Below are 56,798 nucleotides of genomic sequence, written 5' to 3' on the forward strand. Positions count from 1 at the left end.
AAGACCGAGTGCATCGGAAAGTGTCCGCTCCAGCGCCAGTGTGTCGGAATCCTTCTGATCCCGTCGTAAGGCCGCCTGCTGTGGTTCCGACTGAGCCTTTATATTGTTCTGTGCCAGCTTTTCCGCGTCACGCACCGACATGCCCTTGGCAACGATCGTACGCGCAAGACTTGCCGGGTCAGATGTCGAAACCAGCGCACGCGCGTGCCCAGCCGATAGGCTGCCAGCGGCCAGCAGATCGCGAACCGGATCCGGCAGCTTCAACAAGCGCAAAGAGTTGGCAACGTGGCTGCGGCTTTTGCCAATGATTTCCCCAAGGTCGTTCTGGGTGTAACCATATTCAGCAATAAGCTGCTCATAGCCCAATGCCTCTTCGAGGGCATTGAGATCCGCGCGCTGCACGTTTTCGACAATAGCGATTTCGAGCGCCGTCTTATCATCCACGTCACGGACGATGACAGGAATCTCGATCAGCCCGGCAAGCTGAGCTGCGCGCCAACGTCGCTCGCCGGCGATGATTTCATATCGATCCCGCGACATAGTCCGCACAACAATTGGCTGAACGATACCGTGTTGGCGAATGGAACTTGCGAGATCATGCAGCTCAGCATCATCGAAGAAACGACGAGGATTGCGGGGATTACGGCTAACGAACTCGATCGGGATCATCCTGTCGGCACTGATAATCCGCTCGGCTTCCACCGGGACAGGCTGATCCATTTCACCAATCAGCGCCGCAAGGCCACGGCCCAATCGCCTCTTCGATACATCGTCATTCATGATCTACACTCACCTACACCCCGAAAATGATATTACGCGGCCAGCCTTTGGCGCTCTCGCTGGATGACCTCGGAGGCCAGCTGCAGATAGGCCTGACTGCCCGCGCACTTCAAGTCATAGAGAATAGCCGGCTTGCCGTAGGACGGAGCTTCAGAAACCCGGACATTGCGCGGAATTAACGTGTGGTAAACCTTGTCGCCGAGATGCGTGCGCACGTCATTGACAACCTGCTGTGCCAGATTGTTGCGCGCATCGAACATCGTCAGGACGATCCCCTGAATATCCAGACGCGGGTTAACCGTCCGCCGAACCTGGCTGACGGTCTCAAGCAACTGACTCAACCCCTCCAGCGCAAAGAATTCACATTGCAGCGGAACCAAGACCGAATGAGCTGCTGCCATGGCATTCATTGTCAGCAGATTGAACGACGGCGGGCAGTCCAGAAGAATATAAGAAAACGCCATGGCTTCGGGCGAAGACAACGCTTTCCGCAGTTTGAAGACCCGATCGCTTTGCTGCGAGATCTCCATCTCGATGCCGAGCAGGTCCATCGTCGACGGGACGATAAAGAGATTGGGAACCGCTGTCTCGAGAGTTACGTCGGGGATCCCACGATCACCAACCATCAGATCATAGGAGGAAAGCTTGCGATCACGACGATCGATACCGAGGCCGGTGCTGGCATTGCCCTGCGGATCGAGATCAACGATCAACACACGCTCACCAATAGCCGCGAGCGCCGTTGCCAGATTGATTGCTGTGGTCGTTTTACCAACGCCACCCTTCTGATTTGCGATGGTGATAATCCGATGTCGTTCGCCAGCCATTGCCGCAATATCCCATCTGTTAAACCAAGCGCCGGAGATTTGATACTTCCAAGATAACGGATTCCTGCTCGACGGCGCTCTTATGTTCTAACAGATCGAATTCCCACCGACCACGGGCTTTGTCGATTTCCCTCAGGTAATCCCGGCCTTTGTGAAAAAAGCCACGACAATTTTCCTTGCCAAGCATCCAGGGGGCTGAATAGCCGAGGAGCCCGTCAAGATCGGCAAGGGCGCGCGCTGAAATCGCATCACCTTCGCCAATCTCCGGATAGGCATCTTCGATTCGAAGGATATGCACGCTGCCGCGCGCATTGGTCTCCCGCAACGCTGTCCGCAGAAACGCCGCCTTTTTATGGTTGCTTTCGACCAGATGTACCCATCCGTCCTGCAATTCGGCCAGAAAAATCGCCGTAATGACGCCGGGAAAGCCACCGCCACTTCCGAGGTCGACCCAGCTTATCGGTTGCGGATGAATCTGAAAAACCTGGCTGCTATCAGCGATGTGCCGGTCCCATAAGTCTTCAAGGGTCGACGGCGCCACCAGATTAATAGCTTTCGCCCACTTCTGAAACAGCGCAGCGAAGTGTCGAAGCCGTTCCTGTGTTTCACGTGAAACACGCAAGCCGTTTAATTCCATTCTGAAAGACTCTCAAATCTTGTAATCAGGCCCGATGACGCTCAGGCGAGGGGAGGCGACGCAAGTGCACAAGCAGCAATGCGATTGCCGCGGGCGTCATTCCTTCAACGATTGCAGCCTGGGCAATATTGAAAGGGCGAGCAGCATTGAGCTTTGCCTTAAGCTCGTTGGAGAGTCCGGAAAGTGCGTCATAATTGAAAGTAAGTGGTATCTGTCGGTCTTCGTCGCGCTGCTGATCAGCAATCGCCGTCGCTTGCCGATCCAGATAAACCGAATAGCGCGCCTCGATTTCCAACGCTTCCGCAACTTTCGGCCTCATCGCGCCGAGCGTCTCTGGCCAGACATGCCGGAGCGCGGAAAAATCGTAATTTGGATAAGATAGCAAATCATAGGCGGTTCGGCGCTGCCCATCCAGATTGATATTTAGGCCGGCGCGTCGCGCCTCATTCGGTGTAATCGTCAGCGACTGCAACAGCGCCCGACCACTTTCAATTTCTGACTGATAGGATGTGAATCGCTGCGCCCGCTCGCCACTTACACATCCAAGCCGCATGGCCAGGGGCGTTAAACGCATATCGGCATTGTCAGCGCGCAAAGTCAGTCGATACTCTGCACGCGATGTAAACATACGATACGGCTCCGTAACGCCGCGTGACGTGAGATCGTCAATCATGACGCCGATGTAGGAGCTTGTCCGACTAAAATGAAACGGATCCGAATCATTACTTCGCAAAGCAGCATTCAACCCGGCTGCGAGCCCCTGAGCGGCTGCCTCTTCATATCCGGTGGTGCCATTGATCTGCCCCGCGAGAAACAGGCCTCTCAGCCGTTTGACCTCCAACGATGGCGTCAACTCTCTCGGATCGACATGATCATATTCGATCGCATAGCCCGGTTGCAGTATTCTTGCCACTTCCAGACCCGGGATCGTTTTAATGAATTCGGCCTGTACTTCCGCCGGCAAGGAGGTGGAAATCCCGTTGGGATAAACTGTGTCATCGTCCAGCCCCTCGGGCTCGAGAAAGACCTGATGTCCATCCCGCTCTCCAAATTTCACCAGCTTGTCTTCGATAGACGGGCAATAACGGGGCCCGACGCCTTCGATCTGCCCAGAATACATTGCCGAGCGCATAATATTGTCGACGATGATGCGATGGGTCGCTTCGGTCGTTCTGGTGACGCCGCATTCGATCTGCGGGGTGGTAATCGCATCGGTCATGAAGGAGAAAGGAACAAGCTCCTCGTCAGCCCCTTGTCGACCGACGGATTGCCAGTCGATCGTCTTTCCATCCAACCGCGCTGGTGTTCCGGTCTTCAGACGTCCCAACTGCAATCCCAAGCGGCCGAGGGTAGCAGACAAGCCGATCGACGGTGGCTCACCGACACGCCCGGCCGGTGTCTTTTCCGAACCGATATGAATAAGGCCGCGCAGAAAGGTACCAGTGGTCAAAACCACCGCCGGCGCTTTCAAGATCCGACCATCCTTCATGATCACGCCAGCGACGCGACCATCGACAACTTCTAGATCAAACGCATCGCCTTCGATGATATCCAGGCCAGGCGTCGCTTCGATCGCCGCCAGCATTGCCAAGCGATAAAGCTTTCGATCGGCCTGGGTCCGCGGTCCTCGGACAGCGGCGCCTTTCTTCTTGTTCAGCATCCTGAACTGAATGCCCGCGGCATCGGCGACGCGTCCCATCAGACCGTCCATCGCGTCGATTTCCCGAACCAGATGGCCCTTGCCAAGCCCGCCGATCGCCGGATTACACGACATGACGCCGATCGTGTCTCGTCTATGCGTAATCAGGCCGGTTTTCGCCCCGAGGCGCGCAGCTGCGCTGGCAGCCTCCGAGCCCGCATGGCCGCCACCTATCACAATCACATCGAAGGCATTATCCGTCATTCAAGACTCCACATCCGGCGGACGTTTCACGTGAAACCAGGGCAAGCTGACGCCCAGGGTTTCACGTGAATCATTTGCCGATACAAAACTCCGAGAAGATCACCCCGAGCAGATGTTCGACATCCACTCTTCCGGTAATTCTGCCCAAATACTCTGCGGCAATTCGCAGCTGCTCGGTCCGCAGTTCGAGATTCACATCTGTTTGCGATAACGCCGCCTCGAGCGCTGCTAAACATTTCGTTAGCGAATCTTTATGCCGCTGCCGGCTGGGAATCGCCATGGACAGACCGGCGAAACGTTTCTCGACGATATTGCCGATCAACCGTCGTAGTTCCGGCAAACCGACACCCGTCGCCGTCGAAATCTCCAGATCATACCGATCCGAGGCGATGTCGATGAGATCCCTCTTTGTCCCGACAGTAACATGTGGAGAGGTCTGATCCAAGTCATCGGGTATCAGAGGATTCGCCATGTCAACCAGCAGCAGAACAAGATCGGCATCGCGAAGCGCAATACGCGCCCGCCGCACGCCCTCCATTTCGACACGGTCATCCGCCTGCCGAAGTCCCGCAGTGTCATAAAGCTTAATCAGATAGCCATCAATATCGAGATCAACCTGCAGGACGTCGCGGGTGGTTCCGGCAATCTCCGTCACAATTGCGACGTCACGACGCGCCAAGGCGTTCAACAGACTTGATTTCCCGGCGTTCGGAGCCCCGGCGATGACCACCTTGAAGCCATCCCTGATAATTTCGCCGGCCGAAGCTGCGGCCAGGTGATGCTGGATATCGTTGCGCAGCTTCTCCATATCGGCCCAGACCATATCCGATACTGACCCCGGAACGTCATCCTCGTCGGGGAAATCAAGTTCGGCCTCGATCAACGCTCGGGCGCGTGTTAATCGTTCCGCCCACGAATCGTAAATTGTGGAAAGCCCGCCTGCGCTATGTTCGACCGCAAGGCGTCGCTGCATTTCAGTCTCGGCGCCGATGAGATCGGCCAGCCCCTCCACCTCGACGAGATCAAGTTTGCCGTTCTCAAAAGCCCGGCGGGAGAACTCACCTTCGACCGCCATCCGAACACCTGGAATTTCGCCAAGCGCGTGAAACAGCGCCGCCAACACGGCTTTGCTGCCATGGATCTGCAGCTCGGCAACATCCTCACCGGTAAACGAATGAGGGGCAGGAAAAAACAGCACCAGGCCGCTATCGATCGGCTGATTGTTACGAGTCCGAATCGTTCGGTGAGATACGTGCCGGGCAGCCGGAACTGATCCGACGAGCCTCGCCAAAATATCTCTGGTCAGGGGACCGCTGATACGAATGACTGACACGCCCGAAGGTGGAGCACCGCTCGAAAGCGCATATATGGTATCATTCAACATGGCCATATCGCCTGGTCCGTCGGTTGGAATCGAACGTGATTCCTCTCAAATAGAAAAGCTGGCGACATCATGACGATGCCCCCAGCTCTTATAGAATGAATCCGACTAAGGATTACGTATTCATCGAATCGAAGAAGTCGGAATTGTTCTTCGTCTGCTTCAGCTTGTCGATAAGGAATTCGATCGCATCGGTCGTGCCCATTGGAGCAAGGATGCGGCGGAGCACAAAGATCTTCTGCAGATCCTGGCGTGGAACGAGAAGATCTTCCTTGCGCGTGCCGGACTTCAGAATGTCCATAGCCGGGAAGATGCGCTTATCGGCGACCTTGCGATCGAGGACGATTTCCGAGTTGCCCGTGCCCTTGAATTCTTCGAAGATCACTTCGTCCATGCGGCTACCAGTATCGATCAGCGCGGTCGCGATGATCGTCAAAGAGCCGCCTTCTTCGATATTACGCGCCGCGCCGAAGAAACGCTTCGGCCGCTGCAGAGCGTTGGCGTCCACACCGCCGGTCAGGACCTTGCCTGACGAGGGAACGACGGTGTTATAGGCACGGCCCAGGCGCGTGATCGAATCGAGCAGGATGACAACGTCACGTCCGTGTTCGACAAGACGCTTGGCTTTCTCGATGACCATCTCGGCCACCTGCACGTGACGCACGGCCGGTTCGTCGAAGGTCGAGGAGATAACCTCGCCGCGAACCGAACGCTGCATATCGGTCACTTCTTCGGGGCGTTCATCGATCAGCAGGACGATGAGATAGCACTCCGGATGGTTGGCGGTGATCGAATGCGCGATGTTCTGCAGCAACACGGTTTTACCGGTACGCGGCGGCGCGACGATCAATCCACGCTGGCCCTTGCCGAGCGGCGCCACCAGGTCGATCACGCGCGGCGACAGATCCTTGGTGGTGGGAATATCAAGTTCCATCTTGAAGCGCTCGTTCGGATAGAGCGGCGTCAGATTGTCGAAGTGAACCTTGTGACGGATCTTTTCCGGATCGTCGAAATTGATGGTGTTGACCTTGAGCAGCGCAAAATAGCGCTCGCCTTCCTTCGGCCCACGGATCGGGCCCTCGACCGTATCGCCGGTTTTCAGCGAAAAACGCCGGATCTGCGATGGAGAGATGTAAATATCGTCCGGGCCCGGCAGGTAGTTCGCATTGGCCGAACGCAGGAAGCCGAAACCGTCCTGCAGCACTTCGACGACGCCTTCACCGATGATTTCGACATCCTGGCTGGCAAGCATCTTGAGGATCGCAAACATCAGCTCCTGCTTGCGCATCGTGCTTGCATTCTCGACCTCGAGCGATTCGGCAAATGCCAGCAGATCCGTCGGGGATTTACTCTTAAGTTCCTGAAGCTTCATTTCAGCCATGAAGTGACCAATACTCTTTTCAATTTCAAAGGGGAAAGGCGATGTTGGGTCGTATTCGGTACCGCGAAAGGGCTCGCAGACGACTGAACTCTACACACATGCCACGTAGATGAGATGCGCGGAAAATAGCGACTCGCAATCGCTGCCGCAAGAGGGCTGCTTAAAATGAAGCAAATTTAACCCTGAGGACGATTTTCCTCAGAACGGCTTCACCACGACGAGGACGACGATCACGATCATCAGCACCGTCGGCGCCTCGTTCATGAACCGCCAATAGCGCGCCGAGCGGCGATTTTCATCCCGCTCGAACGCTCTGACAGCGCGGCTGAAGAACATATGAACACCGGTGAGCAACACAACGAGACCGATCTTGGCATGCAACCAGCCGCCCTGGAATCCATAGACCGACCAGGCGAGATAGAGGCCGAAAATCCACGTCAACATCATCGCCGGCGTCATGATGATTCGAAGTAATCGGCGCTCCATCACCTTGAAGGTTTCCGATTGCACCGAGCCCGGCTCGGCATCGGTGTGATAGATGAACAGCCGCGGCATGTAGAACAATCCGGCCATCCACGAAATGACCGCGATAATGTGCAGCGCCTTGATCCAGAGGTAGAGATTATCGGGGTTCCAGGCAAAAAGCCCGATCGCCATCAGCGCGAAGAAAGCCAGCGCGAAATGAGCCCGACGCCGGGCGTAAGCGCCAGATCTCCGATCGGTCTGTTTTTCCATCGTCACGGCCCGCCTCGTACGCGCCCACCTCGCACGCGATCGACCAGCAGACGCACATGCTCGGGGTCAGCCTGCGGCGTTATGCCATGACCGAGATTGAAAATCAGCGGACCATTGCCGAGCTGCTGCAGAATATCGTCGATGCCGTCTTCCAACGCCCGGCCGCCGGCAACGACGCGCATCGGATCGAGGTTGCCCTGAACCGGTCCATCCTTTTGAAGTTCGGCTGCAAAGGCCAGCGGGACCGACCAGTCGAGGCCGATTGCATCTGCGCCCGTCTTCTGGCGATAGGTTTTCAGCTGATAACCGGCGCCCTTGGCAAAAGCGATGATGCGAGCATGTGGCCGTTGCGATTTGACCGAAGCGATCATCCGCGCAACCGGCCTGATCGCGAACGCCTCGAATTCCTTCTCGCCGAGAACGCCAGCCCAGGAATCGAAGATCTGCACGGCATCGGCGCCGGCATCGATCTGGGCGACGAGATAATCGGCCGATACGTCGGCAAGCAGCATCAGCAGATGCTCGAAGGCGCGGGGATGCCTGTAGGCGAAGAGACGGGCAGGGGCCTGATCCGGCGTGCCATGACCGGCGATCATGTAAGTCGCAACCGTCCATGGCGCGCCGCAGAAGCCGAGCAGCGTCGTCTCGACTGGCAACTCCTCCCGCAGCCGCCGCACCGTTTCCAGAACCGGCCTGAGATAATCGACAACCTCTTCGCCATTCAATCTGCCGATACCCGCTTCATCGATGGGATCCATCTCCGGACCGTGGCCCTCGGTGAACCGGACATTCCGTTTCATTGCATCGGGAATGACCAGGATATCGGAAAACAGAATGGCGGCATCGAAACCATAGCGGCGGATCGGCTGCAATGTCACTTCGACGGCGTGGTCAGGCGTGTAGCAGAGATCGAGAAAACTCCCGGCCTTTGCCCGCGTCTCCCGATATTCCGGGAGATAACGTCCTGCCTGTCTCATCAGCCAGAGAGGAGGAGGGGAGAGGCTCTCGCCACTCAAAACCCTCATGATCTTTCGGCGCGTATCGCTCAAGCGCTTCTTCCCTATAAAAAAACAAAGATATTTTAAAAGGTTTCTATTTCTTAGAGTCGGTGACTATCAAGGATTAAAATCCATCCACCGCCGATGCCATTTGTCGCGCGGCTGCAAAAGAACATCGGAAAGATTGGTCGATCTCGTCCAAATTTCGGGGAGAAGCCGAATCCGAAAATGATTCCAAATCCTTCCAGCTCGGCAATTTTTTTCATAGCTGTGGATAGGCTGTGGACGAGCATTCAAGAAGCCTAGCCCTTCCCCGTCGTCCACAGGGCCAACCAAAACCGATCGGCAGAATCCGAAATGTGGATAAAGAGGCATGTTTTCCCTTGCCGGAGACTGCCTCGCCGCCGTAGCTCTGTTTCATCCAGTCTTTTCAACAGGCAGCGGAAAATAGCGTGGAGAACAGAACGAACTTCTTTCATCTGCATCTGATTTCTGACTCAACGGGAGAGACTCTGATCTCCGCCGGGCGCGCCGCGTCAGCGCAATTCAGATCGGCGCAACCGATCGAGCATGTCTATCCACTGATCCGCAATCGCAAGCAGCTGCTGCCAGTTCTGCAGGCGATCGATGACGCCCCCGGCATCGTGCTCTACACCATTGTCGACCGGGAGCTTGCAAGCCTGATCGATGAGCGCTGCATCGAGATGGGCGTCGCCTCCGTGAATGTGCTGGAGCCGGTGATGAATGCCTTCCAGATCTATCTCGGAGCCCCGTCGCGTCGTCGGGTCGGCGCCCAGCATGTGATGAATGCCGGTTACTTCGCGCGCATCGAAGCGCTGAATTTCACCATGGATCACGATGACGGTCAGATGCCCGACGACTACAACGACGCCGATGTCGTGATCATCGGGATCAGCCGTACGTCGAAAACACCGACCAGCATCTACCTCGCCAACCGAGGCATCAAGACGGCGAACATTCCGATCGTCTATGGCGTGCCATTGCCGGAGAGCCTCTTCGTCGCGAGCAAACCGCTGATCGTCTGCCTGATCGCCACCACCGACCGCATTTCCCAGGTGCGGGAAAATCGTGTGCTCGGGGTGACGCAGGGCTTCGACCGCGAACACTACACCGATCGTGCCGCGATTTCGGAGGAGCTGAAATATGCCCGCTCGCTTTGCGCCCGTCACAACTGGCCGCTGATCGACGTCACCCGCCGCTCAATCGAGGAAACAGCCGCGGCAATCGTTGCCCTGCGCCCGAAGCTGCGCTAAGCGCTGACGAAAAGCCGGCACTCCGAGGAACCCATGACGCCAAAACTCATCCTTGCATCGTCGAGTCCCTTTCGCCGGATGCTGATGCAAAATGCAGGTCTGGCCTTCGAGGCGCATGCCGCAAGGATCGATGAACGAGCCGTCGAAGCGCCGCTGGAAAGAGCCGGCGTTAGGCCTGATGCCGTGGCCCTCGTTCTGGCCAGGGCCAAGGCCGAGGAAGTGAGTAGCCGTTTTCCGGATAGCCTGGTCATCGGTTCGGATCAAACGATGTCGCTCGGTGACCGCGTCTTCCATAAGCCGAAGGACATGGCCGACGCAGCCAGTCATCTTCAAGCCCTTTCGGGTGTAACCCATCGGTTGAACAGCGCTGTCGCCATCGTCAGTGATGGCGTGGTCTTGTGGGAACATCTCGCCCATGCGGAACTGACGATGCGGCCGCTGACGGCGGAGTTCATCGCCAGACATCTGGCGCGGGTTGGCGGAAAGGCGCTTTCCAGCGTCGGCGCCTATCAATTGGAGGGGCAGGGCATCCAGCTCTTCGAAAAGATCGAGGGTGACTATTTCACCATTCTTGGCCTGCCGATGCTGCCGCTGTTACAAAAACTGCGAGAACTCGGAGCGATCGATGGGTGATTCACGTGAAACATTCGGGCCGAAAGCGTTTGTCACGGGCTTTCCCATCAAGCATTCGCGCTCGCCGTTGATCCACGGATATTGGCTGAAGACGCTCGGCCTGCCGGGCAGCTACCGCGCTCATGAAGTGGCGCCCGAGGCCTTTGCCAATTTCATTCAGTCGCTGAAGGACGGCAGTTCCGGCTTTGCCGGAGGCAACGTCACCATTCCCCACAAGGAATTGGCGTTCCGGCTCGCCGACAAACCGGACGCGCTATCGCACGAGCTCGGCGCCGCGAACACGCTCTGGCTGGAGGATGGTGCGCTACATGCGACAAATACCGACGGTCGCGGCTTCATCGCCAATCTCGACGAACGCCATCCGGGCTGGGACCGGCATGGCACGGCCGTCGTCTTTGGCGCCGGCGGCGCCAGCCGGGCGATCATCCAGGCGGTCCGCGATCGCGGTTTCAAGGAGATCCATGTCGTCAATCGTACCGTCGAACGCGCGCGTGAACTCGCGGATCGCTTTGGCCCGCGTGTTCAGGCCCACCCGGCCGGGGCGCTTACTGAAGTGATGAAAGGCGCCGGCCTCTTCATCAATACCACCTCGCTTGGCATGGACGGCGAGACGGCGCCGCAACTCGATTTCTCGCCTCTGGCAGCCGATGCCGTCGTCACCGATATTGTCTATGTGCCCTTGAAGACGCCGATCCTGGCACAGGCGGAAGAGCAAGGATTTCCGATCGTCGATGGTCTCGGCATGCTGCTGCATCAGGCCGTGCCCGGATTCGAGAGATGGTTCGGCCAGCGTCCCATCGTCGACGCGGCGCTGCGCGCCCTCATCATCGCGGATATGGAAGCACACTGATGCTGAAGATCGGTCTCACCGGCTCCATCGGAATGGGAAAATCGACAGCGGCAAAGCTCTTCGCCGATGCCGGAATCCCGGTGAACGATTCGGATGCCGTGGTCCACCATCTCTATGCCGGCGAGGCTGCACCCCTGGTGAATGCCGCCTTCCCCGGCACGATGAAGGATGGAGCAGTCGACCGACATGAACTTGGCCGCCAGCTTGCTCTTCATCCTGACGGCTTCAAACGCCTGGAAGCGATCGTCCATCCGCTGGTTCGCAAACGCGAGAGGGAATTTGTGAAGCGACAGCGCGCCACCGGCGCCGACATGGTATTGCTCGATATTCCATTGCTTTTCGAAACCGGCGCCGAGGCAAGAGTGGATATCGTCGTCGTCGTCAGCACTGATCCACAGATTCAGCGCCAGAGGGTGCTTGCGCGCGAAGGCATGACCGAGGAAAAATTCAACATGATTCTGTCCCGCCAGACGCCGGACGCGGAAAAACGGCGGCGGGCCGATTATCTGATCGACACCAGTCATAGTGTCGCGGTGACGAGGGAACGGGTGCTCGAGATCGTCGCCGACCTGAAAACGCGGATTGCCAAGGGAGATTTCCGGAATGCGTGAGATCATCTTCGATACGGAAACCACCGGCCTCGACAACCGCGCCGACCGCATTATCGAAATCGGCGGCATCGAGCTCTTCAATCATTTCCCCACAGGCAACACGATCCACATCTTCATCAATCCTGGAGATCAGAAAGTTCATCCGGATGCGCTCGCCGTGCACGGCATCACCGATGAATTCCTGAAGGACAAGAAGCCTTTCGGGGAGGTTGCCGAACAAATCCTTACCTTCTTCGGCGATGCGAAGTGGATTGCCCATAACGCCACTTTCGATATGGGCTTCATCAACGCGGAATTCGCGCGAATCGGTTTGCCGCCAATCCTGCCGGAAAGGGTGCTCGACACCCTGTCGATGGCGCGGCGCAAACACCCGATGGGACCGAATTCGCTCGATGCGCTCTGCCGGCGCTACGGCATCGATAATTCGCACCGCACCAAACACGGCGCGCTGCTCGACTCCGAATTGCTCGCCGAAGTCTATATCGAGATGATCGGTGGCAGACAGGCAGCCCTCGGACTCGGCATGGCCGGCAAATCCAACCAGGCAGCTCGCGGTGACATGGCGATGGAAGACGATGTGGTGATTGCCGCAGTGCTCGAGCGGCCCCGGCCGCTCACGCCGCGCCTCAGCCAAATCGAGGAGCAGGCGCATGAGGCGCTCGTCGGCAAGCTCGGTGAAAAAAGCGTCTGGGCGAAATACGCCAACCTCGATTAAACCGGTCCTCAATTGAAAATGCCCGGGACCAGCCCGGGCATCCGCATTTCAGACAAGAAAGATCCGATCAGTTCGGAACGGCCTGAACCTTGGCGCGGGCCTGTTCTTCGGCAACGCGCTGAGCGAACATTTGCGTGAAGTCGATCGGGTCGATCATCAGCGGCGGGAAACCACCGTTGCGGGTGACGTCGGCGATGATCTGACGGGCGAAGGGGAAGAGCATGCGCGGGCACTCGATGAAGAGAACCGGCAGCATGTGTTCTTGCGGGAAACCGGCAACGCGGAAGACGCCGCCATAGGTGAGTTCGGTATGGAAAACCGTCTTGTCGCCGTCCTTGGCCTCGGCATTCAGCGACAGCACGACATCGAAATCCGTATCGGAAAGCGGGTTGGCGTTGACGTTCACATTGATGTTGATCGTCGGTGCCTTGTCGCGGGCCTGCAGCGAACGCGGCGCACCCGGATTTTCGAAGGAAAGATCCTTGGTATATTGCGCAAGGATCGAAAGGGTGGGGTTGGTCGCACCGTTGCTGTTGTTATCGTCTGCCATTGGCTTTTCCTCGAGGGGCATGGGAATGGTGCCGCCATCTAACATTTCAGGGAAGGGCTTACAACCCTGGGCGCTTGGCGCGGTTGATCAGCCGCAGTGCCTCAATCGCCGAGATGTTTGCCGGACCACGGCGAGTTGCGATCCGGCTCTCTATGATAGTCCTCTTCGTCGAGATCGACCACCTTCGAATTCGGCTTGCGGTCGCGGAAATCGGGTTGCGGAGCGGAGGAAAAACCGCCCTTGGCATTGACGACGACGAAGCGTTTGGCGATCGCCCGCCAGACGAGATCGCGCACCGGCGGAATGAGAATAAGGATCGCAATGATATCCGTGAGGAAGCCGGGAATGATCAGGAGCAGCGAGGCGATGACATTCATGGCCGGCCGCAGCAGGTCGCGGCCCGGCATCACCCCGTTTCGTCCTTCACTCGACATGCGGCGCAAAATACCAATGCCCTGCCGGCGCAGCAGGACCACGCCGATAACGAAACCCAGCATGACGAGCGCGAGCGTCAGCCACAATCCGATAGCCCGACCGACGACGACGAAACCGGCAATTTCGGCGAGCGGCAGCAGCAGAATGAAGGCTGGCAGGATCGAAAAACGCATGTCGGTCATGTCCCGGGCTCGCCGGTCTCCTCTTGGCGCTGGCGAAGATGCCAGCCATCATTTGAATCATCTGTATAGGCAGACTATATGGGAGTACAAATCAGAGATGTTAACGGCGGCTGCGATACGATATGAGTTCGAACGACTTCATCACATTATTTTTCCTGGTGGCGGCTGTGCTGATTTTCTTTCAGCTCCGCTCCGTGCTCGGGCGCCGCACAGGAAATGAGAAGCCGCCGCGCGATCTCTATACGCCGCGGGATGCGGCTCCGGCTGAAGCCGCCGATGCCGGCAAGGTCGTGACTCTGCCGCGGCGCGATGCGACGACGGAGGACGAGGATCGCTTCGCCGCCATCGATGCTTTCGCGGCACCCGGAACGCCGCTCAACGAATCGCTGCGCGCGCTGAACAAGGCCGATCCCGCCTTCAGCCCGAAGGAGTTTCTGAACGGCGCCCGCATGGCTTACGAGATGATCGTCATGGCCTATGCCGATGGCGACCGGAAAACGCTGAAGAACTTGCTGTCTCGCGAAGTCTATGACGGGTTCGATGCGGCGATCGGCGAGCGCGAAGCCCGGGGCGAGAAGGTGAAGTCCACTTTCGTCGGCATCGACAAGGCCGAAATCACCCATGCGGAGACGAAGGGAAGCGAAGCGCAGATCACCGTGCGCATCGTCAGCCAACTGATATCGGCCACCTACGACAAGGCGGATGTGCTGATCGAAGGCGACGCCGAAAACGTCGCCGAGGTCAACGACCTCTGGACCTTTGCCCGCGACACACGTTCGCGCGATCCGAACTGGAAACTCGTGGCGACCGAATCGGAACATGAGTGACCACGCATCGGACTTCGTCCTGCAGGCCATAAACTTCGACACTTTGGAAGGCTGGAAGGATGATGATCCCTCCGGCCTTTTTGAAGTCATGCGAAGCTGCCGGCGGATCACCGATGTCAAACCGTACCGCACCGGATCGCTTGGCCTGAGCTCGGAAGACCTGCTTCCGCTTCTCGCCGCCGCCGAAGATTTCACGCCGTCATCTCCGGCATCGGCGCGCGCCTTTTTCGAGACGCACTGTCGGCCCTTTCTGATTAGCCGCAAGGATGGCAATTCCGGCTTCGTCACCGCCTTCTACGAACCTGATATCGACGTGTCGGAGCGGCCGGACGAAATTTTCCGTTTTCCTTTCTACAGGCGCCCGGACGATCTGATCGATCTCGACGACGCCAATCGTCCCATCGAGCTCGACAAGGCCTATGCTTTCGGCCGTCTGCATGACGGCCGCGTCGCGGCCTATCCGGACCGCCGCGCCATCGATCAGGGTTTTCTCGAAGGCCGCGGCCTCGAAATTGCCTGGGCGAAGTCGAAGGTCGATGTCTTCTTCGTTCATGTGCAGGGTGCTGCCCGCCTGCGTTATAAGGATGGTCGTATCGGCCGCATCACCTATGCGGCGAAGGCCGGCCATGTTTTCTCCGCGATCGGTAAGCTGCTGATCGATCGCGGGGAGATCGACCGGGCGGAGATTTCGATGCAGGCGATCCGTGCCTGGCTGGCGCGCAATCCCGAGCGCGTCGACGAGGTGTTATGGCATAACCGCTCTTATATTTTTTTTCGTGAAGCGCCGGTTGCCGATCCGCAGGCAGGTCCGATCGCGGCCGCCAAGGTGCCGCTTCTCGCCGGGCGCTCGCTTGCGGTCGACCGGATGATCCATACCTTCGGCTTTCCGTTTTTCATTCACGCCAAAAGCCTCACCCATCTCGACCCGGGCCGGCCGTTCAGCCGGCTGATGCTGGCGCTCGATACCGGCTCGGCGATCGTCGGGCCGGCGCGGGGTGATATCTTCACCGGCTCGGGGGATACGGCCGGAGAAAGTGCCGGCACCGTTCGCAATGACGCCGATTTCGCCATCCTCATTCCCAATGCCGCCGCCGGAAGATTCGACTGATGGCCAGGGATCGCAAGCTGAGCGCGGATGAGAGGATCCTCTGGGGCAAGGTTGCCCGCAGCACGCGGCCGATGCCCGGCAAGGCGGGGGCGTTGACCGAACTTGATGCTTTTCTTGCCGAAGCCGAAGCTGCGGCTGAACGGGAACAGGAAAAGCAGACGCCCGTCACACTCATGCCGCCGCAGCCGACAGCCCCGTCAACGGCGAAGCCATCGGCCGGGGTGCATCATCCGCTGGAAAAGCCGGTCAAGCGTAAGATCGCCAAGGGCCGGCTGGCGCTCGAAGCGCGGATCGACCTGCACGGGCTGGTGCAGAGCCAGGCTCATGCCATCCTTCTCGATTTCCTGATCCGCGCCCACGAGCGCGGCATGCGCCACGTGCTCGTGATCACGGGCAAGGGCAGCTCGATGGGCAGCGAGGGCGCGCTGAAGCGGGCCGTGCCGCTTTGGTTCTCGAAGCCCGAATTTCGCTACCTGATCTCCTCCTATGAGCCGGCCGCACAGCACCATGGCGGTGAGGGCGCGCTCTACATTCGCCTGTCGCGCCGGCATGGGGAGAGGCCATGACACCCTTCGGAGAGGCGGTTCGCAGGCTACGGGCGCGCAAGGGCGTCTCGCAGAAGGAGATGGCGGAAGCCCTGAATGTCTCTCCCGCCTATCTCTCGGCGCTCGAACATGGAAAGCGTGGTTTGCCGACCTTCGATCTGCTGCAGCGCATCGCCGGCTATTTCAACATCATCTGGGATGAGGCCGAGGAACTGTTCCTGCTCGCCCGCTCGTCCGACCCGCGCGTCGTGATCGACACCTCCGGCCTGCCCCCCGAATATACCGAATTTGCCAACCGGCTGGCCCGGCAGATTCGCAACCTTGACAGTGCAGAGATAGGCCGGCTATCGGCTCTTCTCGAAAATGGCGGCAAAGGCGACGGAAAAGCGTCATAATCCCCTGTTTTATGCCTTGTTTTAGGGACTTGCCATTGGGAAGTGGGTTCAAAAAACCTATATACGAGAGTGAAGAAAGCCGGTGATTCGCAAGGCACGCCGCAGCTTTACGACAACAGGGAAAATCTCGACAGAATGAGCGATACATCCGCGACGGAAAACGGCGTAAGCACCGAATATGGCGCAGATTCCATCAAGGTTCTGAAGGGCCTCGATGCGGTGCGCAAACGCCCCGGCATGTATATCGGCGATACCGACGACGGCTCCGGCCTTCATCACATGGTCTATGAAGTCGTCGACAACGCGATCGACGAAGCGCTTGCCGGCCATGCCGACATCGTCACCGTCACCCTCAATCCGGATGGCTCGGTGACCGTCACCGACAACGGTCGCGGCATCCCGACGGACATTCACACCGGCGAAGGCGTGTCGGCTGCCGAGGTCATCATGACGCAGCTTCATGCCGGCGGTAAGTTCGACCAGAATTCCTACAAGGTTTCCGGCGGCCTGCACGGCGTCGGCGTCTCCGTCGTCAACGCGCTGTCCGTCTGGTTGAAGCTGAAGATTCGCCGTCAGGACAAGATCCATGAAATGAGCTTCACCCATGGCGTCGCCGATGCTCCGCTGAAGGTTACGGGCGACGCGCCGAATGAGACCGGCACGGAAGTGAGCTTCATGCCGAGCACCGACACCTTCACCATGACGGAGTTCGACTATGGCACGCTGGAGCATCGCCTTCGCGAGCTCGCCTTCCTGAATTCAGGCGTCCGCATCCTGCTGACCGACAAGCGCCATTCCGATATCAGGCAGGAAGAACTGCGTTATGACGGCGGCCTCGAGGCTTTCGTCGCCTATCTAGACCGCGCCAAGAAGTCGCTCGTCGACAAGCCGGTTGCTATCCGCGGCGAAAAGGACGGCATCACCGTCGAAGTCGCGATGTGGTGGAATGACAGCTATCATGAGAACGTGCTGTGCTTCACCAACAATATTCCCCAGCGCGACGGCGGCACGCATATGGCCGGCTTCCGCGCAGCGCTGACGCGCCAGGTCGTTTCCTATGCCGACAGTTCCGGCATCACCAAAAGGGAAAAGGTGACGCTGCAGGGCGAAGACTGCCGCGAAGGCCTGACGGCAGTTCTGTCGGTCAAGGTGCCCGATCCGAAATTCTCCTCGCAGACCAAGGATAAGCTCGTTTCCTCGGAAGTCCGTCCTGTTGTCGAAAGTCTCGTCAACGAGGCGCTGAACACCTGGTTCGAAGAACATCCGAGCGAAGCCAAGATTCTCGTCGGCAAGGTCGTCGAGGCAGCCGCCGCCCGCGAAGCGGCCCGCAAGGCACGCGAGTTGACCCGCCGCAAGGGCGCACTCGATATCGCTTCGCTGCCGGGCAAGCTCGCCGACTGCTCCGAGCGTGATCCGACAAAATCCGAAGTCTTCCTCGTCGAGGGCGATTCTGCCGGCGGCTCGGCCAAGCAAGGCCGCTCGCGCGAGAACCAGGCGATCCTGCCGCTGCGTGGCAAGATCCTGAACGTCGAACGCGCCCGTTTCGACAAGATGCTGTCGAGCCAGGAAATCGGCACATTGATCACCGCGCTCGGCACCGGCATCGGCAAGGACGAGTTCAATGTCGAAAAGCTGCGCTACCACAAGATCATCATCATGACGGACGCCGATGTCGACGGCGCCCATATTCGCACCCTGCTGCTCACCTTCTTCTTCCGGCAGATGCCGCAACTGATCGAGCGCGGTCATCTCTATATCGCCCAGCCGCCGCTCTATAAGGTTTCGCGCGGCAAGTCGGTGCAGTATCTGAAGGATGAGAAGGCGCTCGAAGAATACCTCATCAGCCAGGGCCTGGAAGATGCTTCGCTGAGGCTTGGTAGCGGCGAGGTTCGCGCCGGCCAGGATCTGCGCGAGGTCATCCTCGATGCCCTGCGCATGCGCGCCCTGCTCGACAATCTCCATTCGCGCTACAATCGTTCCGCCGTCGAACAAGCGGCGATTGCCGGAGCGCTCAACGCCGAGCTCGCCAGCGACCCGGTTAGAGCGCTGGCGCTGGCAAACGAAGTGGCAGGGCGGCTCGACATCATCGCCGAGGAAACCGAGCGCGGCTGGCAGGGCGATGTGACAACCGATGGCGGGCTGCGCCTGGAGCGCATGGTCCGCGGCGTCAGGGAAATCGTGGTGCTCGACATGGCGCTGATCGGTTCCTCGGATGCCCGTCACATCGACCAGCTGACGGCACGACTCAAGGAAATCTATCAGACGCCGCCGTCGCTGCATCGCCGCGAAGGCGACGTCGAAATCTCTGGTCCGCGCGCCTTGCTCGACGCGATCTTCGCTAGCGGCCGCAAGGGCCTCACCATGCAGCGCTACAAGGGCCTTGGCGAGATGAATGCCGAGCAACTCTGGGAAACGACGCTCGATCCGAATGTTCGCTCGCTGCTGCAGGTCAGGGTCAATGATGCCACGGACGCCGATGGCCTCTTCGCCCGCCTGATGGGTGACGAAGTCGAACCCCGGCGCGAATTCATCCAGGACAATGCGCTGAGCGTTGCAAACCTTGATATCTAATTGATATGTCGAAAGTAAAAGCCCCGCCGTCCCTGGACGCGGGGCTTTCGTTTGCCTAAGGGCTCAATTCGCGACGAAGCGGCCGTTGAAGGCGACCTCGGAGAGCGGCTTGCGTTGGCTGGGGAATTCGCGCGCCTGATTGCGTTCGGAAAGAACGCTCTTGTCGGCCAGGCGGCCGACAGCGACTCCTGCTTCGACCCGGTATCCCTCGGGAATGGCGAAAGCCTGCCTGATCTCATCATGCTTGATGCCGCCCATGCCATGGGCATAAAAGCCGGAGAGGCGCGCCTGGATCGCCAGATGCCCCCATGCCGCGCCGGCATCGAAGGAATGGGTGTAGCTCGGCTTTTCCTCGGCTGAGCCGGCAGCCCCGGTGAAGGCGCGCGACACGACGAAGATCAGCGCCGATGCATTCCGGGCCCCCTGGTTGGAATCGTTGAGCAAGGCGACAAATTTCTCCCAATGCTCCGAACCCTTGAGGCCATAAATGAAGCGCCAGGGCTGGTGGTTGGCCGAGGACGGCGCCCAATGGGCGGCGTCGAGCAGACCGAGCAGCTGCGTTTCCTCGATGATTTCGCCGGTGAAGGCGCGCGGCGACCAGCGGTCGAGAAACATCGGATCGACCGGATATTCGGATTCGCGGTGATTGCTCTTCGTCATGCTTGTTCCAGGGTTTGGGGCAGGAAAATTTGGATCGTGGGCTGGGCTTAGTCCGTCCAGACGATGTCGAGATCTTCGCGGAAGGCGAAGCGCTTCAGATGATCGTCGATGACGTGCTGCATCCTTCCCTGTTGCGAGGGATCGGCGACGGAAAGCGTCATGGTCAGAGCCACGTCTTCGGCCACAAACGTCACCTCGGCCGTATCGCTGAACGGCACGCGCCCCTTCAGAGGATCAAAATCGACGCTGAACTTGTGGCTCCAGTGTTTGCAGAGCTGCTGCAGGTAGCGGCTTGCATGTTCGGTCCGCACGATGGCCTTCGAGAGATGCATTTCGAACTCCACGTCATCTTGACTAAAGCATGTCGCGCAAAAGTGTGCAGCGGTTTTGCGATAACGACATGCGGCGAAATAAAAAACTAACAAGCGAGGAGCGAAGCTGAGAGATTGCGACACGCTTTAGCGCAGTCATATTTCCTGCTTCACCGGCTTGGCAAGCGCAGCATCGTCGCAGTTTGGGTGTACAGACTGTCTTCATAAAAGCGGCCTCACGCCGGCGTCGAAGCAGGATAATGAACCGTTTTAGTCAATTGATCGGGGAGTACCCATGCTGGTGAACGGAAAGTGGACGGAAGACTGGCAGCCTGTTCAGGCTAAGGACGAGAAGGGCGGCTTTCTCCGTCAGACCTCGAGTTTCCGCAATTGGGTAACTCCGGATGGCAGCGCCGGGCCGACGGGCGAAGCTGGCTTCGAAGCCAGCGCCGGCCGTTACCATCTCTATGTCGCCTATATCTGCCCCTGGGCCTCGCGCACCCTGATCGGCCGCAAGCTCAAGGGCCTGGAAGATGTCATCTCCGTCTCGGTCGCTGAACCGCTGCTGGGCAAGCAGGGCTGGCGCTTCGGTGATTATCCTGGCGCGACGGAGGATCACGTCAACGGCGTAACCTATATGCATGAAATCTATACCAGGGCGGCGCCGGATTTCACCGGCCGGGCCACCGTGCCGGTTCTCTGGGACAAGCAGAGAAACACCATCGTCAACAATGAATCCGCCGATATCCTGCGCATGCTGAACGGCGGCTTTGGCGCCCTGGCAAAAAATCCGATCGATCTTTACCCGGCGGAGAGGCGCACCGAGATCGATGCGTTCAACGACCGCATCTATCCCGATCTCAACAACGGCGTCTACCGCGCCGGTTTCGCCACCACGCAGGTCGCCTACGAAGAAGCCTTTGCCGATGTCTTTTCCTGCCTCGACTGGGTCGAGCAGCAGTTCGAGGACCGGTCTTTTCTCTTCGCCGATCATCCCACCGAGAGCGATATCCGGCTTTTCGTGACGTTGGTGCGCTTCGACGTCGCCTATCACGGCATCTTCAAATGCAATCTGCGCCGGCTTTCCGACTATGCCAAGCTGCGCGCCTTCTGCCGCCGCATGCTGGATTGGCCGGGCATCGCCGAAACGGTGAACCTCGATCACATCAAGCGCGGCTACTATTCGATCGAAAGCCTCAATCCGACGAAGATCGTTCCCGTCGGCCCTGATCTGGCGGAAATTTTTAGAGCTTGATGCCGAAAGATACGGGCGGTTTTCGGCAGAAAATCACCCAAATCGCGGAAAGCCGTACCGCTTCCCGGCAAAGCCGTAATGACACCGATGAATAATTCGTTCATAGGTGGTTGCAAATCCGTTTTCGATGAGGAGGAATTCCATGAAGCTGATGCGTGTTGGCGAAGCAGGCGGTGAAAAACCCGCACTTCTCGATGCCGATGGCAAGATCCGCGATCTCTCCGGTCATGTCGCTGATATCGGCGGCGAAGCGATCACACCGGCAGGCCTTGCAAAGATAGCGGCCATCGATCCGAAGAGCCTTCCGGAAATCGCGCCCGGCCGCATTGGCGCCTGCGTCGCGGGCACTGGCAAGTTCATCTGCATCGGCTTGAATTATTCGGATCACGCTGCCGAAACCGGTGCGACCGTGCCGCCCGAGCCGATCATCTTCATGAAAGCAACATCCGCAATCGTTGGACCGAACGACAATGTCATCATTCCCCGCGGTTCGGAAAAGACCGATTGGGAAGTCGAGCTCGGCGTCGTCATCGGCAAAACCGCCAAATATGTGACAGAAGCCGAAGCGCTGGATTATGTCGCCGGTTATTGCGTCTCCAATGACGTTTCCGAGCGCGCTTTCCAGACCGAGCGGTCCGGTCAATGGACCAAGGGCAAATCCTGCGACACCTTTGGCCCGATCGGCCCCTGGCTCGTGACCAAGGATGAAATTCCGGAACCGCAGAACCTCGGCATGTGGCTGACGGTCAACGGCCAGAAGATGCAGAACGGCTCATCGAAGACGATGGTTTACGGGGTTGCGTTCCTCGTCTCCTATCTTAGCCAGTTCATGTCGCTGCATGCCGGTGACGTGATCTCGACCGGCACGCCTCCGGGCGTCGGCATGGGCCTCAAGCCGCCGCGTTATCTCAAGGCGGGAGACGTGGTCGAACTCAGCATCGAAGGTCTCGGCACGCAGAAGCAGACCTTCGTAGCGGATCGTTAACGACGCTTCTTGCTGAGAAACTTAAGTTTTCAGCTCGATTATGATGCCGGAGGTCAATTCTCCGGCATTTCTTGTGTGGGTTTGGTTCGTCCATGTTGCTGTGCAACAGAAACCTGTTAGTCTGCGTTACGTGCCCGCATTACGGAAAGACTCGATGCCTCTCAATCAGCGTCATCTTTTCGATAGAGAAAGGTGGCGCCTTCCATGTTTTATCAGCTTTATGAATTGAACCATGCCGCCATGGCGCCGTTTCGCGCCGCGGCCGATATCATGCGATTTGCCTATGCCAATCCGCTGAACCCGTTCTCCCATACGCCGTTCGGCCGGACGATGGCGGCAAGCCTCGAAATGTTCGAACGCACGACACGACGCTACGGGAAGCCGGAATTCGGACTGAAGCAGACGACGATTGGTGACCGGACGGTGTCCGTCCGCGAAGAGGTCGTCTGGTCGCGACCCTTCTGCAATCTCCTGCATTTCGCGCGCAGTGTTCCCGCCGCGCGCGGCAATGATCCGCGCATCCTGATCGTCGCGCCGATGTCCGGCCACTATGCCACGCTGCTGCGCGGCACGGTCGAGGCGCTGCTGCCGAGTGCGGATATCTACATCACCGACTGGATCGACGCCCGCATGGTGCCGATGACGGAAGGCACGTTCGATTTCGACGATTACGTCGACTATGTCATCGAGATGCTGCATTTCCTCGGTCACGACACGCATGTCATCGCCGTCTGTCAGCCTTCTGTTCCGGTGCTCGCAGCCGCTGCGGTGATGGAAGAAGCCAGGGATCCGCTTTCGCCGGCGTCGATGACGCTGATGGGCGGCCCGATCGACACGCGCATCAACCCGACGGCAGTCAACAAGCTCGCCCAGGAGCGATCGCTGCAGTGGTTCTCCGACAATGTCATCATGAACGTGCCCTGGCCGCAGCCGGGCTTCATGCGCCCGGTCTATCCGGGATTCCTGCAGCTCTCGGGCTTCATGTCGATGAATCTTGATCGCCACCTCGTCGCGCACAAGGAATTCTTCATGCATCTCGTGAAGAACGACGGCGAGCCGGAAAGACATCGCGATTTCTACGACGAATATCTCGCCGTTATGGATTTGACCGCCGAATTCTATCTGCAGACGGTGGAGGAGGTCTTCATCAAGCATTCACTGCCGAAGGGCGAACTGATGCATCGCGGCAAACGCGTTGATCCGGCGGCAATTCGCAATGTGGCGCTTCTGACCGTCGAAGGTGAGAATGACGATATCTCCGGGGTCGGTCAGACAAAGGCGGCTCAGACCATCTGCGTGAACATTCCCGAAGATATGCGCATGCACTACCTTCAGCCGGATGTCGGCCATTATGGTGTTTTCAATGGTTCGCGTTTCCGCCGCGAGATCGCGCCGCGCATCATCGATTTCGTCCGCCAGCATTCGCGTTCTGCCATTAAGCCTCCGGTCCCGCGTGTCATCAAGGGCGGCCGGGCGGGCTGAATCAGGGATAGCTGAATTAGCAAAACGGATTCAAGGCCTTGTCCGATTTCGCGGGCAATCGTCTTGAAGGCGGTTATTGCGGTAACCACATCGATTTCAGCGTTCGGTATTCTGCCGGGCGCGGAAAGCGAGGGATACCCGCACGATGAACCAGTCAGCATTGCTTCGACCGGATTGGACTCCGGCTACCATTGCCCTGATGATTCTCGGCTTCATGGTTTTCTGGCCTCTGGGTCTTGCCATGCTTGCCTACATCATCTTCGGCGACCGTCTCCGCGGCTTCAAGCGTGACGTCAACCAGGCGACCGATGGCTTCTTTGCCTCCTGCCGCCGCCCGCATGGTCGTCACCGCCCGCATTTTTCGACCGGCAACGTCGCCTTTGACGACTGGCGCAAGGCCGAACTCGACCGGATGGAGGAAGAGCGCCGTAAGCTTGACGAAATGCGCGAGGAATTCGACTCCTATCTGCGCGAGCTCCGTCGCGCCAAGGATCAGGAAGAGTTCGACCGCTTCATGCGCGACCGCAGGAACGCCAAGCGCGATGATAACGGCCCGGTCGCTGAATACCAGACGCCGTAAACACCTGAACGATGAATTGATGACCGGCATCTCGCGATGCCGGTTTTTCCATGTCCGCCTGTCCGGCGATCATTTAGATTTGCCGGCGAATCGTATAGAAAACACGCATGTTCTCGCTTCTGAAAACAAGGTCGAAGGCGCGAAAGCCGGCTCCGCCCGAAAAGCGGACGCTCGACGTCGCTGGCCGGCTCATGCCGCTGACGATCAAGCAGCATGACCGGGCGACACGCATCACGCTGCGCATCGAACCGGGTGGCCGCGCCTTGAAGATGACGGTGCCGAAAGGCCTTGCGGCGCGTGAGGTCAATGCCTTCCTCGATCGTCACCAGGGTTGGCTCCTCACCAAGCTTGCGAAGTTTTCGACCGATGCCGGCCTGCGTGACGGCGCCGAGATCCTTGTTCGCGGCGTTTCCCATCGCATCCAGCATAGCGGCAGCTTGCGCGGGCTGACCGAGGCGGTGTCCATAGATGGCAGGGCGGTGCTGCGCGTCAGCGGCATGCCGGAACATGTCGGACGGCGCATTGCGGCCTTTCTCAAGAAGGAGGCGCGCGCCGATCTCGCAAGACTGGCGACGATGCATGCCGCAACGATCCGGGCGCCGATCCGCTCGATCTCGATGAAGGATACCCGCAGCCGGTGGGGCTCGTGCTCGTCGGAAGGAAATCTGAGCTTTTCCTGGCGTATCGTCATGGCGCCACCTTCGGTGATCGATTATCTCGCCGCCCATGAGGTCGCCCATCTCAAGGAAATGAACCACGGCCCGCACTTCTGGGCCCTCTGCCGTAAGCTTTGCCCCGGTATGGAGGAGGCGAAGTCCTGGCTCAAACGGCATGGAAGCCAGTTGCATGCCATCGATTTCGACTAGCGCATAACCCGAAAATCGGAATCGATTTTTCGGAAAGGATTATGCGCAGATTTAGAGTGATAGAACGTCCCTTGCGCGTCGTTTGGACGCGCGGCGCTCTAGCCGAGAGCCGCGCTAAATTCAGTGTCCGTCGCAAATTGGCTCGACTCTTTCCGCATTTCGTGTCACTTCGCTGCCATGAGACCGGATATCAAGATCTGTGGCTTGAAGACGCCCGACGCAGTCGATCGCGCGCTGAAACGCGGCGCGACCCATATCGGTTTTATCTTCTTCGAAAAGAGCCCGCGCTATATCGAGCCGGACCTGGCGGCAAAGCTTGCCGAACCTGCGCGTGGCAAGGCGAAAATCGTCGCCGTCGTCGTCGATCCGACCAATGACGAACTCGACGAGATCGTGTCGTTGTTGAAGCCGGATATGCTGCAGCTTCACGGCAACGAGAGCCCCGAACATGTGCTGACCATAAAGGCGCTCTATGGTCTGCCCGTGATGAAGGCCTTTTCGGTCCGCACGGCAGACGACCTGAAGCGCGTCGAGGCCTATATCGGCATCGCCGACCGTTTCCTCTTCGACGCCAAAGCGCCGAAGGGTTCGGAACTGCCCGGCGGCAACGGTATTTCCTTCGATTGGAGCCTTCTCAGCTGGCTTGACGGCAACGTCGACTACATGCTTTCCGGCGGGCTGAACAAGGACAATGTCGCAGAAGCGCTTTTCATCACCAAGGCACCGGGTATCGATGTCTCCTCGGGAGTCGAAACTGCGCCTGGCGTGAAGAGCGTCGCGAAGATCGATGAATTTTTTGACGCGGTCGAAAAGGCGAATGCGCCGATGATGGCCTCAGGGAGTTGAGAGTGAACGAGACGCCTAAACCGAATTCCTTCCGTTCCGGCCCCGATGAAGACGGCCGTTTCGGCATTTATGGCGGTCGTTTCGTCGCCGAAACATTGATGCCGCTGATCCTTGATCTGCAGGACGAGTGGAACAGGGCAAAGAACGATCCGGCATTCCAGGCCGAATTGAAGCATCTCGGCGCGCATTATATCGGCCGCCCGAGCCCGCTCTATTTCGCCGAGCGGCTGACGGCCGAACTCGGCGGCGCGAAGATCTATTTCAAGCGCGAGGAGCTGAACCATACCGGCTCGCACAAGATCAACAACTGCATCGGCCAGATCCTGCTCGCCAAGCGCATGGGCAAGACCCGCATCATCGCCGAAACCGGTGCCGGCCAGCACGGCGTCGCCTCCGCAACCGTTGCGGCCCGTTTCGGCCTTCCCTGCGTCGTTTATATGGGCGCCACCGACGTCGAGCGTCAGGCGCCGAACGTTTTCCGCATGAAGCTGCTCGGTGCGGAGGTCAAACCGGTCACGGCAGGCAGCGGCACGCTGAAGGACGCCATGAACGAGGCGCTTCGCGACTGGGTCACCAATGTCGAGGATACCTATTACCTGATCGGAACGGCAGCCGGTCCGCATCCCTATCCTGAGATGGTCCGCGATTTCCAGTCGGTGATCGGTATCGAAGCGAAAGAGCAGATGCTGGCAGCCGAAGGCCGCTTGCCGGATCTCGTCATCGCTGCGGTCGGCGGCGGCTCGAACGCCATCGGTATTTTCCATCCTTTCCTGGATGATCCCTCTGTGAAGATCGTCGGCGTCGAAGCCGGCGGCAAGGGTCTGCAGGGCGACGAACATTGCGCCTCGATCACCGCCGGTTCGCCAGGCGTGCTGCACGGCAACCGCACCTATCTGCTGCAGGATGGTGACGGTCAGATCAAGGAAGGCCATTCGATTTCGGCCGGTCTCGATTATCCCGGCATCGGCCCCGAACATTCCTGGCTGAACGATACCGGCCGCGTCGACTATGTGCCGATCATGGATCACGAAGCGCTCGAGGCTTTCCAGACCCTGACTCGCCTCGAAGGCATCATCCCGGCGCTCGAGCCCTCGCATGCCATTGCCGAGGTGATCAAACGCGCACCAATGATGGACAAGGACGAGATCATCCTGATGAACCTCTCCGGGCGAGGCGACAAGGATATCTTTACCGTCGGCAAGATTCTGGGAATGGGACTGTAAGACATGACCGCACGCATGGACAAACGCTTTGCCGAGCTGAAGGCCGAGGGCCGTCCGGCGCTTGTGACCTATTTCATGGGCGGCGATCCTGATTATGACACTTCGCTCGGCATCATGAAGGCGCTGCCGGAGGCGGGCTCCGACATCATCGAGCTCGGCATGCCTTTTTCCGATCCGATGGCCGACGGCCCGGCGATCCAGCTGGCTGGCCAGCGCGCCCTGAAAGGCGGCCAGACGCTGAAGAAGACGTTGCAGCTGGCGGCCGATTTCCGCAAAACCAACGATGCGACGCCGATCGTGATGATGGGTTACTACAACCCGATCTATATTTATGGCGTCGAGAAATTCCTCGACGACGCGCTCGCCGCCGGCATCGACGGCCTGATCGTCGTCGACCTGCCGCCCGAGATGGATGACGAACTCTGCATTCCGGCCATCCGCAAAGGCATCAATTTCATCCGCCTGGCGACGCCGACGACCGATGAGAAGCGCCTGCCGAAGGTACTGAAGAACACCTCCGGCTTCGTCTACTACGTCTCGATGAACGGCATCACCGGTTCGGCGCTGCCTGATCCGTCGTTGGTTTCGGGCGCTGTCGCCCGCATCAAGCAGCACACCAGCCTGCCCGTCTGCGTCGGCTTTGGCGTCAAGACGGCGGAACATGCAAAGGTCATCGGCGGTTCGGCCGACGGCGTCGTCGTCGGCACCGCGATCGTCAATCAGGTCGCAACCAGCTTGACGAATGACGGAAAGGCAACGGCGGACACGGTGCAGGCCGTTGCCACGCTGGTGCGCGGCCTTTCCACGGGAACCCGTTCGGCGCGCCTTGTTGCTGCCGAATAGTTTGCCCACATTGGCGCTAAAGCATGTCGCGCAAAGGTGTGCAGCGGTTTTGTGGCAACGACATGCGGGAAACCCAAGACCTAAAAGCGCGGCAGGCAAATCTGAAAGATCGCGACGCGCTTTAGTCAATCAGGAGTATTCGAGTTGAACTGGATCACCAACTACGTTCGCCCGCGGATCAATTCCATGCTGGGCCGTCGCGAAGTGCCGGAGAACCTCTGGATCAAGTGCCCGGAAACGGGCGAGATGGTCTTCCACAAGGACTTGGAAGGCAACAAATGGGTCATTCCAGCGTCCGGTTATCACATGAAGATGCCGGCCAAGGCCCGGCTGGCCGATCTTTTCGACAATGGCGAGTTCGAATCGCTGCCGCAGCCGAAGGTCGCGCAGGATCCGCTGAAGTTCCGCGATTCGAAGAAATATAGCGATCGCCTGCGCGACAGCCGCCTGAAGACCGAACAGGAGGATACGATCCTCGCCGGTGTCGGAAAGGTGCAGGGACTGAAACTCGTGGCCGTCGTACATGAATTCAACTTTATCGGTGGTTCGCTCGGCATGGCCGCCGGCGAGGCGATCGTTAAGGCTTTTGAGCGTGCGACGTCTGAAAAGTGCCCGCTGGTGATGTTCCCCGCTTCCGGCGGCGCGCGCATGCAGGAAGGCATCCTGTCGCTGATGCAGTTGCCGCGCACGACAGTTGCCGTCGACATGCTCAAGGAATCCGGCCAGCCCTATATCGTCGTGCTGACCAATCCGACGACCGGTGGCGTCACGGCCTCCTATGCCATGCTTGGCGATATTCATCTGGCAGAACCCGGCGCCGAAATCGGCTTTGCCGGCAAGCGCGTGATCGAGCAGACGTTGCGTGAAAAACTGCCCGAAGGTTTCCAGACCTCCGAATATCTGCTGGAGCATGGTATGGTCGATATGGTCGTTAAACGTCACGATATTCCGGAAACGCTGGCGCGCCTCTTGAAGATCCTGACGAAGAAGCCGGTTTCTGCGGCGAACGACATGAATGGCGGCGCGATTGCTCTGGCGGCGAGCGCCTGATAACCGACAAGCAGGCGGGGTGCCGAATTGATACCCAGAGGCCAAACCGCGGTGAGTGAGGCAGCACAGGAGATCGACAAGCTCATGGGATTGCATCCCAAGGGCTTTGATCTGTCTCTCGATCGCATCACTCGTCTTCTCGATGTGCTCGGCAATCCGCACAGGAAGCTGCCGCCGGTGATCCATGTCGCCGGCACCAATGGCAAGGGGTCTGTCACCGCCTTCTGCCGCGCCCTGCTCGAAGCCGGCGGCTACAGCGCCCATGTCCACACCTCGCCGCATCTCGTCAATTGGCACGAGCGTTATCGCATTGGCGTCAAGGGCGGACGCGGGCAGCTTGTGGATGACGCCGTCTTTGCCGAGGCCGTGCGTCGCGTGGCCGATGCCAATGCAGGACAGCACATCACCGTCTTCGAAATCCTGACGGCGGTCACCTTCATCCTGTTTTCCGAACATCCGGCCGATGCCGCGATCATCGAAGTCGGTCTCGGCGGCCGGTTCGACGCCACGAATGTCATTTCCGACCCGGCCGTCTCGGTCATCATGCCGATTTCGCTGGATCACCAGCCCTATCTCGGCGACAGGGTCGAGCTGATCGCGGCCGAAAAGGCCGGTATCATGAAGCCGGGATTTCCCGTTGTCATCGGTCATCAGGAATATGACGCAGCACTCGACGTGCTGATGTCGACGGCCGAGCGGCTGCATTGCCCGAGCGCGGTCTTCGGGCAGGATTTCATGGCGCATGAGGAATATGGCCGGCTCGTCTACCAGGACGAATTCGGTCTTGCCGACCTGCCGCTGCCGCGCCTTCCCGGCCGGCATCAATATGCCAATGCCGCCGCCGCCATTCGTGCCGTCAAGGCGGCGGGTTTCACGGTCACCGAGACGATGATGGAAAAGGCGATGAGTTCGGTCGAATGGCCGGGCCGGCTGCAGCGTCTGAGCGAGGGCCGGCTGCTGTCGCATGCGCCCGCCGGCGCCGAGATCTGGATCGATGGCGGACACAATCCCGGTGCAGGCGAGGTGATCGCCGAAGCCATGGCCAATTTCGAGGAACGCCAGTCTCGGCCGCTTTTCCTGATTACCGGCATGATCAACACCAAGGATCCGGTCGGCTATTTCAAGGCCTTTACCGGCCTGGTCGAGAAAGTTTTCTGCGTGCCGATCCGCGGCAGCGAAGCGATGATCGACCCGGTGATATTGTCGAATGCCGCTTATGATGCCGGTTTGGTTGCCGAACCGATGTTGACGGTCGGCGATGGGCTGGAAGCAATAAAAGCCGTTCTCGATCCAGAGGCTTTGCCGCCGCGCATTTTGGTCGGCGGCTCTCTCTATCTTGTCGGCGATGTCCTCGCCGACAACGGCACGCCCCCGAAATGAAGGCGGTAAGATGAAAAAAAGCCCGGTCGAACCGGGCTTTTTTCATTGTGATGCAAATTGAGCGATATCAATCAGGCAGCGTTCGAAATCCAGTTCGAAAGGGCCGTCTTCGGCTTTGCGCCAACCGAGATGTCGGCAACTTCGCCGCCCTTGAAGATCGCAAGCGTCGGAATGGAGCGCACACCGAACTGTGCAGCGAGTTCCGGGTTCTCATCGATATTCAGCTTGGCCACCTTGACCTTGCCTTCCATCTCGACGGCGATTTCTTCGAGGCTCGGAGCAATCATCTTGCACGGGCCGCACCATTCAGCCCAGAAATCGACGACGACGGGTTCTGCGGATTCCAGAACTTCTGACTGGAAGTTATTGATATCGACTTTCACGGTAGCCATGGGCTGCTCCTTTAACCGAATTGGGTGTTGAACCACATGTGATGGTGCGGTGCCGAATTTTCAATGTCCGGTATTTCACTTTGTCTTGACCGCTGCAAGCGCCAAACCTAGCGCCTTTTCGCTCAGTGTGAAGAGCGAGGCGTTCTCGGTATAGACAAGCATGCAATCGATACGCTTCTCAGGATAGAGCGGCGCCAGGATCTCGCGATAGATCGCCAGCTGCGCCCGGTGCGCGAAGGGGATGGTCTCTTCTGTTGTCGGCGGCACCCGATTGGTCTTGTAGTCGAGAATGACGACGCGATCGGCAAGGACGGCAAGCCGATCGATACGGCCGGAGACAGCATAGCGCCTGTCTTCCAGCGTCAATGTTCCCATGATCGAGACCTCTGGCTGGGCCTGCGCACCGAGGACGACCTGCAGACCCTCCTCGTCCAATAGTTTCAGAACCGAATCGACAAGCTTGCGCCGTTCGGCTTCCGGCCAGAATCGCGCCGCTCGTTCGGCATAGCGGCTTGCCGCATCAGGCCGTTCGCCAAGTGGAATTTCGGGAAGCGCCTGCAGCATGCGATGGATCAGCCTGCCCTTCTCCAGTGAACGATCGCTGCGCTCCTTCTCGCCGAACAGCGGCGAAATGACGAGCAGACTGCCCTCGTCTTCATCGACGATCGTCCCGGCACCGGAAGGGCTGAGCGGCCGAGGCAGCTCAGCCTGCGGCGGCAATGGCCGCAACAGGCCGTCCGGCAAGGTCTCCTCGCTGTCGCGCTCTTCGTTGCGATCGGTACGCTCGAAGCTTCGTTCTACCCGCGGCACGCGCCATTTGATGCCCGGCCATTCACCATCGGGGCCGGAGAATGTGGTCGCCTCCACATGCGGATGGTCGTCGTGCAGTGCCGTCGAAATCATCATATGCCAGGTGTCGTTGTTCACCCGCACGCCACGATAGCCGCAGACGACCAGCCGGTCGGCCGCGCGCGTCATGGCGACATAGAGCAGCCGGCGATATTCTTCTTCCGCCAGCATCTGGATACGCGCCGCATCGTCCTGGGTCAGCGAATTGGCGAGATCGGAGACAGGAACCCAGACGGGCATCGGCGGCTCGTCGGGGTCGGTCTCGATCAGGCGAAGCTTCGGCAGATGGGTATGGGTGAAGGCCTTTGAACCGCCGTCGACGAGGAAAACGATCGGTGCTTCAAGACCCTTGGAGGCATGCACCGTCATGATCCGCACCTCGTTGCGCCCCTTATCCTGCTCGCGTTTCATCACGGGTGCTTCGAGCTCCAGCGTCGAGATGAAGGATTGCAGACCGGGAAGACCGGAGCTCTCGTGGTCGAGCGTGAAGGTCAGGAATTCGTCGAGAATATCGCTGACCTCGGTGCCGAGACGGGCAAGGAATTGCCGCCGCCCGCCATAACTACCCAGCACGCGCGCATAGAAATCATGGACCGACAGGCTCCTGGATTGCCGGAGAAACAGCTCCAGCCTCTCGACGGCAGCACGGAAACGTTCGGTGCCGTCGGCGGCGAAGCTTTTGAGATGGCTCCAGACGCTCTGATTGTCGCCGCGCAATGCGGCGATCGCAAAGATGTCGTCTTCGGAGAGGTCGAAAAGCGGACTCTTGAGCACGGCGGCGAGCGACAGGTCGTCTTCCGGCAGAAGCAGGAAACGGCCGAGCGCCAGCAGATCCTGCACGGCGATATGGCTGGTCAGCACCAGCCTGTCTGCGCCGGCGACCGGAATATCGCCGCGGCGTTTCAGCGCCCGCGTCAACGCATTGACGAAGGCGTCGCGCTTGCGCACCAGCACCAGGATGTCGCCGGCCTCGATCAGGCGCTCCTTGCCTTTGTCGACGATCGTTTCGCGGCCGACGAGCGTGCCGACCGAATGGGCGATCCGCCGCGCGAGGATTGCGGCCGGCGCGCTTTCCGGCGTCGCGTCGAAGGGCGCCGTCCAGTCTTCCTCCTTCACCACGGCTTCCGGCGCGACCATCTCCCAGAGGTCGACAGCGCCGGGATGTCCGATGCGGCTGGAACGATGCACGACCGGTTCGCCGAGCGCGCTCAGGCCGCGCGCGTTGTCGGGTGCCTTGAAAATGTGGTCGACGGCCTCAAGCACGTCGGCAGTCGAGCGGAAGGAAAGCGGCAGGCGCACCGAGGAAAAGCTCTGCCCGCTGTCGGAAACGCGCCGCCGCGTCCGGTCGCTCTCCTCGGAAAAACGCTCAGGCCGCGCCCCCTGGAAGGAATAGATCGACTGCTTTTCGTCGCCGACGGCAAAGAGCGTGCGCACGATCGGCCGGGCGCTTTCGCCGGAGAAAAAATCTTCGGCGAGCGACTGGATGACGCTCCACTGGATCGGGCTGGTATCCTGCGCCTCGTCGACGAGGATATGATCGATGCCCCGATCGAGCTTGTAGTGGATCCACGGACCGACGCCACTTTTCGTCAGCAGGTCGGCGGTGCGGGTGATCAGGTCCTCAAAGTCGAGCTGGCTGCGTTGCTTCTTCAGCTCTTCATAGTCGTGATTAAGTCTGTCGGCGAGCACGAGTGCTGCATGCGTGGCGCCGTACATCCGCATCAGTTTCAGCCGGTCGCGGCTTGTTGCGACATGCGCGCGGGCAATGGCGATGGCGCTCGCCAGCTGCGGTGCCTCGGCAAGCATGGCCTTGACGAAGAATTGCGAGTCCGCCTTGGGCTCGCCCTTCACGGTCAGAAAGATTTTCTCGAGAAACTCAGCGCGCCTTGCCTCATCGCGCTCCCGCCCGGCGAGCCTGAGGCCGTAGGCAACCTCCTGCGCCTTCGCACCGCCCTTCTGGTCGGCAAGCGAGAGATAAAGCTCCAGCGTGCCGCCCGAAAGCTCCGGCAAAGGCCAATATTGCGCTGCGATCCGGCTTTCGGTGTCACCAGCGGCGAGACCCAGCCTCTTGCGCAGGACCTTCTCCACACCGCCCTGCTGTTCAGCCGTCGCCGTGAAACGACGAATGGCGTTGCGGTTGGCGACGATGTCGCCGAGCAGGTTCTCCAGTCCGGATTCGTCGCCGAGATTGAGTACATAGGCGAATGCCTCGGCAAGCGCGCTGTCTTCCTCCGGCGCTGTTGCCGTCAGCAGCGCCCGGCGCGCATCGGAAAGCAGCGCCACCGCCGCGCGATCGTCGAGAACCGAGAAATGTCCGGCAACGTTGGCTTCCAGCGGGAACTGATGCAGCAGCGCCTCGCAAAAGGCATGGATCGTCTGGATCTTCAGTCCGCCGGGTGTCTCCAGCGCCTTGGCAAACAGCCGGCGAGCTTCGGCGAGCTTCAGTCCGTCGGGAGCCGTACCCTCGATCTGCGTTATCCGCCGGCCGAGGTCTTCATCGTCAAGCACCACCCATTCCGCCAGCCGTTCGAAGACGCGGTTCGACATTTCGGACGCCGCGGCCTTGGTATAGGTGAGGCATAAAATGGCGGAAGGCCGCGCACCGGCAAGCAGCAGCCGGATGACCCGCTGTGTCAGGACATGCGTCTTGCCGGAACCGGCATTGGCCGAGACCCATGCCGAACGCAGCGGATCAGAGGCAATCGCCTGCTGGATCGTCGTCCAGCCGATCCAGGCGCCCGGATCGTCGTCGTTGGGAAGGGCGGTCACATCACTCATCACCGCCCTCTTCGGTTTCGGCCGTTGACCATTCGGAGACGCGGGCAAGATGATCGTAGTCGCCGCCGAAATCGAATTGCTGGGCCGGGATCAGCCGGGAGGTAAAGCCCCTTTCGTTGGATTGCAGCAACCCCACGAATTTGACCAGCTGATCGATCGATTCGGCCGCGAGATCCATCGCCGATTTCGCCTTGTCGCTGCGGGCAGAGCTCTCGTTGTTGACCGTATCGACCTGGAAGCGGCTTCCCGGACGCAGACGCACATAGAGAAGGTCCTGCGGCACGAGGCTGCCGGCATCGCGGAAGGCGCCGGCGCTCAAGGCCGCCGCTTCGAGCGCAAGCTGCGGATCGAGAAGCACGCGTGCCTGCGCCGGCGAGGGATTGTAGCCGGTCTTGTAGTCGATGATATCGGCGGCGTTTGGTCCGGTGACGTCGATCCGGTCTGCGACGCCGGTGAGCCGGATATTGATCGACTCCAGCTCCATGCCGCCCCGCACTTCCGTCAGCGTTTTCCGGATGCCATGTCGCCGTCCGGCCTCCCATTCGAGGAAGACGCCGGCCACCGCGCGAAAGCGCGGCCGCCACACGGCATCGATATGCGGCGGCAGCTGCTCCATGTCGAAAAGCTCGGAAAGGATGGCCTCCATGGCCGCTGCCGCATCCGGCGTGCCGGCGATGTGTGCCTCGCGGATGAACCGGTCAATGATCTTGTGGTAGAGCGTTCCGCGTTCGGCCGCGCCTGGATCGCGATTGAACGGGTCGACGGGGTCGAGCCGCAGCACACGGCGGGCATAGATGGCATAGGGATCACGGCGCAGCCGACCAACTTCGCTGAAGGAATAGGATTTCGGTTGCAGGGCCAGCGGCGGTTTCGGCGAAGGTCGCAGCGCCGGCGCCTGACCATCTCCCCGATCGATGAGACCGGCCCATTGGAGAAACCGGTTGCCGCGTCCCTTCAATTCCGCTTCGAACGCCTCTCCGCCAAGCGCCAGCAGCCGCTGCAGCCAACGCGAGGCGACGGTCGGCGTCGAGCCCTGGCGCAGCGCGCGCGCATAGATCAGATGGCGCGTGCCGTTTGCCATCTCGAAATCATGCGCCAGCTGGCCGATGCGCCGCTCCGGTGGCTCGAGGCCGATCTCCGTCTTCATCATTCGCGGAATGAAGGGATTGTTGGCGGTCTGCCCCGGCCAGGTGCCTTCGATCAGGCCGCCGAGGATCAACGTATCGACGCTCTGCAGGCGGGCTTCCAGCGTGCCGAAGATGAAGAGCCTGGGATGGCTGAGCGCCCGCGGCTTCACCGCATGACCGGCCGCAAGGGCTGCCATGATGTCGATCCATTGCGACCCGTCGGCCTCCATCTGGCCGTCCGTGTCGATCACTTCACCGAGCAGGGCAGCGAGTGCATCTCCTGCTTCACCAGACCAGAGATCGGCGAGATTGCCTTGCGGATCGACCGCGACCGCTTCAAGCGAACGGCCGGTGCGCTCCGCCCATTCGGACAATGTGAAGCGCACTGTTCTTCCGCGATCTTCCGGCCGGTGCCGGATCAGCGCCGAAGCCAGCGGCTCGGTCGCTTGTGCGACCCGCCGGGCGAGGCCGTATGCGGCGTCGGCGGCCTCAGGCGAAAGCGCTTTTCGCCATTGCGGCGCATGCCTGTCCAGGGCCTGTTCGGCAAGTTGGCGAGTGAGCAGCGGTTCCAGCGTGCTGATATCAACCTCTGCCACGCCGCCGCGCAGCGCCAGCAGCTCGAGCGCCTCGGTAGCGGAAATCAAGGCGTCGCGTTCCAGGCCGAAGCGGGCAAGCGGATGTTTGAGCAGCGAGATGATCGCCACTGGATCGCCCGGCCGCAGCGCTGCCTCCAGCAACAATTGCAGCAAGGTGCCCTGCGGCATGGCCGAAAGTGGCGTGCCCGCCGAATCATCGGCGAGGATGCCGAAGCGGGAAAGCTCGGCCATCACCCGCCGCGCGAGATTGCGGTCCGGAGTGATGAGTGCTGCCCGGCTTTCGCCATCCTGTCCAGGTCTTTCCAACGCCAGCCGGAGTGCGATGGCAATTGCGGTTGCTTCCTCTCGCTCATTGGCGGCTTCGATCAGCGAGACATCAGAGAAGGCCGAAGATAGCGCACGTGCCGGCAGGTCGTTCTTCCATGCTCCCCAGTCGCTGGTCGCCTCCGCCGGGGCAAGTGCCCGCGACAGGATTTCGGCGCGCCGGTCGAGATCGGCCTCCGGCCTATCGAGGAGCGTGACGTCGGCCCGCGTCAGCTTCAGCCGCTTGAGCAGCGACGACAGACCATACTGCGGATGGCTCCGGCTTGCCGGATTGGCATGTTGGCCGGGCGTCAGTTCCGGCGCGACCATCTGCCAGTGCCTTTCGGGCATGGAGAGATCGAGACCCGGAAGCACGATCACGCCTTCAGGCAGATGGGCGACGGCGGCGATGAGATCGGCGGTGGCGGGAACGGAACCCGTCGAACCGGCGATGATGATCGGTCCGCCCGGTTTCGTCGCCGAAAGCCGGCTTGCTTCGGCCCGGAGAATGGCGTTTCTGTGCCGTGCCGGCGAGGATTTGCCGAGTTCAGACAGCCGCTCCGGCCAGAATGCGCTGGCGATCTGCAGAAATTCCGCCGTCAACTGCCACCAGGCGGCATAGTCGCCGGTGTCGAGTTTCGACAGTTCGGACCAGTCGAGATCCTCGGTCTCGATGGAATCGATCAGCTCCGCAAGGTTGCGGGCGAGCCAGATCGCATCCGCCGGACTTGCCGGCGCAACGAGCGGCGAGTCCGAATGAATGTGGCGGACGATCTCCGGCAGCTTGTTTCGCCAGGCAAGGATCAGGCGCCCCAGCTCCAGCAGACGGGCGGTATTCGACAGCGGCTGGGCGAGATCGATCGTTGCCGGCAGCACCTCGTCGAAATAGCCGCTATCGTCGTCGGTTTCGCCGAGTGGACGGATGACCGGCAGGATGGCTGAGCGGCCGCCGAGCAGGTCGACGAATTCCGAGCGCAGCACACGCACGGCGCGCCGGGTCGGCAGGTAGATCGTCACCTTGGCGAGCGACAGCGGATCATCGGCCTCGTGCCGGAAAAGCGTCGTCAGTCGGCCATCGCAAAGCGTCGTCGCCAGCATTTTCAGGAAGGGGAGGCCCGCCGGGATTGTCAGGATGCGTGGCTGGTGCCGCTCTGCCATGGCTCAGGCAAACGCCCGCAACCTGCGGATCGTTTCCTCCGCCTCGCCGATTGCCTCCGGCGTTCCCACAGTCAGCCAATGGCCTTCGAGCACCATGCCGAAAAGCCGTCCGCGCGCGATCGCCTTGTCGAAATAGATATTGAGGTTGAAGGCATCCTTCGGTGCATCGTCGAGCAGCGACGGGTTCATGACGATCGCTCCGGCATAGACGACGGGATTGGATGGATCGTCGCGATAACGCGTCAGCCGGCCATCGGTTGCAAGGCTGAAGTCGTTCTTGCCGTTGTGACCTGTCGTATCCTCGATCCCAACGCAAAGCAGCGCCATGTCCATGCGTTCACTATCGAAGAATCCGGCTAAGCGTTGCAGGTTGGTCGGTCGCCCCGGCTGCTCGCCGATCCAGAAGAGATCGGCATTCATGACGAAGACATTGTTGCGGTTAAGCAATGTCAGGCCCTTCGCCAGCCCGCCGCCGGAATTCATCAGAGCTTCCTGCTCGTCGGAAATGATGATGTCGAGGCCGCGGTAGTTCCTGAGATGGGCGAGCATCTGGTCGGCGAAGTGGTGAACATTGACGACGGCGCGTTCGACGCCGGCCGCAACCAGGGAATCCAGCGCGTAGTCGATCATCGGCTTGCCGTCGATCTTCACCAGCGGCTTCGGGATCGTATCGGTGATCGGGCGCATGCGGGTTCCGAGACCCGCGGCCAGTACCATGGCTTGTCTGATGGTCATTCTGATCCGGAACTTATGATTCGCTCTGGCCTATTCCAGCCCTTGTGCACCAATCGCGCAAGGGGGCAAGCGTTTCATGCTCTAGCGCGACGTTCAGATAGGCAAGCGTGCGCGGCATGTGTTTCAGATAGCCCGGCTTGCCGTCGCGCTGCAACAAGCGCACCCAGAGACCGGCAAGCTTGCAATTGCGCTGCGCCGACATGATTGCCCAGGCCCTCATGAAGCCGGCTTCGTCGAAACCGCCCTGTGCGCGGCGAAGCCCCAGATAATCATCCATCAGTTGCCGGAAGAGGCCCGGCTCGATCGATACGCGCGCATCCTGGACGATCGAGGCGAGATCATAAGCCGTGGGGCCGATCATGGCGTCCTGGAAGTCGATGAGGCCGATCCGTTCGACGCCCTTCGCATGCGGTCTCCAGATGATATTCGGCGAGTGGAAGTCGCGCAGCAGCAGGTTCTTCTCGGCCGTTGCGAGTTCGTCGATGAGTGTATCCCAGATCGCCAGATAATCCGCGCGTTCGGCTTCGGTTGCGGGTGCGCCCTGGCGCTTCCAGGGCAGGTGCCAGTCGAGCACCAGCCGCACCTCCATCTTCATCGCCGTACGGTCGAAATCAGGAATATGATGGACATGCCTCTTTCCAACTGGGATGTCGTGCGGAAATTTCAGAGCGTGCAGTCTGGCCAGGCAGGCAACGCTTTCGCGATAGCGTTCGATAATAGGCTGTCCGTGGGCGTCCAGCACGCCGTCACTGCCGAGATCTTCGATGAGCAGGATACCCTTGTTATAATCCACCTTGTAGACTTCGGGCGCCGCAAAGCCGTCCTTGCGCAGCGCATCGGCGATCGCCACGAAGGGATAGGCGTTTTCGGCAAGATGCGCGACTTTGGGATAGGGTTTACCGTCGAGAACTGGCGGGCCTTCGGCAAGAGGCGGCCAGTCCATCAGGATGATGCGCTGGTTCTCGGCCTTCGGATAGATCGCCTCATAGGCGCGCAGCGAGGCATCGCCGGTCAGGAAGCGGCGTTTCGCTGCGGGGTAACCTGCAGCGTCAAGGAAATCGCGGATCGCCAGGACACGGCGGATGCGTGTAATTTGCGCGCCAACGGCTTTGATTGTTGCCCGGCGGCCCTCGCCCTCATGTTCCAGCGTCAGTGCGATGCGCTGAGTGGGCAGCTCGCTGTCCGCCATCTCCGGCCATTCGACGAGACCGATGCCGTTCTGCAGAGCCTCGTCGAAGCCGAGTTCGGTCAGTTCGGCGGGGTCGCCGAGCCGGTAGAGATCGAAATGCGAAATGGGGATGCGCAGATCGTAGGACTGGACCAGCGTGAAGGTCGGGCTCGGGACCTCGAGCTCTTCGTCATCGGCCATGGCGCGCAGGATCGCCCGGGCGAGCGAGGATTTCCCCGCGCCGAGATCGCCGGAAAGGGCAAGGCAATCGCCGGCCTTCAGGGCCAGTGCGAGATCTTCGCCGAGGCGGATGGTAGCCGCCTCGTCTTTCAGGAAAAGCGAGATCGCATGGCTGGTCGTCATTCGGCGGCGGCGGAATGCGGTACATCGACCGAGGGGATACGGCAGACGACGGTCGTGCCCTTACCCGGCTCGCTGTCGATCGTCACGTCGCCATGATGCAAACTGACGAAGCTGTCGACGATCGAGAGGCCGAGGCCGGCGCCGCCGCGTTTGCCGCTTTTCGCCCCCGTGGCAAAACGGTCGAAGACGGTCGCGATCATATCAGGTGAGATGCCGGGGCCGCGATCGCTGACCGAGAAGACGAAATCCGTGCCTTCGCGATGGCATTCCAGCGAGATCGAGGTGCCTTCGGGCGAGAAATTCGCTGCATTGGAAAGAAGCTTCAGAAGGATCTGCTTCAGCCGCTGCGGATCGGCAATGATCGAGCCGAGATAGGCGGGTGCGGTAATTTCAAGCGCCACGCCGCTTTCGTGGAGGCGATCGGCGATCTGCATCGAGACGTCGTCGAGCAGATCGTTGAGATCGATATCCGCATAGTTGAGGCGCATGATGCCGGCGTCGACGGTCGCAAGGTCGAGGATATCGTTGACGAGCGTCAAGAGAACCGAGGACGAGGTCGAGATGTGGTCGATATATTCGGCCTGCCGTTCGTTCAGCGGCCCGACACCCGGTGTACGCAGGAGATCGGTGAAGCCGATGATGTTGGTCAGTGGCGAACGCAGTTCATAGGAAACGTGCTGGACGAAGTCGTTTTTCAGCTCGTCGGCTTTGCGCAGTGCTTCGTTCTTCTCGGTCAGCGCGCGCTCGGCACGCACGCTGTCCGTCATGTTGACGAAGGTCAGCATGGTCTGCGCGTTCGGCAGCGGGATGACGGCGTAGTCGAGCACGAGGCCGGAGAAGAGTTCCAGCGTTCCCTGGCCGGAGCGGCGTTCGTCGTCAAAGCTGGTGATCAGTTCCGCGAAGGTCTTCCAGCCGTCCGGCCGGTCATAGGACGGCGCGCAGGCCTCGCCTAGCGCACGGATATGGGTGCCGGGCTTGGCTTCGGTTTCGGTGATCCCCCAGAGCGCGCGGAAGGCCGGGTTGGAAAGGCGGATGCGTCCATCAGGGCCGAACACCGCCACACCTTCGGAAAGATGGTCGATCGTTTCGCCCTGCACCTTGACCAGTGTGTTGTAGCGCGTTTCGAGATCGACCTGCTCGGTCAGGTTTTCGAACACCCAGGTGGCGCCGCCCTGCGGATGGGCGGTTGCAAAGACGCGCAACGTCTGTCCGTTCGGCAGGTGCCAGAGATCGGATTGCGTGTCGAGCGCGCGATAAACGGAAAGTGCGGCTTCCTTCCAGCTTTTCCAGTTGAGCTGGTCCGGTAGCTTCTTGGCCGCCCGCAGCCGCTCGAGCAGCTCGCTATTGTCAGGTCGGCCTTCGAGGAAGGCGATATCCAGCTCCCAGAGCGCGACGAAGGCCTGGTTGTAGAATTGCAGCCGGCGGTCGCCGTCGAAGATGGCAACCGGCGTGGCGAGATGGTCGAGCGTTTCGGCATGGCTCTTCAGCGTCCGTTCCAGCTCGGCGCGCACTGCCTCTATGTCGGACACATCGATCGCGATGCCGGCCGAGCCGCCGGGAACCCTGACGTCGACGACGTCGAAGAAGGTGCGGTTGCCGTGCACGACCGTCGAAATCTTGTCGTGGAAGGGCGATTCCGGCGTCGTCGTCGCGCGAATGCGTTCGCGCGCCACGGTCGTCAGCATCTCGCGGCCTTCATTGATCGCCTGCTGCGGCGATCGCGCCTCGACCGCCTCGCCATAAGCCTGGTTGACCCAGGTGAGGCGGCCCACCGGGTCACGCTGCCAGGCCGGCATGTCGATCGCGTCGAGCATGGTCTGGAAGGCCGAGATCGAGGTCATCAGCCGGTCGCGCTCGATCCTGAGCTCTGCGAGCTCGGCGCGCAGATTGTTGAGCGCCACGAAACGGACGAAGGCCCGCCCGCCGGAAACCCGGCCCTGCGCCTCGAGGATTTCGTCGCGGATGGTTTCGACCACCATGTCGAAGCTCTGCGCCTCGTCGCGCAGCCGGTCGATCGCCTTTTCCAGCTCGGAAGCCGAACGTGACTTCAGCCACAGCCCGAAGGCCAGGAATTCGCCGTCCTGCGGCGCGCCGGTCTCAGGTGGAAGTTGGCCGAGCAGTTCGGGGCGCGCATTGCCGTCCCAGATGACGATCCGCCGGTTCTTGTCGGCGATCAGAGCCTGGTATTGCGAAATACGCTGCTGAGCATCGGAGAGCGCCGAGCGGATTTCCCGGCTCTCGTTTTCCAGGTTGCCGCGCTGGCGCACGAGCCACAGCGTCGACAGCAATGCTGCCGATATGACACCGATGACGACGGAAACACCGATCACCTGCGAGGATGTGAAGAGGTGAGCCGAAGCCGCCGCCTGCTGCTCCGCCTGCGCCAGAGCCGGCCGCGCCAGCGCGGCAAGCGCCGTGCCGGCAGCGCAGCTTTTAAGAAAGCGCGCCAATGGTCCGTGCTCTTGCTTTGCGGCCTCGTGTGCCGTTGCAGATTTATATCCTTGGCCTGCCATAAGCGGGCGGCGATCGGCGCGAGCGCCATCATCCGCCTGACCGGGCAGGCTGCTTTTCATTTCCGACATCCGCGGTATGTCTCCGTCCTTCAATGTGCCGCATTACGACAAGACATCCCATTTTCGGAGCGGTCGGACAGAGTCCGGCGCCACGAATCAAGTCTTAAAACAATACTTCGGAAGGGAATCGGCGGGAAGGGAGCGTCCAAAAAATAAGCCGCGACATTTGTCAATGCCGCGGCTTCTACATCTTGTGGATATTAACGATCAGATCAATATCTGTAGTGGTCGGACTTGAACGGCCCCTTCGGCGAGACGCCGATATAGGCAGCCTGTTCCTCAGAAAGCTCAGTCAGCTTCACGCCGAGCTTGTCGAGATGCAGGCGTGCGACCTTTTCATCGAGATGCTTCGGCAGGATATAGACCTGGTTGGAATACTGGTCGGGCTTGGTGAAGAGCTCGATTTGCGCCAGCGTCTGGTTGGTAAACGAAGCCGACATCACGAAGGACGGATGGCCGGTGGCGTTGCCGAGGTTGAGCAGACGGCCTTCGGAAAGAAGGATGATGCGGTTGCCCTTGGGGAATTCGATCAGGTCGACCTGTGGCTTGACGTTGGTCCACTTGAGATTGCGCAATGCAGCGACTTCGATTTCGTTGTCGAAGTGACCGATATTGCCGACGATGGCCATATCCTTCATCGCCCGCATATGGTCGATCCGGATGACGTCCTTGTTGCCGGTGGTGGTGATGAAGATATCGGCCGAGGAAACGACGTCCTCGAGCAGAACGACTTCATAACCGTCCATCGCAGCCTGCAATGCGCAGATCGGATCGGCTTCGGTCACCTTGACGCGGGCGCCGGCGCCGGAGAGCGAAGCGGCAGAACCCTTGCCGACGTCGCCGTATCCGCAAACGACCGCAACCTTGCCGGCCATCATGACGTCGGTGCCGCGGCGGATGCCGTCGACCAGCGATTCCTTGCAGCCATACTTGTTGTCGAACTTCGACTTGGTAACCGAGTCGTTGACGTTGATCGCCGGGAAGGGCAGCAGGCCCTTCTGGCTGAGCTGGTAAAGTCGGTTGACGCCGGTCGTCGTTTCCTCGGTGACGCCCTTGATCGCGTCGCGCTGCTTGGTGAACCAGCCCGGGGAAGCGGCGAGGCGCTTCTTGATCTGTGCGAAGAGGATTTCCTCTTCTTCGGAATGCGGGTGAGACAGCACGTCCTCGCCGGCCTCGGCGCGGGCGCCAAGCAGGATGTACATGGTGGCATCGCCGCCGTCATCGAGGATCATGTTGGAAAGGCCGCCATCGGCCCACTGGAAGATCTTGTCGGTGTAGACCCAGTAATCCTCGAGCGATTCGCCCTTGATGGCGAAGACAGGCACGCCGGAAGCGGCGATCGCGGCAGCGGCATGATCCTGCGTCGAGAAGATGTTGCACGAGGCCCAGCGGACTTCGGCGCCGAGCGCGACCAGCGTTTCGATGAGCACGGCCGTCTGGATGGTCATGTGCAGCGAGCCGGTGATGCGCGCGCCCTTCAGCGGCTTAGTCTGGCCGAATTCGGTGCGGCAGGACATCAGCCCCGGCATTTCGGTTTCGGCGATCGTAATTTCCTTGCGGCCGAAATCCGCAAGCCCGATATCGGCGACGACATAATCTTTTTCAGTGCTCATAGAGGCCTCCAGGCTGAAAACGTCTCAAAATTGGCGCAGGCGCGAAGATGACCGCGTGCAAGCGCACGGCATGTCCGCCGTTTAGCAGGCTTCGCCCGGGATGGCAATAAGGATATAAAGAAGTCTTTATATGTTTATATGAGCTCGCCGGCGCTCACATTTCTTCGCCGAACCTATTCTGGATCAGTTGGTCCAGCGCCTCCAGCGCTTCCTCGGCCTGGCTGCCGCTCGCCGAGACGACGACGCTCGAGCCGGGGCTTGCCGCAAGCATCATCAGTCCCATGATGGAGGTACCGCCGACCGTCATCCCGTCCTTGGAAACGGTGATCGCGGCATCGAAGGTCTCGACCATCTGCACGAATTTGGCGGAAGCGCGCGCGTGAAGACCGCGCTTGTTGATAATGAGGAGTTCCCGGGAGAGCGATGTCATGAAGGCTCGTTATTTTCCGCTGAGCACACGGCTTGCGACATTGATATATTTCCGCCCGGCTTCGGAAGCCTCCACCAGCGCCTTCTCCATGTTGTTCTCGCCGCGCACGCCGGCAAGCTTGATCAACATCGGCAGGTTGACGCCGGCAATGACTTCGGTATGGCCGCTGCTCATGACTGATATGGCAAGATTGGACGGAGTGCCGCCGAACATGTCGGTCAGGATGACGACGCCATGGCCATCATCGGCACCGGAAACGGCTTCCAGAATATCCTGCCGTCTCTGGTCCATGTCGTCTTCGGGGCCAATACAGACCGTCTCGATAAATTTCTGAGGACCGACGACGTGCTCGACAGCATGACGAAACTCTTCAGCCAGCTTGCCATGAGTGACAAGCACAAGTCCGATCATGATATTACTGCTCCCATAGACGCAAACGGTGGACCCAATATCGCAATGCAGCAATTACGTCCACCGGTGGGGGCACATCTTGGCTATGAAAAGCCGAAGTGCAAGATAAAAATGCGACTATATAAGGCAGATTGACCAATCCGGAAGGCCCTAGCGCCCGATATCCGGCACTTTTGCCATCAGGACCGCAAGGGGTGAGGAAACGCCTGCGAGCAACCGCAATGCGGGAAGCGACAAACCGGCGGCAAGGCTCACCATTTCGCCCTCGGGAGGCACCCGGGTTTCGCCGGTGGCACTGCCCGGAAACACGGCATAATGCATGGCCGCCCTGGGAATATGCTCCTGATGAACGATACCGGTGCCACGAAGCTCCATCAGCCCGGTGATCGACGGCGGGCACGCGGCAATCACCGCGCCGGCCTCTCCTGAGAGAAGAACTTGGTCGTCGGCGACAAGCGCCGTGAACAGTCCGAGGCGGCGCGCCTCCGTCATGCAGGTGAAGGCCAGCATCGATTTGCCCCAGCCGGAAGGCCCGCTGAACAGCAGTCCCGTCTTGCCGACCACGATCGCCGTCGCATGGATGTTGAAAGCTGCCTCGGTCATGCCGCTGTGCCGACTGGCAAAGAGAGGATGAAGCGCGCGCCGAGCACATGCCCGCCTTCGGCATCGGTGATGTTTTCGGCTCTCAGCGAACCACCATGCGCTTCGGCGATCTGCCGGCTGATCGAAAGGCCGAGCCCCGAATTCTGGCCGAAGCCTTCCGATTCCGGCCGGTCCGTATAGAAGCGTTCGAAGATGCGGTCGATATTTTCCGCCTGGATGCCGGGGCCGTTGTCTTCGATAGTGGTGACGCAGCGCGAACGCGTCCGCACCAGCCGCACAGTAATCTTGCCGCCCTTTTCCGGCACGAAAGAGCGGGCATTCTCGATCAGGTTGGCGATGATCTGGCCGATGCGCAGATCGTGGCCATTGACGACGAAGCGCGTCTTGATGTTCGGCTTGCGCTCGATCGCATATTCGATCTCCACCTGCTTCTTGCTGCTCCTGACCTGGCGCGAAACCTCGATGAGGTCACGCAGCAGCACCTCCATATCGACGGAGCCGGCATCGACGCGTGCGAGTTCGGCATCGAGACGGGAGGCGTCGGAAATATCGCTGATCAGCCGGTCGAGGCGGCGGACATCGTGCTGGATGACGTCCATCAGCCGCTTCTTGGAATCGTCGGATCGGGCAAGCGGCAGCGTTTCCACAGCGCTTCGCAGCGAGGTCAGCGGATTCTTGAGCTCGTGGCTGACATCGGCCGCGAAACTCTCGATTGCATCGATGCGGTCGTAGAGCGCCGTCGTCATCTCGCGCAACGCGATGGAAAGGTTGCCGATTTCGTCCTGGCGGGCGGAGAAGTCGGGGATCTCCTCGCGTGCCTTGGCCCCGCGGCGCACACGGATGGCGGCCGCCGAAAGACGGCGCAGCGGATTGGCGATCGTCGATGAAAGCACCAGCGAAAGCAGCACGTTGACGAGAGTCGCGACGCCGAAGACGCGCATGATGGCAAGCCGCTCGGCATGGACGATATTGTCGATGTCGCCCGCCTGCGTCGACAGCAGCAAAACGCCGAGCACGGCACGGAAACGCTGGATCGGCACGGCGACGGAAACGATGAGCTCGCCTTTCTCGGTGGTGCGCACGACCGCGCCGCGCACGCCGGTGAGCGCATTCATCACCTCGGGATAAATCGAGCCGTCGCCGCCCGGCGCTTCCTTGTAGAGCGGCAGATTGCCGGGCTGCAGCGCCTTGTTGAACAGGGTGGCGAACCACTCGCTCCAGGTCTGTTTCTCCTCTTCAACAGGCGGCAGGTCGAAGCGCAGCACCTGGCCGCGCGAATAGAGATGGCGCGAATCGAGCAGCAGATTGGCGTCGGCATCGAAGATGCGGGCGCGTGTGCGCGTCGGAGAGATCAGTCGGCGCAGGACGGGCGCGACCTTCTCGGGATCGATCGGGAATTCGAGATCCTCGTCATTCGGCACCGGGGTGATGCTCTGGCCGGCCTGCAGCTCGAGCAGTTTCTGCGGATCGATGGTGATCGAGTTGGTATCGACCGAAGCGGAGGCCGAAACGGCGCCGGCAATGATCTCGCCCTGCGTCAGCAGGCTCTCGACGCGGGCGTCGATCAGCCCCTCGCGGAACTGGTTGAGGTAGAGGATACCGCCGACGAGCACCAGCAGTGCGGCAAGATTGAAGAACAGGATGCGCCGCGTCAGGCTCGAAAAGACCGCATTGCCGAAGATGCGGCGGATCAGGGTGAAGGGATGCGACCAACGCCGGCCCCGGACGCGACGGGTGCTTACGCCCTCCGCATCGTCCAGATCCCTTTCCTGCACCAACTGTGCCAACGACAGGCCCTTTCGAAGGGCGGGGCCGGATGAACCGGCCCGCAGCCCTTAATATTTCCGACAGCGCCGCGCGTCTTTTCAGACGCGCAAAGGACGCTGTAACATTTTGACTGCTGCTGCGCCGCTTGGGCTCAGGCTGCTTCGCGGAAGCGGTATCCCACTCCGTAAAGTGTTTCAATCATATCAAAGTCGGTGTCGACCATCTTGAATTTCTTGCGCAGCCGCTTGATGTGGCTGTCGATGGTTCGGTCGTCGACGTAGACCTGTTCGTCATAGGCCGCGTCCATCAGCGCGTCGCGGCTTTTGACGACGCCGGGGCGCTGCGCCAGCGAATGCAGGATCAGGAATTCGGTCACCGTCAGCGTCACCGCCTCGCCCTTCCAGGTGCAGGTGTGGCGTTCCTGGTCCATGACCAGCTGCCCGCGCTCCAGCGAGCGGGCCTGCTGCACCGCGCCGGTCTTCGGCGCGCCGGTAGGGCTGGTGCCGGCGGCGGCGGCTTCACGGCTTGATGCGCGGCGCAGGACGGCGCGCACGCGCTCCACCAGCAGACGCTGCGAAAAAGGCTTGGTGATGAAATCGTCGGCGCCCATCTTCAGACCGAAGAGTTCATCGATCTCCTCGTCCTTGGAGGTGAGGAAGATGACGGGAATATCCGACTTCTGCCGCAGGCGGCGCAGCAGTTCCATGCCATCCATGCGTGGCATCTTGATGTCGAAGATCGCCAGCTGCGGCGGTCGGGCCAGAAGGCCGTCGAGCGCCGAGGCACCGTCCGTATAAGTCTCGACCTTGTATCCTTCGGCCTCCAGCGCGATCGACACCGAGGTGAGGATGTTGCGGTCGTCATCAACGAGCGCGATTGTCGGCATGGTGTTGGTCTCCGTCATCAGTGCGCAATCTCCCGGATTTTGCTCTCCCCAGGCGGTCTCAATGACCGGATGCGCTTATGGAGGATAAAGGTGGAACAAATTGTGGCAAAGATAAAGGGGGAGGATTGTCGTAAAATTCGCAAAGCAATCTCAGGTGGCATACCAAAATAGTTAAACGCAGACTTTTCAAACGATTTAAAATTGAGGGTATAAATTTAAATCGATTAATTATTTGATATCACTGCATTTTCTCAAGTTTTCCATCTTGTGTTTTAAAATTTCTGCCCGTATTTTCGTGCTCAGTTTTAACGGCAACGAGCCTGAGCGAAGGGAACTAGCCATGGAAATGTTCGGAGTTCATAACCCGGCAATAGAGCTGGCAACGGTGGGATTGGGCGGCGCAGCCAGCGTTCGTTACAACTTTTCCGCCGCCGCGCTCTATGAAGAAGCGATCCGCCGGGGCGAAGCCGAACTGACCGCTCAGGGCGCGCTGCGGGCTATCACCGGCCAGCACACGGGCCGTTCGCCGCGCGACAAGTTCGTCGTTCGCGACATCAATACCGATGGCGAAATCTGGTGGGACAACAACAAGCCGATCTCGCCGGAACATTTCGCCTTGTTGCGCGACGATATGCTGGCGCATGCCGCGGGCAAGGAGCTTTTCGTCCAGGACCTCGTCGGCGGCGCCGAGGAAGGCCATGCCCTGCCGACCCGCGTCGTGACCGAGTTCGCCTGGCATTCGCTGTTCATCCGCAATCTGCTGATCCGCCCCGACACCGCAGCGCTGTCCAGCTTCGTCCCGAAGCTGACGATCATCGATCTGCCGAGCTTCAAGGCCGATCCGGCTCGCCACGGCTGCCGTTCGGAAACGGTGATCGCCTGCGATCTCACCAATGGTCTCGTCCTGATCGGCGGCACGTCCTATGCCGGCGAAATGAAGAAATCGGTCTTCACCGTGCTCAACTACCTGCTGCCGGCCAAGGGCGTGATGCCGATGCACTGCTCGGCCAATGTCGGTCCGGACGGTGACGCGGCGGTCTTCTTCGGCCTTTCCGGCACCGGCAAGACGACGCTTTCGGCCGATCCGGCACGGACGCTGATCGGCGATGACGAACACGGCTGGAGCGAAAACGGCATCTTCAACTTCGAAGGCGGCTGCTACGCCAAGACGATCCGCCTCTCGGCTGAAGCCGAGCCGGAAATCTATGCGACGACGCAGCGCTTCGGCACCGTGCTGGAAAACGTCGTGCTGAACGAAAGCCGCGAGCCGGATTTCAACGACGGGTCGCTGACCGAAAACACCCGTTGCGCCTATCCGATGGACTTCATCCCGAACGCTTCGGAAACGGGCCGCGCCGGGCATCCGAAGACGATCATCATGCTGACCGCCGATGCCTTTGGCGTCATGCCACCGATCGCCCGCTTGACGCCTGACCAGGCGATGTATCACTTCCTCTCCGGCTACACCGCCAAGGTGGCCGGCACGGAAAAGGGTGTCGTCGAACCGGAAGCGACCTTCTCCACCTGCTTTGGCGCACCCTTCATGCCGCGGCATCCGGCCGAATATGGCAATCTGCTCAAGGAGCTGATCAGCCGTCATGGTGTCCAATGCTGGCTCGTCAATACCGGCTGGACCGGCGGCGCCTACGGCACCGGCAAGCGTATGCCGATCAAGGCGACGCGCGCACTTCTCGCCGCCGCCCTGACCGGCGAACTTGGACAGGCCGAATTCCGTGCTGACACGAACTTCGGCTTCGCCGTGCCCGTCTCCGTCGACGGCGTCGACAGCAGCATTCTCGATCCGCGCTCGACCTGGGCCGACAAGGCAGCCTATGACGCGCAGGCCGAAAAGCTGGTCTCGATGTTCATTGCGAACTTCGCCAAGTTTGAAAATCATGTCGACGGCGGTGTTCGCGATGCCGCCCCCGGCGTGAAGGTCGCCGCCGAATAAGGGCGAGATTTCTGACTCACGTGAAACCCGGCATCGCAGGATTGCCGGGTTTTTTCTTGATCATGGCCTATATTTTCAATTCGCCGTTGATGTGAGATAGAACGCCGCATGGCCAGCGACGCGCTCTATATCGATGACAGGATCACCATCGCGGGATGGGAGCTGACGGAACAGTTCGTTCTGGCGGGCGGCCCCGGCGGGCAGAATGTCAACAAGGTCTCGACCGCGGTCCAGCTGTTCTTCAACATCCCGAATTCGCCGTCCCTGAATGATCGTGTCAAAACCAATGCGATCAAGCTGGCCGGCCGGCGCTTGTCGAAGGACGGCGTGCTGATGATCGAGGCGAGCCGGTTTCGCAGCCAGGATCGCAACCGCGAGGATGCGCGCGACCGGCTGAAGGAACTGATCCTGGAGGCCGCCAAGCCGCCACCGCCGCCACGCAAGAAGACCAAGCCGACCAAGGGTTCGGTCGAACGCCGCCTGAAAGAAAAATCCGGCCGCTCGGAAGTCAAGAAAATGCGCGGCCGCCCCGGCGGTAGTGAATGACATGGTCGCGCTCTTGAACGGCATCCGCCATCTCCCGGGCTATCTCGACCGCGCGCGTCAGGAGGCATTGGTCGAGGTGATCCGCACCATCGTCGCCGAAGCGCCGCTTTACGTGCCCGTCATGCCCGGCACCGGTAAGCCGATGTCGGTGCGCATGACCAATTGCGGGCCGCTCGGTTGGGTGACGGACAAAGAGCGCGGCTATCGCTACCAGCCGACGCATCCGGCAACCGGCAGGCCCTGGCCTGATATGCCGCAGCAATTGCTCGATATCTGGAATGACGTTTCGGGTTGCGACAAGCTGCCGGAAGCCTGCCTCGTCAATTTCTACTCCGACGAAGCCCGCATGGGCCTGCATCAGGACAAGGACGAACAGGATCTCAAGGCCCCGGTCGTCTCGATCTCGCTCGGCAACAGCTGCCTCTTTCGTGTCGGCGGCCTCAGCCGCAATGATCCTACGCTGTCTTTCAAACTTTCAAGCGGTGATCTGGTGGTGCTGGGCGGCGAGGGGAGGCTTTGTTTCCACGGCGTCGACCGTATCCATCCGGCGACTTCGACGCTGCTGAAGAATGGCGGCCGCATCAATCTGACGCTGCGCCGCGTCAATTCCTGAAATATGGACGCCGCTATAGTTTTCGCAGCGCGACCTGTTCGATCAGATGATCCTTGCCCTTTTTCAGGATGAGATCGGCGCGCGGACGCGTCGGCAGAATGTTCTGGCGCAAGTTTTTCAGGTTGATGTTTGCCCAGAGATCCTCGGCGATTTCGAGCGCTTCCGCGTCGCTGATCGAGGCATAGCGATGGAAATAGGAATTCGGATCGCGGAAGGCGGTCTCGCGCAGCCGCATGAAGCGCGTGACATACCAGTTGTGGATCTCGTCTTCCGCGGCATCGATATAGATCGAGAAGTCGAAGAAGTCGGAGACCATCGGCACGATCCTGCCGCCGGCAGGCAGGTCGCGCGACTGCAGCACGTTGATGCCCTCGAAGATCAGGATGTCGGGTCGGTCGACGATCTTGTATTCGTCCGGCAGCACGTCGTAGACGAGGTGCGAATAGCTGGGCGCCTTCACATCCGGCTGTCCGGCCTTGATGGCCGAGAGGAAGCGCAGGATCGCAGCCGTGTCGTAGCTTTCCGGAAAGCCCTTGCGCTGCATCAGCTTTTCCCGCTGCAGCACGGCGTTCGGATGAAGGAAGCCGTCGGTGGTGACGAGATCGACCTTCGGACTGGAAGGCCAGCGCCCCAGAAGCTCCTTGAGGATGCGGGCGGTGGTCGATTTTCCCACAGCGACCGAGCCGGCGATGCCGATGACGAAGGGCGTCTTCGTCACATCGGACAGGCTGAGGAAGCGGTTGCGCTGTTCGAACAGCATCTGCGAGGATTCGACATGCGCCGACAGCAGCCGCGACAGCGACAGGTAGATGCGCCGGACCTCGTCGAGATCGATCGGATCGCCCATCGAACGCAACCGTTTGACCTCGTCGCTCGTCAGCGTCAACGGCGTGTCGGCGCGGAATTTCGCCCATTGTTCGGAAGAGAAGAAGTGGTAGGGGGAATAGGATTCCGACTGGAAATGATCCAACGTTTCCGGCACCCCGATAATCTCAGTCGCGATACTCATGAACTCTGCCGGCTGGCCTTTTCCTTGAGGCCGGACTGCGCGGTTCTGCGCTCGAGCTCGGCCATGACATTCTCTAACGGTATTTCAGCAATCTTCAATACGACCAATAGGTGATAGAGCACATCGGCAGCCTCATAGGTCAGATTGTCGCGGTCGCCCGTCACCGCCGCCATCACGGCTTCGATCGCTTCTTCGCCGAGCTTCTTTGCCGCTTTCGGCTGGCCGGCGGCCACGAGCTTGGCGGTCCAGGATTGCTCCGGCGAGGCTTTCGATCGCTCTTCGACGATGCTCTCGAGATCGGAAAGGGAAAATCCGCTCATAGGTCCGCTTTCAAGGTTCAGTCGAGACGCATGTCGATGCCGCACTTCGACATATAGTGCTTTGCCTCGCTGACGGAATAGGTGCCGAAGTGGAAGATCGACGCGGCGAGGACGGCATTGGCATGGCCCTCCTTTACCCCGGCGACGAGATCGTCGAGATCGCCGACGCCGCCGGAGGCGATGACAGGCACACGCACCGCATCGGCGATCGCCCGCGTCAGTTCCAGATCGTAGCCGACCTTGGTGCCGTCGCGGTCCATCGAGGTGACCAGCAGCTCGCCGGCGCCGCGCGCCACCATCTTCTGGGCGAATTCGACGGCATCGATGCCGGTCGCGTTGCGGCCGCCATGGGTATAGATTTCCCAGGCGCTGAGATTGTCGCCGCCGACCGCCTGGGTGCGCCGGCGCTTGGCGTCGATCGAGACGACGATGCACTGGTCGCCGAACTTGTCGGCCGCCTCAGTGACAAAGTCGGGATTGCTGACGGCCGCCGAATTGATCGAGACCTTGTCGGCACCGCACAGCAGCAGCTTGCGGATATCGGCGATAGTACGCACCCCGCCGCCGACCGTCAGCGGCATGAAGCACTGGTCGGCCGTGCGCGACACGACATCGAAGATCGTCTCGCGATTGTCCGAGGAGGCGGTGATGTCGAGGAAACAGAGTTCGTCGGCACCGGCCGCATCATAGGCCTTCGCGGCTTCGACGGGATCGCCGGCATCGACGAGGTTGAGGAAGTTGACGCCCTTGACGACGCGGCCGTCCTTGACGTCGAGGCAGGGGATGACACGGGCCTTGAGGGTCATTACGCGGTCTCCTTGGTCCGGGCCGCCTTGATCAGCGCCAGCGCTTCCTTGGGGTCGATACGGCCGTCATAAAGCGCACGGCCGGAAATCGCCCCTTCCAGCTTTCGCGCATCGGGCTCCAGCATGCGCCTGACATCGTCGAGAGAGGCAAGGCCGCCCGAGGCGATGACGGGAATGGAAACGGCGTCGGCAAGTTCCAGCGTCGAGGTCCAGTTGATGCCGGCCAGGATGCCGTCACGGTCGATATCGGTGTAGATGATCGCGGCGACGCCGGCCCCCTCGAATTTTCTGGCGAGCTCGATGATACCGAGTTCGGAGGCCTCCGCCCAACCCTCGACGGCCACCTTGCCCCCCTTGGCATCGATGCCAACGGCGACATGACCAGGAAATTTCCGGCAGGCCTCGATGACCAGCGCCGGATTTCTGACCGCCACGGTGCCGAGAATGACGCGTCGCAGCCCGCGCGACAGCCAGGCCTCGATATGATCGAGCGTGCGAATGCCGCCGCCGAGCTGCACCGGATTGTCAGTTGCCTTGAGGATCGCTTCGACGGCATCGCCATTGGCCGAATGTCCCGCGAAGGCGCCGTCGAGATCGACCACATGCAGCCATTCGAAACCCTGATCTTCGAAGGATCTCGCCTGGGCGGCCGGATCGGTGTTGTAGACCGTCGCCTGCTGCATGTCGCCGAGCTTCAGGCGGACGCATTGGCCGCCTTTCAGGTCGATCGCGGGAAAAAGGATCATGTCGTCTTACGTCCGTAGAGTGGTCGGTACCATCAGCGCATTCCACGCATCTACGATATCCGAGCGGAAAAAGACAGCGGCAATGGTAGCCGCGCCGAAAAGCAGAAGAAGCAGCAGGATGACGGCAAAGCCGGCCCGGACCTGACGCCAGAAGCCCAGGCGCCTCTTGATCGATTTCTCGATGTTTCGCACCTGGCGCAGCGCATCGTTGTTGACGGCAGTGAGCCGGATCTGCGGCTCCATCGCCTCGACATAGGTTTCGGCATAACTCGAAAGGATCTGCGAGGCGCGGTCGCGCAGCGTATTGCGCAGGTCGGTCGAGAGATAATTGCTGTTGACGGCGGCAAGTTCGGCCTCATCGGGCGAACGGCCGGCATTTCGCTTGCGATGGCTGAGAACAAAATCGCGCTTTTGACGTTCGTAGAGTGCGTAGGCGAGCAGGCCGATCAGATCGTCCTCACCTTCGATATAGAATTCCAGCACGGCCTCGGCGATGTCGCTGGCGCTGACCCCGTTTTGCCGCCGGCTCGCACTGTCGTTTGCGGGGAACGATTCATGGATCATCGGTCCAGCCTTTCTTTCAGCGCCTTGGCTGCATTGGAAAGCGCTTGTCTGTGGATGGCTTCGTCGACACGGCGGATGATAGTGCCGCCGGGAAGCTTTATATCAGAAAAGGCAGGCAAGCCTTCCCTGGAGGGCCGCAACGTGTAGAACACCTTGCCTGATTTCCGTGAAGCCGGCATCGAGTGCGCTCCTGTTCCGCCGTTTCCATACAGAGGAAATAAGGCGGCTGTATTAAAAGCCAGCCCTTGGAGCAATTCCAGCAAAACTGCACAGCGATTTTGCGTCCGGAATTGCGTGAACTATGGGTTCCAGCGCAGGAAATTGCCGATCAGGGCCAGGCCGAGCTTCTGGCTCTTTTCCGGATGAAACTGTGCGCCGACCATGTTGTCGCGCCCGACGAAAGCGGTCATCGGTCCGCCATAGTCGGCCGTCGCAATGACATCCTCGGCGTTTTCGGCAGCAAGATGGTAGGAATGCACGAAATAAGCATGTAGCCCCTGCGACCCTGTCGGAATTCCCTCGAAGAGCGGATGTTCGCGCTTCAGGTCGAGCGTGTTCCAGCCGATCTGCGGGATCTTCAGCGCGGGATCGTCAGGCGTCATCTCGACGACGTCACCGGGAATCCAGTTAAAGCCGTGCGTCACGGTTTTCTCAAGGCCGCGCGAGGACATGAGCTGCATGCCGACGCAAATGCCGAAGAACGGCCGCGCCTTCTTCTCGACAGCCTCGATCAACACCTCGGCCATCCCAGGCACGGCATCGAGGCCGCGCCGGCAATCGGCATAGGCGCCGACACCGGGAAGCACGATACGATCGGCCGCGGCAACATCCTCCGCCCGGTCGGTAAGATCGATATGGGCATCGATGCCCGCCTCGCGGGCGGCACGCTCGAAAGCCTTGGTCGCCGAGCGCAGGTTACCGGAGCCATAGTCGATAATCGCGACGCGCATCGTCAGCGTCCTCCATCAAAACCAAAGAGACCAAGCGATGTGCCGTGGCCGCGCGGGCTGTTCGGACGGGCCCTGTTCTGCCAGTCCGGTGCCGCGGCGTCGTCGCTATCCGCGATTACAGCCCTGTCCGAGAAATAGACCTGCTCTGCAATGCCGATCGTATCGGCCGCAATGAGTGCGTCTTCGTTCCAGCCCTTGGCGGCAAGCTTGCGGACACGGAAATTCTGGCCCTCGAGACCGACCAGCATATTCACGCCCAGGAGGATTGCCGCTCCCGCCGGCCCGAGGCCCGGTTCGTCCATCAGCGCACCACCAATCCCCTGCAGCAGAAACGCGGCGGCGGCGTGCAGCCAAAGCCGATGCGCCAACAGCCACGCCCATGGAAACAGGAAGCCGAGCAGCGTGAAGCCGTCGCGGATGGTTCGTGTTTCGTCGGCCGTGGCGCTCGTGCTGCCGGGCGGTGTCAGGAAGATATAGCTGGATGTCATTGTCGCCGCTCCCTCTAAGGGCTCAGACGAGCGTGCCCTTGGTCGAGGGAACACGGCCCGCCTGTCTCGGATCGATCTCTGTCGCCGTGCGCAATGCGCGGGCAACGGCCTTGAAGCATGTCTCGGCAATATGGTGGTTGTTGGCACCATAATGGTTGAGAATATGCAAGGTGATGCCGGCATTCTGGGCGAGCGCATGGAAGAATTCGCGAACGAGTTCGGTGTCGAAAGTGC

The 56,798-nt window shown here is 60.2% G+C and carries 56 protein-coding genes (2 of these 56 only partly in view); 23 read left to right on the forward strand and 33 right to left on the reverse strand.

Annotated elements, in window-relative coordinates; translation table 11 throughout:
* From BS629_RS08275 to hemE, 8 genes are all read right to left on the reverse strand, one after another.
* Positions 1–780: the 5' portion of a ParB/RepB/Spo0J family partition protein gene (locus BS629_RS08275; protein ID WP_018244153.1), read on the reverse strand. It extends 102 nt beyond the left edge of the window; the window shows 780 of its 882 coding nt (coding positions 1–780); the start codon lies at positions 778–780; its stop codon lies off the left edge, out of view.
* A 32-nt stretch (positions 781–812) separates the two neighbouring features.
* A complete protein-coding gene (locus BS629_RS08280) occupies positions 813–1,607 on the reverse strand; it encodes a ParA family protein (RefSeq protein ID WP_018244154.1) in 795 nt (264 codons plus the stop codon).
* 19 nt (positions 1,608–1,626) lie between these two features.
* Positions 1,627–2,244: a 16S rRNA (guanine(527)-N(7))-methyltransferase RsmG gene (gene rsmG, locus BS629_RS08285; RefSeq protein ID WP_018244155.1), complete on the reverse strand. Its 618-nt coding sequence runs from the start codon at positions 2,242–2,244 to the stop codon at positions 1,627–1,629.
* Positions 2,245–2,269: 25 nt separating this feature from the next.
* Positions 2,270–4,147: a tRNA uridine-5-carboxymethylaminomethyl(34) synthesis enzyme MnmG gene (gene mnmG, locus BS629_RS08290; protein ID WP_018244156.1), complete on the reverse strand. Its 1,878-nt coding sequence runs from the start codon at positions 4,145–4,147 to the stop codon at positions 2,270–2,272.
* 70 nt (positions 4,148–4,217) lie between these two features.
* The gene (gene mnmE, locus BS629_RS08295; RefSeq protein ID WP_018244157.1) at positions 4,218–5,537 is read right to left on the reverse strand and encodes a tRNA uridine-5-carboxymethylaminomethyl(34) synthesis GTPase MnmE; all 1,320 of its coding nucleotides are present in this window, start codon (positions 5,535–5,537) and stop codon (positions 4,218–4,220) included.
* 106 nt (positions 5,538–5,643) lie between these two features.
* Positions 5,644–6,909 (reverse strand): transcription termination factor Rho, encoded by a 1,266-nt coding sequence (gene rho / locus BS629_RS08300; RefSeq protein ID WP_011654069.1) that lies wholly within the window; start codon positions 6,907–6,909, stop codon positions 5,644–5,646.
* Positions 6,910–7,107: 198 nt separating this feature from the next.
* A complete protein-coding gene (gene hemJ, locus BS629_RS08305; RefSeq protein ID WP_032980616.1) occupies positions 7,108–7,644 on the reverse strand; it encodes a protoporphyrinogen oxidase HemJ in 537 nt (178 codons plus the stop codon).
* A 2-nt stretch (positions 7,645–7,646) separates the two neighbouring features.
* Positions 7,647–8,693 carry a uroporphyrinogen decarboxylase gene (hemE, locus tag BS629_RS08310; protein WP_018244159.1) on the reverse strand — a complete coding sequence of 349 codons (1,047 nt, stop codon included), beginning with the start codon at positions 8,691–8,693 and terminating at the stop codon, positions 7,647–7,649.
* Positions 8,694–9,094: 401 nt separating this feature from the next.
* Here hemE and BS629_RS08320 point away from each other — a divergent pair, with 401 nt between their 5' ends.
* The 5 genes from BS629_RS08320 to dnaQ are packed head-to-tail and all read left to right on the forward strand — an operon-like array spanning position 9,095 to position 12,725.
* On the forward strand, positions 9,095–9,916 hold the full coding sequence (locus BS629_RS08320; RefSeq protein WP_011649834.1) for a pyruvate, water dikinase regulatory protein: 822 nt from the start codon (positions 9,095–9,097) through the stop codon (positions 9,914–9,916).
* Positions 9,917–9,949: 33 nt separating this feature from the next.
* Complete coding sequence (locus BS629_RS08325; protein WP_018244160.1) at positions 9,950–10,549, forward strand: Maf-like protein; 600 nt, start codon at positions 9,950–9,952, stop codon at positions 10,547–10,549.
* Positions 10,542–11,399: a shikimate dehydrogenase gene (locus tag BS629_RS08330; protein ID WP_018244161.1), complete on the forward strand. Its 858-nt coding sequence runs from the start codon at positions 10,542–10,544 to the stop codon at positions 11,397–11,399. Before BS629_RS08325 ends, BS629_RS08330 begins: the two co-directional genes overlap by 8 nt.
* On the forward strand, positions 11,399–12,010 hold the full coding sequence (gene coaE, locus BS629_RS08335) for a dephospho-CoA kinase (RefSeq protein ID WP_018244162.1): 612 nt from the start codon (positions 11,399–11,401) through the stop codon (positions 12,008–12,010). Before BS629_RS08330 ends, coaE begins: the two co-directional genes overlap by 1 nt.
* Entirely contained in the window at positions 12,003–12,725 is a 723-nt protein-coding gene (gene dnaQ / locus BS629_RS08340; RefSeq protein WP_018244163.1) for a DNA polymerase III subunit epsilon, read from the forward strand. Before coaE ends, dnaQ begins: the two co-directional genes overlap by 8 nt.
* 67 nt (positions 12,726–12,792) lie before the next feature.
* Here dnaQ and secB read toward each other — a convergent pair whose 3' ends face one another.
* Together secB and BS629_RS08350 are read right to left on the reverse strand one after the other, a co-directional pair.
* Positions 12,793–13,275, reverse strand: coding sequence for a protein-export chaperone SecB (gene secB, locus BS629_RS08345; protein WP_017995590.1), 483 nt, complete (start codon positions 13,273–13,275; stop codon positions 12,793–12,795).
* Positions 13,276–13,376: 101 nt separating this feature from the next.
* Complete coding sequence (locus tag BS629_RS08350) at positions 13,377–13,883, reverse strand: FxsA family protein (protein WP_032980783.1); 507 nt, start codon at positions 13,881–13,883, stop codon at positions 13,377–13,379.
* 131 nt (positions 13,884–14,014) lie between these two features.
* On the opposite strand from BS629_RS08350, the gene BS629_RS08355 reads away from it, so the two are divergent.
* The 5 genes from BS629_RS08355 to gyrB all read left to right on the forward strand — a co-directional run bounded on the left by BS629_RS08355 (position 14,015) and on the right by gyrB (position 19,338).
* Positions 14,015–14,719 (forward strand): Tim44/TimA family putative adaptor protein, encoded by a 705-nt coding sequence (locus BS629_RS08355; protein ID WP_018068923.1) that lies wholly within the window; start codon positions 14,015–14,017, stop codon positions 14,717–14,719.
* Complete coding sequence (mltA, locus tag BS629_RS08360) at positions 14,712–15,827, forward strand: murein transglycosylase A (protein ID WP_018244165.1); 1,116 nt, start codon at positions 14,712–14,714, stop codon at positions 15,825–15,827. Before BS629_RS08355 ends, mltA begins: the two co-directional genes overlap by 8 nt.
* Positions 15,827–16,393 (forward strand): Smr/MutS family protein, encoded by a 567-nt coding sequence (locus tag BS629_RS08365; protein ID WP_018244166.1) that lies wholly within the window; start codon positions 15,827–15,829, stop codon positions 16,391–16,393. The genes mltA and BS629_RS08365 overlap by 1 nt, the downstream gene beginning before the upstream one ends.
* On the forward strand, positions 16,390–16,767 hold the full coding sequence (locus tag BS629_RS08370) for a helix-turn-helix domain-containing protein (protein WP_018244167.1): 378 nt from the start codon (positions 16,390–16,392) through the stop codon (positions 16,765–16,767). The genes BS629_RS08365 and BS629_RS08370 overlap by 4 nt, the downstream gene beginning before the upstream one ends.
* A gap of 135 nt (positions 16,768–16,902) precedes the next feature.
* Entirely contained in the window at positions 16,903–19,338 is a 2,436-nt protein-coding gene (gene gyrB / locus BS629_RS08375) for a DNA topoisomerase (ATP-hydrolyzing) subunit B (RefSeq protein ID WP_026188564.1), read from the forward strand.
* A gap of 63 nt (positions 19,339–19,401) precedes the next feature.
* Here the strand turns inward: gyrB and BS629_RS08380 are convergent, their stop codons facing one another.
* Both BS629_RS08380 and BS629_RS08385 read right to left on the reverse strand, forming a co-directional pair.
* The gene (locus tag BS629_RS08380) at positions 19,402–19,998 is read right to left on the reverse strand and encodes a nitroreductase family protein (protein WP_077988102.1); all 597 of its coding nucleotides are present in this window, start codon (positions 19,996–19,998) and stop codon (positions 19,402–19,404) included.
* Positions 19,999–20,045: 47 nt separating this feature from the next.
* Positions 20,046–20,330 (reverse strand): DUF2218 domain-containing protein, encoded by a 285-nt coding sequence (locus tag BS629_RS08385; RefSeq protein ID WP_018244170.1) that lies wholly within the window; start codon positions 20,328–20,330, stop codon positions 20,046–20,048.
* A gap of 274 nt (positions 20,331–20,604) precedes the next feature.
* On the opposite strand from BS629_RS08385, the gene BS629_RS08390 reads away from it, so the two are divergent.
* The 10 genes from BS629_RS08390 to BS629_RS08435 all read left to right on the forward strand — a co-directional run bounded on the left by BS629_RS08390 (position 20,605) and on the right by BS629_RS08435 (position 30,819).
* On the forward strand, positions 20,605–21,564 hold the full coding sequence (locus BS629_RS08390) for a glutathione S-transferase family protein (RefSeq protein ID WP_018244171.1): 960 nt from the start codon (positions 20,605–20,607) through the stop codon (positions 21,562–21,564).
* A 142-nt stretch (positions 21,565–21,706) separates the two neighbouring features.
* The gene (locus BS629_RS08395; protein ID WP_018244172.1) at positions 21,707–22,549 is read left to right on the forward strand and encodes a fumarylacetoacetate hydrolase family protein; all 843 of its coding nucleotides are present in this window, start codon (positions 21,707–21,709) and stop codon (positions 22,547–22,549) included.
* Between the two features lie 204 nt (positions 22,550–22,753).
* Entirely contained in the window at positions 22,754–24,031 is a 1,278-nt protein-coding gene (locus BS629_RS08400) for a polyhydroxyalkanoate depolymerase (RefSeq protein WP_018244173.1), read from the forward strand.
* Positions 24,032–24,176: 145 nt separating this feature from the next.
* Positions 24,177–24,611, forward strand: coding sequence for a DUF2852 domain-containing protein (locus BS629_RS08405; RefSeq protein ID WP_017962639.1), 435 nt, complete (start codon positions 24,177–24,179; stop codon positions 24,609–24,611).
* 107 nt (positions 24,612–24,718) lie between these two features.
* Positions 24,719–25,477, forward strand: a complete 759-nt coding sequence (locus tag BS629_RS08410) for a M48 family metallopeptidase (RefSeq protein WP_018244174.1) — start codon at positions 24,719–24,721, stop codon at positions 25,475–25,477.
* Positions 25,478–25,654: 177 nt separating this feature from the next.
* Positions 25,655–26,323, forward strand: a complete 669-nt coding sequence (locus BS629_RS08415) for a phosphoribosylanthranilate isomerase (RefSeq protein WP_026188565.1) — start codon at positions 25,655–25,657, stop codon at positions 26,321–26,323.
* Positions 26,324–26,325: 2 nt separating this feature from the next.
* A complete protein-coding gene (gene trpB / locus BS629_RS08420) occupies positions 26,326–27,546 on the forward strand; it encodes a tryptophan synthase subunit beta (RefSeq protein ID WP_018244176.1) in 1,221 nt (406 codons plus the stop codon).
* A 3-nt stretch (positions 27,547–27,549) separates the two neighbouring features.
* On the forward strand, positions 27,550–28,389 hold the full coding sequence (gene trpA, locus BS629_RS08425) for a tryptophan synthase subunit alpha (protein WP_018244177.1): 840 nt from the start codon (positions 27,550–27,552) through the stop codon (positions 28,387–28,389).
* Between the two features lie 144 nt (positions 28,390–28,533).
* Entirely contained in the window at positions 28,534–29,439 is a 906-nt protein-coding gene (gene accD, locus BS629_RS08430) for an acetyl-CoA carboxylase, carboxyltransferase subunit beta (protein WP_018068910.1), read from the forward strand.
* 27 nt (positions 29,440–29,466) lie between these two features.
* Positions 29,467–30,819, forward strand: a complete 1,353-nt coding sequence (locus tag BS629_RS08435) for a bifunctional folylpolyglutamate synthase/dihydrofolate synthase (protein ID WP_018244178.1) — start codon at positions 29,467–29,469, stop codon at positions 30,817–30,819.
* A 71-nt stretch (positions 30,820–30,890) separates the two neighbouring features.
* Here the strand turns inward: BS629_RS08435 and trxA are convergent, their stop codons facing one another.
* From trxA to BS629_RS08495, 12 genes are all read right to left on the reverse strand, one after another.
* The gene (trxA, locus tag BS629_RS08440) at positions 30,891–31,211 is read right to left on the reverse strand and encodes a thioredoxin (RefSeq protein WP_008528748.1); all 321 of its coding nucleotides are present in this window, start codon (positions 31,209–31,211) and stop codon (positions 30,891–30,893) included.
* A gap of 75 nt (positions 31,212–31,286) precedes the next feature.
* A complete protein-coding gene (addA, locus tag BS629_RS08445; RefSeq protein WP_018244179.1) occupies positions 31,287–34,838 on the reverse strand; it encodes a double-strand break repair helicase AddA in 3,552 nt (1,183 codons plus the stop codon).
* Positions 34,831–38,022: a double-strand break repair protein AddB gene (addB, locus tag BS629_RS08450; protein ID WP_018244180.1), complete on the reverse strand. Its 3,192-nt coding sequence runs from the start codon at positions 38,020–38,022 to the stop codon at positions 34,831–34,833. The genes addA and addB overlap by 8 nt, the downstream gene beginning before the upstream one ends.
* Before the next feature lie 3 nt (positions 38,023–38,025).
* On the reverse strand, positions 38,026–38,757 hold the full coding sequence (locus BS629_RS08455; RefSeq protein ID WP_018244181.1) for a nucleotidyltransferase family protein: 732 nt from the start codon (positions 38,755–38,757) through the stop codon (positions 38,026–38,028).
* A 13-nt stretch (positions 38,758–38,770) separates the two neighbouring features.
* On the reverse strand, positions 38,771–40,288 hold the full coding sequence (locus BS629_RS08460) for a bifunctional tRNA (adenosine(37)-N6)-threonylcarbamoyltransferase complex ATPase subunit type 1 TsaE/phosphotransferase (protein WP_018244182.1): 1,518 nt from the start codon (positions 40,286–40,288) through the stop codon (positions 38,771–38,773).
* Positions 40,285–42,870 carry a sensor histidine kinase gene (locus BS629_RS08465; protein WP_018244183.1) on the reverse strand — a complete coding sequence of 862 codons (2,586 nt, stop codon included), beginning with the start codon at positions 42,868–42,870 and terminating at the stop codon, positions 40,285–40,287. Before BS629_RS08465 ends, BS629_RS08460 begins: the two co-directional genes overlap by 4 nt.
* 203 nt (positions 42,871–43,073) lie before the next feature.
* Positions 43,074–44,474, reverse strand: a complete 1,401-nt coding sequence (gene ahcY / locus BS629_RS08470; RefSeq protein WP_011649859.1) for an adenosylhomocysteinase — start codon at positions 44,472–44,474, stop codon at positions 43,074–43,076.
* Between the two features lie 154 nt (positions 44,475–44,628).
* Positions 44,629–44,904 (reverse strand): HPr family phosphocarrier protein, encoded by a 276-nt coding sequence (locus BS629_RS08475; RefSeq protein ID WP_003544133.1) that lies wholly within the window; start codon positions 44,902–44,904, stop codon positions 44,629–44,631.
* A 9-nt stretch (positions 44,905–44,913) separates the two neighbouring features.
* Positions 44,914–45,315, reverse strand: coding sequence for a PTS sugar transporter subunit IIA (locus tag BS629_RS08480; RefSeq protein WP_003544139.1), 402 nt, complete (start codon positions 45,313–45,315; stop codon positions 44,914–44,916).
* A 150-nt stretch (positions 45,316–45,465) separates the two neighbouring features.
* Positions 45,466–45,918 (reverse strand): HPr kinase/phosphorylase, encoded by a 453-nt coding sequence (locus BS629_RS08485; protein WP_018244184.1) that lies wholly within the window; start codon positions 45,916–45,918, stop codon positions 45,466–45,468.
* Positions 45,915–47,705 (reverse strand): sensor histidine kinase, encoded by a 1,791-nt coding sequence (locus BS629_RS08490; RefSeq protein WP_018244185.1) that lies wholly within the window; start codon positions 47,703–47,705, stop codon positions 45,915–45,917. The genes BS629_RS08485 and BS629_RS08490 overlap by 4 nt, the downstream gene beginning before the upstream one ends.
* A 131-nt stretch (positions 47,706–47,836) precedes the next feature.
* Positions 47,837–48,571: a response regulator transcription factor gene (locus BS629_RS08495; RefSeq protein ID WP_003544146.1), complete on the reverse strand. Its 735-nt coding sequence runs from the start codon at positions 48,569–48,571 to the stop codon at positions 47,837–47,839.
* A gap of 340 nt (positions 48,572–48,911) precedes the next feature.
* On the opposite strand from BS629_RS08495, the gene BS629_RS08500 reads away from it, so the two are divergent.
* From BS629_RS08500 to BS629_RS08510, 3 genes are all read left to right on the forward strand, one after another.
* Positions 48,912–50,522, forward strand: a complete 1,611-nt coding sequence (locus BS629_RS08500; protein ID WP_018244186.1) for a phosphoenolpyruvate carboxykinase — start codon at positions 48,912–48,914, stop codon at positions 50,520–50,522.
* Between the two features lie 108 nt (positions 50,523–50,630).
* Positions 50,631–51,068: an alternative ribosome rescue aminoacyl-tRNA hydrolase ArfB gene (gene arfB / locus BS629_RS08505; protein WP_018244187.1), complete on the forward strand. Its 438-nt coding sequence runs from the start codon at positions 50,631–50,633 to the stop codon at positions 51,066–51,068.
* Between the two features lies 1 nt (position 51,069).
* Positions 51,070–51,681 carry an alpha-ketoglutarate-dependent dioxygenase AlkB gene (locus BS629_RS08510; RefSeq protein WP_018244188.1) on the forward strand — a complete coding sequence of 204 codons (612 nt, stop codon included), beginning with the start codon at positions 51,070–51,072 and terminating at the stop codon, positions 51,679–51,681.
* A 13-nt stretch (positions 51,682–51,694) separates the two neighbouring features.
* On the opposite strand, the gene coaA is transcribed toward BS629_RS08510, so the two are convergent.
* The 9 genes from coaA to hisB form a co-directional block, all read right to left on the reverse strand.
* Positions 51,695–52,690 carry a type I pantothenate kinase gene (gene coaA / locus BS629_RS08515; RefSeq protein ID WP_018244189.1) on the reverse strand — a complete coding sequence of 332 codons (996 nt, stop codon included), beginning with the start codon at positions 52,688–52,690 and terminating at the stop codon, positions 51,695–51,697.
* A complete protein-coding gene (locus BS629_RS08520) occupies positions 52,687–53,010 on the reverse strand; it encodes a phosphoribosyl-ATP diphosphatase (protein WP_017995608.1) in 324 nt (107 codons plus the stop codon). Before BS629_RS08520 ends, coaA begins: the two co-directional genes overlap by 4 nt.
* Before the next feature lie 17 nt (positions 53,011–53,027).
* Positions 53,028–53,816 (reverse strand): imidazole glycerol phosphate synthase subunit HisF, encoded by a 789-nt coding sequence (gene hisF, locus BS629_RS08525; RefSeq protein WP_011649867.1) that lies wholly within the window; start codon positions 53,814–53,816, stop codon positions 53,028–53,030.
* Complete coding sequence (gene hisA / locus BS629_RS08530; protein WP_018244190.1) at positions 53,816–54,562, reverse strand: 1-(5-phosphoribosyl)-5-[(5-phosphoribosylamino)methylideneamino]imidazole-4-carboxamide isomerase; 747 nt, start codon at positions 54,560–54,562, stop codon at positions 53,816–53,818. Before hisA ends, hisF begins: the two co-directional genes overlap by 1 nt.
* 6 nt (positions 54,563–54,568) lie before the next feature.
* Positions 54,569–55,126, reverse strand: coding sequence for a hypothetical protein (locus BS629_RS08535; RefSeq protein ID WP_018244191.1), 558 nt, complete (start codon positions 55,124–55,126; stop codon positions 54,569–54,571).
* Positions 55,123–55,305 (reverse strand): hypothetical protein, encoded by a 183-nt coding sequence (locus BS629_RS08540; RefSeq protein WP_018244192.1) that lies wholly within the window; start codon positions 55,303–55,305, stop codon positions 55,123–55,125. The genes BS629_RS08535 and BS629_RS08540 overlap by 4 nt, the downstream gene beginning before the upstream one ends.
* Before the next feature lie 120 nt (positions 55,306–55,425).
* Positions 55,426–56,076, reverse strand: coding sequence for an imidazole glycerol phosphate synthase subunit HisH (gene hisH, locus BS629_RS08545; RefSeq protein ID WP_018244193.1), 651 nt, complete (start codon positions 56,074–56,076; stop codon positions 55,426–55,428).
* A gap of 2 nt (positions 56,077–56,078) precedes the next feature.
* Entirely contained in the window at positions 56,079–56,564 is a 486-nt protein-coding gene (locus BS629_RS08550; protein ID WP_018244194.1) for a DUF2628 domain-containing protein, read from the reverse strand.
* Between the two features lie 22 nt (positions 56,565–56,586).
* Positions 56,587–56,798, reverse strand: partial view of an imidazoleglycerol-phosphate dehydratase HisB gene (gene hisB / locus BS629_RS08555; protein WP_003544176.1) — the end only. It continues 397 nt past the right edge of the window; only the last 212 of its 609 coding nucleotides appear in the window; the start codon falls outside the window, past its right edge — the gene reads right to left on this strand; it ends in the stop codon at positions 56,587–56,589.

The organism is Rhizobium leguminosarum bv. viciae USDA 2370 (assembly GCF_002008365.1).
Lineage (GTDB): Bacteria > Pseudomonadota > Alphaproteobacteria > Rhizobiales > Rhizobiaceae > Rhizobium > Rhizobium leguminosarum.

Excerpts from the sequence above, each read along its gene's own strand:
- BS629_RS08280 (WP_018244154.1), bottom strand. The coding sequence starts at position 1,607 with ATGGCTGGCGAACGACATCGGATTATCACCATCGCAAATCAGAAGGGT.
- rsmG (WP_018244155.1), bottom strand. The coding sequence starts at position 2,244 with ATGGAATTAAACGGCTTGCGTGTTTCACGTGAAACACAGGAACGGCTT.
- mnmG (WP_018244156.1), bottom strand. The coding sequence starts at position 4,147 with ATGACGGATAATGCCTTCGATGTGATTGTGATAGGTGGCGGCCATGCG.
- mnmE (WP_018244157.1), bottom strand. The coding sequence starts at position 5,537 with ATGGCCATGTTGAATGATACCATATATGCGCTTTCGAGCGGTGCTCCA.
- rho (WP_011654069.1), bottom strand. The coding sequence starts at position 6,909 with ATGGCTGAAATGAAGCTTCAGGAACTTAAGAGTAAATCCCCGACGGAT.
- hemJ (WP_032980616.1), bottom strand. The coding sequence starts at position 7,644 with ATGGAAAAACAGACCGATCGGAGATCTGGCGCTTACGCCCGGCGTCGG.
- BS629_RS08325 (WP_018244160.1), top strand. The coding sequence starts at position 9,950 with ATGACGCCAAAACTCATCCTTGCATCGTCGAGTCCCTTTCGCCGGATG.
- BS629_RS08330 (WP_018244161.1), top strand. The coding sequence starts at position 10,542 with ATGGGTGATTCACGTGAAACATTCGGGCCGAAAGCGTTTGTCACGGGC.
- coaE (WP_018244162.1), top strand. The coding sequence starts at position 11,399 with ATGCTGAAGATCGGTCTCACCGGCTCCATCGGAATGGGAAAATCGACA.
- dnaQ (WP_018244163.1), top strand. The coding sequence starts at position 12,003 with ATGCGTGAGATCATCTTCGATACGGAAACCACCGGCCTCGACAACCGC.
- secB (WP_017995590.1), bottom strand. The coding sequence starts at position 13,275 with ATGGCAGACGATAACAACAGCAACGGTGCGACCAACCCCACCCTTTCG.
- BS629_RS08350 (WP_032980783.1), bottom strand. The coding sequence starts at position 13,883 with ATGCGTTTTTCGATCCTGCCAGCCTTCATTCTGCTGCTGCCGCTCGCC.
- BS629_RS08355 (WP_018068923.1), top strand. The coding sequence starts at position 14,015 with ATGAGTTCGAACGACTTCATCACATTATTTTTCCTGGTGGCGGCTGTG.
- mltA (WP_018244165.1), top strand. The coding sequence starts at position 14,712 with ATGAGTGACCACGCATCGGACTTCGTCCTGCAGGCCATAAACTTCGAC.
- BS629_RS08365 (WP_018244166.1), top strand. The coding sequence starts at position 15,827 with ATGGCCAGGGATCGCAAGCTGAGCGCGGATGAGAGGATCCTCTGGGGC.
- BS629_RS08370 (WP_018244167.1), top strand. The coding sequence starts at position 16,390 with ATGACACCCTTCGGAGAGGCGGTTCGCAGGCTACGGGCGCGCAAGGGC.
- gyrB (WP_026188564.1), top strand. The coding sequence starts at position 16,903 with ATGAGCGATACATCCGCGACGGAAAACGGCGTAAGCACCGAATATGGC.
- BS629_RS08380 (WP_077988102.1), bottom strand. The coding sequence starts at position 19,998 with ATGACGAAGAGCAATCACCGCGAATCCGAATATCCGGTCGATCCGATG.
- BS629_RS08385 (WP_018244170.1), bottom strand. The coding sequence starts at position 20,330 with ATGCATCTCTCGAAGGCCATCGTGCGGACCGAACATGCAAGCCGCTAC.
- BS629_RS08390 (WP_018244171.1), top strand. The coding sequence starts at position 20,605 with ATGCTGGTGAACGGAAAGTGGACGGAAGACTGGCAGCCTGTTCAGGCT.
- BS629_RS08395 (WP_018244172.1), top strand. The coding sequence starts at position 21,707 with ATGAAGCTGATGCGTGTTGGCGAAGCAGGCGGTGAAAAACCCGCACTT.
- BS629_RS08400 (WP_018244173.1), top strand. The coding sequence starts at position 22,754 with ATGTTTTATCAGCTTTATGAATTGAACCATGCCGCCATGGCGCCGTTT.
- BS629_RS08405 (WP_017962639.1), top strand. The coding sequence starts at position 24,177 with ATGAACCAGTCAGCATTGCTTCGACCGGATTGGACTCCGGCTACCATT.
- BS629_RS08410 (WP_018244174.1), top strand. The coding sequence starts at position 24,719 with ATGTTCTCGCTTCTGAAAACAAGGTCGAAGGCGCGAAAGCCGGCTCCG.
- BS629_RS08415 (WP_026188565.1), top strand. The coding sequence starts at position 25,655 with ATGAGACCGGATATCAAGATCTGTGGCTTGAAGACGCCCGACGCAGTC.
- trpA (WP_018244177.1), top strand. The coding sequence starts at position 27,550 with ATGACCGCACGCATGGACAAACGCTTTGCCGAGCTGAAGGCCGAGGGC.
- trxA (WP_008528748.1), bottom strand. The coding sequence starts at position 31,211 with ATGGCTACCGTGAAAGTCGATATCAATAACTTCCAGTCAGAAGTTCTG.
- addA (WP_018244179.1), bottom strand. The coding sequence starts at position 34,838 with ATGAGTGATGTGACCGCCCTTCCCAACGACGACGATCCGGGCGCCTGG.
- addB (WP_018244180.1), bottom strand. The coding sequence starts at position 38,022 with ATGGCAGAGCGGCACCAGCCACGCATCCTGACAATCCCGGCGGGCCTC.
- BS629_RS08455 (WP_018244181.1), bottom strand. The coding sequence starts at position 38,757 with ATGACCATCAGACAAGCCATGGTACTGGCCGCGGGTCTCGGAACCCGC.
- BS629_RS08460 (WP_018244182.1), bottom strand. The coding sequence starts at position 40,288 with ATGACGACCAGCCATGCGATCTCGCTTTTCCTGAAAGACGAGGCGGCT.
- BS629_RS08465 (WP_018244183.1), bottom strand. The coding sequence starts at position 42,870 with ATGTCGGAAATGAAAAGCAGCCTGCCCGGTCAGGCGGATGATGGCGCT.
- ahcY (WP_011649859.1), bottom strand. The coding sequence starts at position 44,474 with ATGAGCACTGAAAAAGATTATGTCGTCGCCGATATCGGGCTTGCGGAT.
- BS629_RS08475 (WP_003544133.1), bottom strand. The coding sequence starts at position 44,904 with ATGACATCGCTCTCCCGGGAACTCCTCATTATCAACAAGCGCGGTCTT.
- BS629_RS08480 (WP_003544139.1), bottom strand. The coding sequence starts at position 45,315 with ATGATCGGACTTGTGCTTGTCACTCATGGCAAGCTGGCTGAAGAGTTT.
- BS629_RS08485 (WP_018244184.1), bottom strand. The coding sequence starts at position 45,918 with ATGACCGAGGCAGCTTTCAACATCCATGCGACGGCGATCGTGGTCGGC.
- BS629_RS08495 (WP_003544146.1), bottom strand. The coding sequence starts at position 48,571 with ATGCCGACAATCGCGCTCGTTGATGACGACCGCAACATCCTCACCTCG.
- BS629_RS08500 (WP_018244186.1), top strand. The coding sequence starts at position 48,912 with ATGGAAATGTTCGGAGTTCATAACCCGGCAATAGAGCTGGCAACGGTG.
- arfB (WP_018244187.1), top strand. The coding sequence starts at position 50,631 with ATGGCCAGCGACGCGCTCTATATCGATGACAGGATCACCATCGCGGGA.
- BS629_RS08510 (WP_018244188.1), top strand. The coding sequence starts at position 51,070 with ATGGTCGCGCTCTTGAACGGCATCCGCCATCTCCCGGGCTATCTCGAC.
- coaA (WP_018244189.1), bottom strand. The coding sequence starts at position 52,690 with ATGAGTATCGCGACTGAGATTATCGGGGTGCCGGAAACGTTGGATCAT.
- BS629_RS08520 (WP_017995608.1), bottom strand. The coding sequence starts at position 53,010 with ATGAGCGGATTTTCCCTTTCCGATCTCGAGAGCATCGTCGAAGAGCGA.
- hisF (WP_011649867.1), bottom strand. The coding sequence starts at position 53,816 with ATGACCCTCAAGGCCCGTGTCATCCCCTGCCTCGACGTCAAGGACGGC.
- hisA (WP_018244190.1), bottom strand. The coding sequence starts at position 54,562 with ATGATCCTTTTTCCCGCGATCGACCTGAAAGGCGGCCAATGCGTCCGC.
- BS629_RS08535 (WP_018244191.1), bottom strand. The coding sequence starts at position 55,126 with ATGATCCATGAATCGTTCCCCGCAAACGACAGTGCGAGCCGGCGGCAA.
- BS629_RS08540 (WP_018244192.1), bottom strand. The coding sequence starts at position 55,305 with ATGCCGGCTTCACGGAAATCAGGCAAGGTGTTCTACACGTTGCGGCCC.
- hisH (WP_018244193.1), bottom strand. The coding sequence starts at position 56,076 with ATGCGCGTCGCGATTATCGACTATGGCTCCGGTAACCTGCGCTCGGCG.
- BS629_RS08550 (WP_018244194.1), bottom strand. The coding sequence starts at position 56,564 with ATGACATCCAGCTATATCTTCCTGACACCGCCCGGCAGCACGAGCGCC.